Here is a 53,226-nt window from a genome sequence, read left to right as displayed (position 1 = left end):
TGGGCTGGGGCAGACGGTGAAGGTCGGCAAGGAAAACGCAGGCGGGCATGACCAGAAAATCACCGTGGCGCACGACCGTAATATCACCGTACGCAATGACCAGACGCTGAAAGTCACCCGCGACCGCACGGTGAACAGCGGGCGCGATGACAATCTGTATGTGGAACGCGACATTAAAGTGACGGTGAAAGGGAAACAGGAGCACAAGACCACCGGAAACCACATCAGCCTGGTGGAAGGAAAACACAGTCTGGAAGTGAAAGGCGACATGGCGCGGAAGGTGGCAGGAGCACTTGGGATGAAGGCTCAGGGAGCTATCGTGCTGGAAAGCGGGGGGAATATCACCCTGAAAGTGGGAGGCTCGTTTGTTGTGATCCACCCGGGTGGCGTGGATATCGTGGGGCCGAAAATCAACCTCAATGGCGGCGGGAATCCGGGGACACCGGTTCAGACACTGAAACCTACGGTGCTGAATGCGCTGGGAGAGGATGGTGACACAGCATCTGAGCCGCCGAAGGATGAAGGCGAAAATGGTGGAGGGAGTGGTTCTGGAGGCGAGGATGAGCCAGGACAACATGATGATCCAGAACTTAATCATATGCTTGCTTCGCTTAAGGGAATGGATGGAGTTCAGAGTAAAGAACTTATATTTAAATCGTTTATTGAAGGTGGAATGGAATGACTTCTCAATTAACTCCAATTTTTGATAAAGCACATGATAAGCCCAAAGATTATGATGGCCTACTGGGATGGTCAGCAGACTGGAAGTGCGATATTGATCAAGAAAGCAAGCCCGTTCCCCTTGACGATATATGGTCATTATCGCCAGTGGAAGAAAATGTGATCGTTCGTAAAGGAGACACTCTCGGAAAAATTGCTAAAGAACATTACTGTTCCACTGAAGAACTGGTTTCCTATAATGGAATAAAAGATCCGTCATTAATTTATCCCGGGCAAATAATTAAAATCCCACCTGAACCCTATTCCTATCCAGATGCAAAAGATGAACAAAATAACGATCAGTGTACCCTGTCACTTTCTTTTGAAGACCTGATTGAGAAACCCATTTCAGGACTGAAAGTGAAACTTGTTTCAGCGTACGGGGACGTTTATGAATCCATTACTGATGGAATGGGAAATATAGCCAATTTTAGTACAAAAGCCGAAGCCGAGCTAAAAATTTTTGTTTCCAGCACTGCAGGTAAGATAAAAGAAGTCGCCAGTTTCACACCGTTATCCGGAAAGGTAGCCGTGATCTTATCCAGCCCCAAAGTCAGGGTGAAAGGCAAAAGCATTGCTTTAAAAGGTAATACGGGCGATGTTGAAAATACCACTGGAGATATTAATTCAGTAAACGTAGGACGTGATTCTCAGGGTGGCCCACGAGTTCATATCAGCCATACCTGTCCTAACTCTTATGACTTAATGTTAAGAAAAAATGTTATTTACTGGAACCAAATTATTGCGGCATCTGAGCGAAGTGGCATTATCCCACAATGCATTGCTGCAGTAATAAGTGCTGAAGCCGCAAAATATGCTGGAGGTGTATGGAAACCGACATCAGTTTGTAAATCAGGGACTGACCCGAAGACAAATATAACCAGTTATAAAAGCTCTGCAGCAGGAATGACTCAGTTTTTGAATGGCTCATGGATGTCAGAAACGTTCAGGGAGGGAACTTATTTGTATGATAAAGCAACTGAACAGGGGCTCATCACTGATAAACCCGTATTATATAAAAATGGGTTAGAAATCAAAAATAAGAAAGGTGATGTTAAATATGAAAAGAAGTTTGAGGTATCACCCGATGAATGGAGAAACTTAAAGGAACTAAGAAAACAACGCCTTATAACTGGCGTCACTCCCTATCCGCGCAAAGCAACCTATGCCGTGCAGAAGTGGCTGGATCTTAGATTTAAACCTGAATATGCAATTATTGCTGCGGTAGATTATGGAGTGGCAAATTTAGCATCACTTGAAAATGCAGGCTATAACATTGACGGACTTAATGATGCAGAAAAAGCAAAATTAATTTACCTGACGCATCACCTGGGTTTAGGGGATGCCATGTTATTTATAAAGAACAAAATCTCAGAAGATAAAGCAAGTCATTTATTAAAAGCACAGGTTGGGGTAAGATCGGCGTTAAAAAGATATTTATCGATAGGGAGTTACATACAAGCCCACAGAGTGTGGTTGATGTATTACATAGATCAAAATATTAAGCTCAACGATTATTTTTGCGATGAATTGATCGCCACTAATAAATTAGAGGATGTAGACTTAGATGTTATCATGGAAAAAATATAACTCTGGAGTTATTATGAAGAAATACCTTCCAATAATGCTATTTTTATTTTTCTATTCTGGTGTAAGCGAGGCTAATTGTACCCACAGAACTTTGCGATGTATTAATACGTCTCTAGGCCTGCTCGAGCAGAAAACTCTGAGCGAGTCTAATGATGGTTACTCCCATCTATCCCTTAATGGCAAGGAAATATATAAAGCAAAGGCAAGTTATATTGTTGTTGGATATGATGAAGATGGTATTTTTAAAGATAAAAAATATTATTTAACTAAAGCTACCGTTTCATATACATCAGATGATCCATGCTACCCAGATAAACCAGGTGCACACTGTGGAATGAATGCTATTCTTGACCTGACGAGTGGACGCCCCATAATTTCTAATGGTTTTTTTTCTGAATTCGGTGAGTCAAAAATTACTTGGGTCTCATGGGGAAAGGCTAACTCCATCATCGTAATCGATGATGAATTAAGATTTAAATACTCAAACGGGCATGTTGAACGCGTGACTAATGCTAAGGATTCTATGACCGATAATAAAGCCAAAGAGTAGAACTTATAATTCAATTAATTGCAGCCCTTTAGGAATCATTCGCTTTCCAGTCAAAGAATCAACAACTCCTCACAGACTGACAAAAAAAACGGCTCCCCATTATCAGGGAAGCCGTTTTTTGTAGTGAAGAAATCGATTACCTGCGAACCATCCGGTAAATAATCAACACAATAATTGCACCTGCCACCGCGACCAGGAAACTTGGAAAGTTAAAGCCCGTCACACTGCCGCCGATATGCAGGAATGTGGCAATCCACCCACCCACAACCGCACCGATGATCCCCAAAATACAGGTCACGATAAAACCGCCGCCATCTTTACCAGGCATAATTAGTTTTGCGATTACACCAGCAATCAAACCGAAAATAATCCAGGCCAGAATACCCATGTTGAACGTCCTCTTCATTATTGTGTGTGGTAACAAGCCAGAATCCACATCGATTGAGCCGCGGGTTCTGTCTGTCGGTACGCTAAGTATAAACAAGTGTTAGAAAAACGTGACTTAGCTCACCAACTTATTGAATTATCGGCCGTAAAACCCTGAGATTTATCTTAAGTTTTTTAATTTTATGCCGATAACTCCGTGCACAACTACCAATAACACAACATGGACCTGGCCTTGAGTAACTATAACGAGCAGTTTCTGAAACAAAGTCCTCTGGCAGTATTAGGCGTGTTACGTGACCTCCATAAAAACCAGGTGCCGATCCGTTTGAGTTGGTCATCCGGGCAATTTATTAGCAAGATTCTTGAGGTGACGGCATCAGGTTTGATTGTGGATTTTGGTAGCCAGACACTGGAAAACCTGGCGGCGCAAAAGGCGACGAATATTCAGTTCATCGCGGAAACCGAAGGGGCAAAAGTTGAGTTTATTTTGCCTAAAATAGAATCGGTGAATTACCTGAACTTACCCGCTTTCCACGCCCCGCTGCCACAGGCGTTATGGTTTGTGCAACGCCGGGAATATTTCCGTATCGCCGCCCCGCTGCAACCGTATTACCACTGCACCGCGATGCTTCCGAATGGTTCGCCTTTCCAGTTCAGGCTGTGTGATTTGTCATTAGGTGGAATGGGTGCGCTACTTGATGGGCCGTTACCGGAAGGGTTGAGCGCGGGCATGCGTTTTTCGCAGGTGGAAATGGATTTAGTGCAGTGGGGAAAATTCCATTTTGATATGCAACTGATCACGCTTTCGGAGCGAAAAGTGATCGGCAGTAAAAATGAGACGGTCAGCACGCCGCGCCTGAGCTTCCGTTTTCTGAATGTTAACCCGGCCGTTGAACGCGAATTACAGCGCATTATCTTCGCGCTGGAGCGTTCTGCACGTGAGAAAGCGGGCCGGGTTAAGTAGTTACATCGCGTTTAATGCTTTTGAAACTTTGTACAAATAACGCGGCGCCTGTGGTGCCGGGTGGTTCTTAGCGATGTATTCGTAAAACTCGTCCGGGCTCAGGTCATTGATTTCATCAATGGCTTTGGCGCGATCCGAGGAAAACGTTCTAAGCAATGCGCCCGCCCCGTTGGCATAGGATGCCAGCAACGCATATTGCATGGTTTGCGGGTCTTCGATGCCCGCCAGAATGCCGTGCTCAAGAATGCTTAAATACGCCGTCCCAACCGAAATGTTACGCGCCGGGTCTTTCAGCTCGCTGGTTGACGGCTGGCCGCCCCATCCGAGATGACGATAAACATCTTTGCCCGCCGTTGAGGCTTTAATCTGCATCAGGCCGACCGCGTTCGATTTGCTGACCAGCGTCGGATTGCCACCAGATTCCACCGCAATAATCGCCGTAATCACACGCGGGCTAACGCCCCACTCTTTTGCCGCCTGATCGGTTATTGGCATCCAGGTTAATGCGCGCTGAACCGGTTTTGTCGGATCCCACTCGGGTTGTTTCGTGGTGTGGCTTGAGCATCCAGCCAAAAACAGAACCAATACAATCAGCCATCTTATATTCACACGTATTATCCTTTACTCAGATTCATTGCCGTCTGGCGGGTGACAACCGCCATTTCTAGCGGCATGATAACCAATTCACTTTCAGCAAGGAAATGCCATGTCGACGATTCGTTTAATTGCCCCTTCAGGTTTCTGTGTTAATCAGGTTGCCGCCGCTCGCGGTATTGAGCGCCTGAAAGCCTCGGGACACCGGGTAGAAAACCAATCTGTCGTGACCCGGCGCTTCCAGCGTTTTGCTGGAACGGACGAACAAAGACTGGCGGATATTCAGGATTTATCTGCCCTTCCGCCAGAGTGCGACATCGTGTTGGCAGTGCGTGGCGGTTACGGCGCGACGCGCCTGCTGGAAAATATCGACTATTCAAGCCTGGCTCACGCCTTTCGCGAACGCACACCGATTATCTGCGGGCATAGTGATTTCACGGCAATCCAACTCGCGCTGCTTTCGCAGACCGGAACGATAACGTTTAGTGGCCCGATGCTTGCGGGTAATTTTGGTGCGGAAGAGTTAAATAGCTATACCTGGCAGCATTTCTGGCAGGCCATTACTGAACCCAAATTCACCGTGAACTGGCAAAGCCCGACACCTGCGTGCTCGGCGAGCGGCACTCTTTGGGGCGGGAACCTGGCGATGCTGGTGTCGATGATTGGCTCGCCGTGGCTGCCGGTGATTGATGGCGGTATTTTGGTGGTTGAAGATATCAACGAACATCCATTCCGCGTGGAGCGTTTGTTGTTGCAACTTCATCACGCCGGGATTTTAGCGCGCCAGAAAGCGCTGATTCTGGGAAGTTTCAATGGCGCAACGTTAAGCGATTATGACGGCGACTACGATTTCGACGAAATGTACCGAATGTTGCAGCAGCGGTTATCGATTCCTGTATTGCGTGGTTTACCGTTCGGCCATGAACCAGAAACCGTTACGTTGCCTTTAGGCGCTTATGGTGAACTGCAACACGACGGTCAGACGGCTAGTTTGACCATTAGCGGGCATCCGGTCATCGGTCAAAATAAATGAGATATGGCGCTCAGAAAGCACAATGAATCAATGCTTTCCGTGTTAAAATTTGCTCCACAAATAGTTACACACGCAAAGGAGAAAGATAATTTTGGACGCAGGGGCGATAGTCAGTCTGTTTATTTTAGGTTCCGTACTGGTAACTTGTAGCATCTTATTAAGTTCATTTTCCTCTCGTCTTGGTATCCCCATTCTGGTTATCTTCCTCGCCATCGGTATGTTGGCAGGGATTGACGGAATCGGCGGCATCCCGTTTGATAATTATCCTTTTGCGTATTTAATCAGTAACCTGGCGTTGGCGGTGATTCTGCTTGATGGCGGAATGCGCACTCAGGCCAGTTCGTTTCGCGTCGCCCTCGGCCCCGCACTTTCTCTTGCTACCGTTGGCGTGCTGATCACTTCTGGGTTGACCGGCATGGCAGCCGCCTGGCTATTTAATCTCAACCTGATTGAAGGCTTGCTGATTGGCGCAATCGTCGGTTCAACGGATGCCGCAGCGGTGTTTTCATTGCTCGGCGGTAAAGGGTTGAACGAACGTGTGGGCGCGACGCTTGAAATTGAGTCCGGCAGTAACGACCCGATGGCGGTGTTTTTAACCATTACGCTGATAGAGATGATTCAGCACGGGCAAACCGGCCTGAGCTGGATGTTCCTGATGGATATCATTCAGCAATTTGGCCTCGGGATTGTGCTCGGCCTCGGCGGTGGTTATTTGCTGTTGCAGATGATCAACCGTATTACGCTGCCGCAAGGGTTGTATCCGTTACTGGCGCTGAGCGGCGGGATTATGGTGTTCGGCATCACCACCGCGTTAGACGGCAGCGGCATTCTGGCGGTTTATCTGTGTGGTTTCGTGCTCGGCAACCGCCCTATTCGCAGCCGTTTTGGCATTCTGCAAAACTTTGACGGGCTGGCGTGGTTTGCACAAATTGGTATGTTCCTGGTGCTGGGGCTGTTGGTGAATCCGACCGATTTGCTGCCGATTGCCATTCCAGCGCTGCTGTTGTCCATCTGGATGATTTTCTTTGCTCGCCCGCTTTCGGTGTTCCTCGGCCTGCTGCCGTTCCGTGGCTTTAATCTGCGCGAGCGCGTGTTTATCAGTTGGGTTGGGTTACGTGGCGCGGTGCCGATTATCCTCGCGGTATTCCCAATGATGGCGGGGCTTGAGAACGCGCGTCTGTTCTTTAATGTGGCGTTTTTCGTGGTATTGGTGTCGCTGTTATTGCAGGGCACGTCGCTCGGCTGGGCGGCTAAGAAAGCCAAAGTGGTGGTTCCGCCTGTCGGCTGGCCGGTTTCTCGCGTCGGGCTGGATATTCATCCGGAAAACCCGTGGGAGCAGTTTGTTTACCAGCTTAGCGAAGACAAATGGTGTATTGGCGCGTCACTTCGTGACCTGAAAATGCCGCAGGACACGCGTATTGCCGCGCTATTCCGTGACAACACGCTGCTGCATCCCAACGACCGCACCCGTTTGCAAGTGGGCGATGTGCTGTGCGTGATTGGCCGCGAGCGTGATTTACCCGCGCTGGGCAAAATGTTTAGCCAGTCGCCGCCCGTGGCGCTCGATCAGCGCTTCTTTGGTGACTTTATTCTGGAGGCCAGCGCGCAGTTTGCCGATGTCGCGACCATTTACGGCCTGGAGCTTGACGATAGTGTCGACACGCAGCAAACGCTGGGCGAGTTCGTGGTCGGGATGTTAGGTGGTGCGCCGGTTGTGGGTGACCAGGTAGAGTTTGCCGGAATGATTTGGACGGTGGCCGAGAAAGAAGATAACCAGGTGCGCAAAATCGGTGTGCGCGTGGAAAGCGAAGAAACCGAGTAAATTGGGTTTGTGTCGGATGACGCTTGCGCTTATCCGACCTACAACTCTTAAACGTAGGGTGAATAAGCGCATGCGTCATCCACCATTTTTTTAAAACTGTGTAACTACTGGCACACGCGGCGCTAAGGCGCACATTAATTCGTACCCCACCGTTCCTGCGGCATGAGCCACATCATCAATTTTCACCGTATTGCCCCACAGTTCGACCGGGCTACCAATCCCGGCATTCGGGCAAGGCGTAAGATCTACGGTCAACATATCCATGGAAATGGCACCGACAGTGTGAGTCAGCACGCCGTCAACGCGAACTGGCGTGCCCGTCGGCGCGATCCGCGGATAACCATCGGCATAACCACAAGCCACTACGCCAATCCGCTGTTCGCCGTTGGCCCGATAACGGCTGCCATAACCTACCGCATCGCCCGCTTTCAGGTTTTGAATGCCGATAATTTCACTTTGCAGACTCATGACCGGTTGCAGACCGCTGGTCGCGACATCGCACCACTGGCCGCTCGGTGATGCGCCATACAGGATGATTCCAGGTCGAACCCAGTCAAAATGCGCTTCCGGGTGCCACAACGTCGCCGCAGAATTGGAGAGAGAACGCGGGCAATCCAGCCCTTCCGCCGCCTGCTCAATGAGTTTCATCGGCTCGTCAATACCGTCGGTTTGCTCGGCATCGGCAAAATGCGCCATCAGCGTGAGTTGCCCGACGTTGGCAATGGCGCGCAGTTGCTGCCAGATGGAATGAATACGATCAGGGCTGAAGCCCAGGCGGTTCATTCCACTGTTGATTTTGAGGTAAACATCTAACGGCGCATTCAATTTGGCATTGGCTAAGGCTTTGACTTGCCAGTTGCTGTGTAAACTGGTCGTCAGACGATACTGGTCAAACAGCGGCAATTCATCAGCGTGGAAGAAACCTTCGAGCATCAGAATCGGCCCTTTCCACCCGCGCTCACGCAGTAAAATCGCCTCTTCGATGTTCAACATTGCGAAACCGTCGGTTTCACCTAAAGCCGACCAAACGCGTTCAAGACCATGACCGTAAGCATTCGCTTTCACGACTGACCAGACTCGCGAATGGGGTGCCGCCTGGCGGACAACGTTTAAATTGTTACGCAGCGCGCTGAGGTTCAGCGTCGCCATAACCGGACGGGTCATCTCCGCTCCTTGGTTAAAATTAATTATGAGCGTTATGCAAACGCTGTGAGCCCGTCGGGCTAAAACCTGGGAGGTAACGCGCAACCGCGAGATCGTCAAATGGAATGGCGGGCGTTCTTCCAGAAATTAAATCGCTGAGCATCTGGCCGGAACCGCAGGCCATCGTCCAACCCAGCGTGCCATGGCCCGTATTGAGCCACAGGTTTTTGAACGGTGTGCGCCCAACAATCGGCGTGCCGTCTGGCGTCATGGGGCGTAAGCCCGTCCAGAATGTCGCTTGTTCAACATGACCGCCACGCGGGTAAAGGTCACGCACCACCATTTCCAGAGTTTCACGGCGCGGTTGCAGTAACTCGGTGTTGAAACCGACAATTTCTGCCATCCCGCCGACACGAATACGCTGGTCAAAACGCGTGATAGCAATTTTGTATGTCTCATCGAGAATAGTCGAAACCGGCGCGCCCTGCTCATCGGCGATGGGAATGGTCAGTGAATAGCCTTTGAGCGGATAGACAGGAATATCAACGATGTTTTTCAGTAAACCGGTGGAGTAGGAACCGAAAGCGACGACATAAGCGTCCGCTTTGACAACTTCTTTACCACACTGCACGCCATAAATACTTTGCCCTTCGTAAAGCAGACGATCGACGGGCGTGTTGTAACGAAACACCACGCCCGCCTCTGCCGCCATGCGCGCCAGGTTTTGGGTGAAGAGCTGGCAATCGCCAGTTTCATCGTTGGGTAAACGCAGGCCGCCAGTCAGCTTATGGGCCACATCCACCAGAGCGGGTTCGACTTCTGCTAAGCGGCTGGCCTCAAGCAATTGATATGGTACGCCAGCGTCTTCCAGCACAGCGATATCTTTAGCGGCGTTTTCGTACTGCTGCGCGGTGCGGAACAATTGTAACGTGCCGCCCTGCCGTCCTTCGTATTGAATATTGGTGGTGTGACGCAGTTCTTTCAGGCAATCACGGCTGTATTCCGCGAGGCGCACCATGCGGCCTTTGTTTTCCATGTAATGGCGCATGTCGCAGTTGCGCAGCATTTGCAGCATCCATTTCAACTGGAATTGCGTGCCGTCGAGGCTTATCGCCAGCGGCGCGTGGCGTTGGAACATCCATTTAATGGCTTTGAGGGGAACGCCAGGTGCGGCCCAGGGTGCCGCATAACCCGGTGAGATTTGCCCGGCATTCGCCGCGCTGGTTTCCATTGCTGGCCCCGCTTCCCTGTCGATAACCGTGACATCATGCCCAGCCTGGCGTAAATACCAGGCACTGCTGACACCGACTACGCCACTTCCCAGCACCACAACACGCATAACAATTCCACCATTTAGCTAAAAGAATAATCTTCTGATTACAAATTGATAACTCAGATGAAAATGTTATTCAACATATGGCTTTGTTATAGTGACTTTCCTCACATCCTGACCTGATATAGCAGCATCGCGTTAATTAGAATCTCCTACGCAGGAAGATATTATCGACAAAATATTATGCTGCCTGTTTGGTTAAATGCGGGGTATTGAAATACGTTAATCGCGTCGAAAAAATTTTGCTTGCCGCTGCTAAGTTTCAGGAGTTGTCTATTCTTGAAAGTGAGGCTTTCCATCCAGAGAGAGCCGCCAACAATGAGGGCGCGCTGATGGCTATTGTTACTGATTCCGCCACAAAGGATTCTAAACGTCTAAGTGATGGACCTGACTGGACGTTCGAGCTGCTTGATGTCTACCTCGCAGAGATAGACCGTGTTGCCAAACTCTATCGGCTGGAGACTTATCCTCATCAAATTGAAGTGATTACCTCCGAACAAATGATGGATGCGTATTCGAGCGTCGGGATGCCGATTAACTATCCGCACTGGTCGTTTGGTAAGAAATTCATTGAAACGGAGCGCTTGTATAAGCATGGTCAACAGGGCCTGGCTTACGAGATTGTGATCAACTCCAATCCGTGTATCGCTTATTTAATGGAAGAAAACACCATCACTATGCAGGCGCTGGTGATTGCGCATGCTTGTTATGGGCATAACTCCTTCTTCAAAAACAACTATTTGTTCCGTAGCTGGACTGACGCCAGCTCGATTATCGATTACCTTATTTTCGCCCGTAAATACATTACCGAGTGCGAAGAACGTTATGGCGTGGACGAAGTGGAGCGCTTGCTCGACTCTTGCCATGCGCTGATGAATTACGGCGTTGATCGCTATAAACGCCCGCAAAAAATTTCGCTGCAAGAAGAGACTGCCCGGCAGAAAAGCCGCGAAGAGTATCTGCAAAGCCAGGTGAATACGCTGTGGCGCACGTTGCCGCGTCGTGAAGAAGAAAAAACGGTCGCTGAAGCGCGTCGTTACCCTTCAGAGCCGCAGGAAAACTTGCTCTATTTTATGGAGAAAAACGCGCCATTGCTGGAGTCCTGGCAGCGTGAGATTTTGCGTATTGTGCGTAAAGTCAGCCAGTATTTTTATCCGCAGAAACAGACGCAGGTGATGAACGAAGGCTGGGCGACGTTCTGGCACTATACCATTCTTAACCATCTGTATGATGAAGGAAAAGTGACCGATCGGTTCATGCTGGAGTTTTTGCATAGCCATACAAATGTGGTGTTCCAGCCGCCGTATAACAGCCCGTGGTACAGCGGCATTAACCCGTATGCGCTTGGCTTTGCGATGTTCCAGGATATCAAACGCATTTGCCAATCACCGACGGAAGAAGACCGTTATTGGTTCCCGGATATTGCAGGTAAAGACTGGCTGGAAACGCTGCATTTCGCGATGCGTGATTTCAAAGATGAAAGTTTTATCAGCCAATTCTTGTCGCCAAAACTGATGCGTGATTTCCGCCTGTTTACGGTGCTGGACGACGACCGCAATAACTATCTGGAAATTGCGGCGATTCATAATGAAGAGGGTTATCGCAAGATTCGTGCGGAGCTTTCGGCCCAATACAATCTCAGCAACCTTGAACCGAATATTCAGGTCTGGAATGTGGATTTACGCGGTGACCGCTCGCTGACTTTGCGATACATCCCGCATAACCGCGCGCCGCTGGATAAAGGCCGCCGTGAAGTGCTCAAACATGTTCATCGCCTTTGGGGCTTCGACGTGACGCTTGAACAGCAAAACGAAGATGGCAGTGTTGAACTGCTGGAACGCTGCCCACCGCGGCTCAATAGTTTGTAGTCATAAAAAAACGCTTCCTTCGGGAAGCGTTTTTCGTTGTGCTTTATGGGCTAGAAATGCACGCTTAACGGCTATGCATTGCCAAATCGCCAGGTAAATTTTTCTGCATCCGATGCCAGATTTCACCACTTTCACGCCCGTAGGTACGCACGGTATCAAATACTTGATCGTGCAAGCCTTGCTGGCAAATTTCCGCCAGACGATGGTAGAAACCTAACGCCAGGCTACGTGCTTCCGGACTTGAGAAATAATGACGCCCGATACGGGTGTATAACCCTTTCATTCCATTAAGGATTAGACCGTAAATCGGGTTGCCTGAGGCAAATGCCAGGCCACGGAAGATGTTGTAATCAAGCTTTGCAAACGCATCAGCATGGTCTTCAACACTGTTCGCGGTCGCCAGAACTTCTTGCGCTTTATCCGGATGCTGACGAACAGCGGTACGAATAAAGATGGTGGAAATGTTGGTTCGCACTGACAGCAGGTTATCAATCAACTGCGGCACGCTGTCGTGATCGAGACGCGCCAGTGTTTCCAGAATGTTTAAACCGGAAGTTTCCCAGAAGTTATTCACTTTGGTCGGCTTGCCATGCTGGATTGTTAACCAGCCATCACGCGCCAGACGCTGAAGCACCTCGCGCAATGTGGTACGAGTCACACCAATGAGTTCGGATAATTCGCGTTCAGCCGGAAGAATAGTCCCCGGAGCAAAGCGGTTATTCCAGATACTTTCGATGATGTATTCTTCCGCGAAACCCGCTGGGCTCTGCGCCTTAATGACCATAGTAGACTTTCCATTACACAGGTTTTGCTAAAGAGACTCATCATACCAGATGCCTTGCGGCGCAGGTAGCGGTGACCGCTTTCAATTCTGGAATCATGGTTTAATTTTGCAGGTAATCACACAACTAAAGAATATTCCTACGCCTTGATTGAAATCTTGTGCGCGAGTACCCTGAAAAGACACAACTGACTCAACATATTTATCCTTATTATTTCGATTTGAGGACGGGGATGGCGTCTCCTCACCGACCTTCCGGATGTATAGGGATAACTGGAGCATGAAAATTCTACGATGGAAATGTCTACCGGGCGCGCACTCTTTCGCAATTTTTTAGGTCAATCACCCAACTGGTACAAATTGACTTTACTGACTTTTTTAGTCATTAACCCTTTAGTTTTTTGGTTTATTAGCCCGTTTATTGCAGGCTGGTTGTTAGTTGCCGAGTTTATTTTCACCCTCGCCATGGCATTGAAATGCTACCCGCTATTACCCGGCGGCCTGCTGGCCATTGAAGCCGTGTTTGTTGGGATGACCAGCGCCGAGCATGTGCGAGAAGAAATTGCCTCAAACCTTGAAGTGTTGTTGCTGCTGATGTTTATGGTGGCGGGCATCTACTTTATGAAGCAACTTTTGCTGCTGGTATTCACCAAGCTGCTGCTCGGCATTCGATCAAAAATCCTGCTTTCGCTCTCTTTTTGTATCGCTGCGGCCTTTTTGTCTGCGTTTCTGGACGCACTCACCGTGGTTGCGGTGGTGATCAGCGTGGCTGTCGGTTTTTATGATATCTATCACCGCGTGGCTTCGACCGGTGAGCTTGGTGATGATATTCAGGATGATAGCCATCTTGATTGTGATAACCGCTCCACGCTTGAACAATTCCGCGCGTTTTTGCGCAGCCTGATGATGCATGCAGGGGTTGGCACCGCGCTGGGCGGCGTAATGACGATGGTCGGCGAGCCGCAAAACCTGATTATTGCGAAGAATGCCGGTTGGCACTTTGGCGAGTTCTTGCTGCGAATGGCTCCGGTGACTATTCCGGTATTAATCTGCGGTTTAGCGACCTGCGTATTGTTGGAAACCACAAAAATCCTCGGTTATGGCGAGCAACTGCCGGAGAAAGTTCGTGGTATTTTGCAGGATTACGATACCCAAAGTGCCAGGAAGCGGACCCGTCAGGATAAAGTGAAATTAGTGGTTCAGGCGTTAATTGGCGTCTGGCTGGTGATTGCGCTGGCGCTGCATTTGGCTGAAGTTGGCCTGATTGGATTGTCGGTGATTATCTTTGCCACCGCGCTTTGCGGCGTGACAGATGAACACCAGATTGGTAAAGCCTTTACCGAAGCCTTGCCGTTTACTGCGCTGCTGACCGTGTTTTTTGCCGTGGTCGCCGTGATCATCGACCAGCATTTATTTACTCCGGTTATCCAGTTTGTATTGCAAGCCGAACCCCATTCGCAACTGGCGTTGTTCTATCTGTTTAACGGTATTTTGTCGTCGATATCCGATAACGTGTTTGTTGGCACCGTGTATATCAACGAAGCGAAAGCCGCTCTCACCCACGGTATCATCGATCTTAAGCAGTTCGAATTGCTGGCGGTGGCGATTAACACGGGCACCAACTTGCCTTCCGTCGCCACACCCAATGGCCAGGCCGCGTTCTTATTCCTGCTGACTTCTGCTCTTGCGCCGCTGATTCGCCTTTCTTACGGGCGCATGGTGCTGATGGCGTTACCGTATACGCTGGTACTGACGCTAGTCGGCCTGCTGTGTGTTGAGTTTACGTTGGTTCCTGTCACCGAATGGATGACGCATGCCGGGTGGATTTCAACGCCGATTATGTAAGCGATCACGCACTAACCAAAACTGAGCGGGCTGTCTACGGCCCGTTTAGTTTTTTGTCTGATAAACATCCGATTAGCGTGTTATTTTGATGTGCCTACTGGCACAGAGATCGAATTCGTTTACACTGCCGACTTAACGCATGTTGCAGGGATACTGATTATGTTGCGATATTTAAACCAATGCTCCCGAGGGCGTGGTGCCTGGCTTCTTCTGGCATTCACCGCTTTCGCTCTGGAAATGGTGGCATTGTGGTTCCAGCATGTGATGATGCTGAAACCTTGTGTGATGTGTATTTATGAACGTTGTGCGCTGTTTGGCATTATGGGTGCCGGGATTGTCGGTGCGATTGCGCCAAAAACCCCGTTGCGTTATGCCGGGATTGCACTTTGGCTTTACAGCGCCGGGAAAGGTCTGCAATTAGCGTGGGAACACACCATGCTTCAGCTTCACCCTTCCCCGTTTGTAACCTGCGATTTTGCCGCTCGCTTCCCGAGTTGGTTACCGCTTGATAAGTGGTTACCGTCAGTGTTCGTGGCAACAGGTGACTGTTCAGTGCGCCAATGGGAATTCCTGACGCTGGATATGGTGCAGTGGTTGGTGGGGATTTTTGCTATTTTCCTGGTGATTGCCGTGCTGGTTTTGATTGCTCAGCCTTTCAAACCTAAACGCCGCGATCTGTTCGGTCGATAGTTTCATCTTCCAGAAAGACAAAAACCCGCCTAAGGCGGGTTTTTTATTATTAGTGGTCGCGTCGATACAGCTCCCACTGGTCCATCCGTTCTCCACTCGGCAATAAGCAATCGCCGCGCTCGCCCAAATCGGTTTTCACCGTTCTTAATTCACCGCCTTTCGCTAAGCAGTAAACAGAAGCCGGGTTCGGCGTACCGATAACCTGCGGCGGTTTGGGTGCAGTGGGTTCAGATGATGAACAGCCGCTGAGAATGAGCGCCCCAAGCAGTAGTGTTATTTTTTTCATTATTCCTCCGTTATGGAGGCTGAATGGTAACAGTGCAGGAGTGGGGAAAGCAAAACCAGCGGAATACGCTCTTAGCGAGCAGCTACGTTATGTTGATGAATCGCACTCATCGGACGATGAAGGAGGTGCATCCCTGATTTACAGAAGATACAAACAGCGCCATAGGGATTTGTTTCTCGGACATCGTAGGGGGAAGTGCGATACTGTGAACCGCCGCATGACGGACACTTAAATGCTAAATATTGGATAAAAACCTACTTTTATTTGTTATTGAAAGATTACTGTATCAGGGAAAAACAGGTTTGTACGATTTATTTTTACCAATCGGACAAACCCTGGGTGTTTCATCTACTCTAGTAGAATTATTTGGATCCTACAATCCGGTTTTTTCCTGAATTTTTAGCGTCATAAAGCAATTTGTCCGCGCGTTCGAGCAGGTAATCAAGATCTCGCTTGCCATCCGCTTCAACAATACCGCAACTAAATGAAACTTTTAGTGATTCTTCGCGCCATACCCTGTGAGAAACTTCACTGCGCCACTCTTCCATTAATTCATAACATTCCGCGAATGAACAATTGGGGAAGAGAACCACCATTTCTTCGCCACCGAAGCGATAAATAGGATACTCATCGCCCAGCACTCTCGTGCCAATCCGGCAAACATTTTTAAGCACGGTGTCGCCCACCGGGTGCCCAAAGGTATCATTGATGTGTTTAAAATTGTCGAGATCGATGATGGCCAGATGATAGCTAATATTCTTTTTTTGCAATTCAGCAGCGTCCTGCTCAAATTTACGGCGCGTGCCTGCCTGCGTTAAGGTGTCTGTAACAGAAAGAACTTCGACTTCTTTCAGATGCTGATGTTTTTGCACCATGCCTTTATATAAGCTTTCAAAATTCTCGACCTGACTGTTAACTTCCAGGCCGTTGCTGCTCATATACAACAAGCTGACTAAACGTTTGAAATAAATTCGGAATAAGGCAAATAACGTAAAATAAAACAAGGATGATATCAAAATAACCAGGGCCAGTAATTTATACTCAGATTCAAATGTATTGGTATAAGTGGCAATATTCACGGAAGTATAAGCAACCCAATCCGGATTATTATAAGCACGGTAATAGACAATTTTTCCGGTTTCTTCATCGACGAAAGATCCATACCTTTCCGTCGTTTTAGCTAGCCATGAAGCAGGTATTCTTTTTTTAAATACATCATCGGTATTAGCATACATAATAACTATACCACTACGGGACGCGACCTCGAACCTGCCGCTAAAAGGTATAGAAATATCCTGAAGCATCTTGCTCATGGCTTTCATATCGAGATCGAAAGCCACATTCCCTTTTTGCTCGGCATGAGAGTCAAAAATATTCATGCTGACGGTAATGCCTAGTTTTGGCTGATCTTTTGATTTTAACGGTTGTAAGCTTTCATAGGGATCGGAGAAAACTATTTCATCTTTTATTGCGGCATGCGGATACCATGGTCTGACGCTTGGAATGAGTTTATCCATTTGAATCGCAGGATAAATTTTGTACTCATCTGAGACATCAGAAACCAACGCAGACTTAAAATACATCGTAGAATCAACAATTGAAGGGATGACCATATTGAGGTCAATGAAGTCCGAAGATAAATATCTTTCAATGGTATCGCCCTTCATATTATCCGAAAGCGACAGTAATAATAATCGCATTTCATCTACGGGGCGCTCTACACAAGATTTGGCGGAGTTATCTGTAAACCTCCTCATCGCAACGGTAAAATCGGCTTCCTTTTCATATTTAATGTAGAAAAATGCACAAAAGCATATAAAAATAAACGGAATCAACATGACCGACATGTGAATCGTTATAGCCTTATTTGTCGATATTTTATTCATTTATCAAATCGCCGCTAACATTAAATAAAGTCACAATCTCATCCTGGAGACAGTTGCTCATTATTAATCTGGGCGCTGATTATATACAAACTTTGCGAAGATACATTATTTATTATAATATAGTTTACGTTACAATTATTTATCAAATTAATTACGTAAGAGGATCTTATATTTAATTGGGTGTGAGGTATTTCAGAAAAGAATAGCAGCAATATTCTGGCGCTATAACAGATGTCATAACGCCATGAGAAACGCGGGATCAATCAGCCCAGTCAGGCTTATTGAGAATATGGTCCTGCCAGTCACGCACTTCGGACTCTTTGACTGCAATATTTCTCACGGAAATGCGCTCACCATGCATCGCCGCTTTGGAGCCAGTGAGAAGCGGATGCCATGTCGGTAAATCCTTACCTTCCGCCAGTAAACGATACGCACAAGTGTGCGGCAACCATTCAAAGGTGGGCAAATTGTCGCGCGTCAGTTTGATACAGTCCGGTTCGTACTCAAAACGGCGTTCGTAGTTTCTACACTGACAAGTTTTGATATTGAGCTGCTTGCAGGCGACATTAGTGAAGTAAATTTCATCCGAGTCCTCATCCATCAATTTATGCAGGCAGCACTGACCACAGCCGTCGCAGAGGGACTCCCACTCCGCGTCACTCATTTCGTCCAGAGTTTTGCACTGCCAGAACGGTACTGTAGTCATAATGTTTATCCGGTAATAAAAAACAAGCGCACCTTATAAACAGTCTGGGCCACAGATGCAAGTTTTGCCGCCCGCAGGCGGCAAATAGATTAGAGAACGCGGGTGGTCAAAGCCCGTTCAGCAAAGCTGAGTTCCAGCTCGTCACCACTAGTCAATGGCCCCACGCCTTCTGGTGTTCCGGTGAGAATCACATCACCGGCACGCAACGTGAAGAAACGGCTCATGTAGGCAATCAGTGGCACAATCTTGTGGATCATGTCGGAAGTACTGCCTTGCTGGCGAATTTCGCCGTTGATCTTCAATGACAGCGGGGTATTTTGCGGATCGCCTTTGAATTCACTGGCGGGAATAAAACCGGAAATGGGGCATGAGTTATCAAACCCTTTGGCCTTTTCCCACGGTTGCCCGGCTTTTTTGAGTTTGCCTTGTAAATCTCGCAGCGTAAGGTCGAGTGCCACACCGTATCCGGCGATAGCTTTAGTCACATGCTCATCCGTTGCCTGCCGTAAAGTTGAACCAATCAAAATCGCCAGTTCAACTTCATGATGTACCGACCCCAAACCTTGAGGCAGCACCAGCGGCTGGCGAATATCACACAGTGCACTTTCAGGTTTAATAAATAACACCGGTTCATCCGGCGTAGCACTGCCCATCTCTTTAATATGCTTTGCGTAATTACTGCCTACGCACACTACTTTGCTGACCGGAAAATCCAGCAGCGCACCCTGCCAGTTATGATGTTGATACATTCTTTCCTCTGCCTCTGCGTCGTTGTGTCACCTGCTTTTGATACTAGAGAAAAAAATCTCCTCTGAATACTGCTGAATCAGGGCTGCTGTGCAATCGCATCTGCCATTGTCGCGATGCTAATCGCAAAGTAGTAAGAGCGGTTCCAGTGCATAATCGTGCGGAAGTTGTTGTAAACAAGGAACGAGCGCCCCAGGTTGTCGTCAGGCGTGATGACCCAGGCTTTTTGCGAAGATGCGGGTTGTTTGGCACCTTCTTCAAATTTGACGCCTAGTTTTTCCCACTGGCTAACCGTTTTGCCCTGCCCCGTTTTTGTTCCCGCTAATGTGCTGTCAAAATCCACAGGCAAAATGACTGCCGTTCCCCAATCTCCTCCGGCTCTCCAGCCTTCGGTTTTCAGGTAATTCGCGGTTGAGGCGAAAACGTCGCTGGTGTTAGTCCAGATATCGATTTTTCCGTCACCGTCGCCATCCGCGCCATAGCGCAGATATGAACTCGGCATAAATTGGTTTTGGCCCATCGCTCCCGCCCAGGAACCTTTCAGTTCATCGGCAGTAATATGCCCCTGCTCGAGGATTTTTAACGATGACATGAGCTCTTTGGTGAAGAACGCCTCGCGCCGCCCCTCAAACGCCAGGGTTGCCAGCGCCGAGACAATGTCCTCTTTGCCCTGAATTTCACCGAAATGGCTTTCCATCGCCCACAGCGCAACGATGTACTGGCTTTGAACGCCGGTACGGTCACTTATCTCGTTCAACTCACTTTGATGCTGTTTGTACTGCTCACGCGCCAGTTGGATTTTTTCCGGCGTGATGACTCGTGCAAGGTAATCATCGAGCATAATTTTCTTTTCGAGCTGGTTCTGGTCAGATTTTATCACCCGATCAACAAAATGGGCCTTCGCGAATGCGCTGTTGATGGTGTTTTCACTGATGCCCTGCGCTCTCGCTTGTGCTTTAAGGGTTTCAAGATAGGCGGGAAATTCGGCAGGATCACGTCCTTCTTGCGCAAGCGTTGGCGGCGCGGGTTTGGCGTCTGTTTTCCCGGCAACCGGCGCGATAACAGGTGGTTGCGGCTGTGCGCTTGACGACGTTGCACTGCTGATGGAGAGCATAAAGGTGATGACTGTTAAACAAATTGCTGGAGTATTCATCATTTTCCCCGGGTTATTTGTCGTATATATCATCTACCTTTATGTATAGAGAAGATTTAGCGCTAGTCCTAAACTTATTTTTTCGGACTATTTTCCAGATGCATTTTCAACAAGCTTTCTGGCGGCGGGGGTAATTGTAAATAATACCCTTCATCTTTGAGTGCTTGTTTCACTTTTTCAAAATCCGCGTTGGCCAGTTTTTTACTTCCATCAAGCGGCAATATCATTGCTAATTGAGGGGTACCAAAACCTTTCATCAATTCTTCAGGGACACGAGAGAAATCGTCTTTTTTTTCGACATAAAGATAAGTCTGGTCACGTTTACTACTTCTGTAGATCACACAAAACATTTTTTTTACTCTATTTTCGCCAGATGGTGGCTTGCCTGAATATACCTGTGACTATAACATGCCAGATGTACTTCGGAATATCGTCCCACACCGGTGGGGATTAAAACTGAATTGAGTAAGGGCAGGATGTCAAACACGCCAATCGAGTTAAAAGGCAGCAGTTTTACCTTATCAGTGCTTCACTTACATGACGCACAACCCGAGGTGATTCTCCAGGCCCTTCAGGACAAAGTTTCTCAGGCACCCGCCTTTCTGAAAAATGCACCGGTGGTGGTGAATGTTGCCGGCCTTGACGGTTCAGTCAACTGGAAGAAAATCCAGCAAGCCGTGGTTTCTTCTGGTTTACGCGTCGTCGGTATTAGTGGCTGTAAAGACGAGGCGTTAAAGAAAGAAATTGAACGTGCAGGTTTACCCCTGCTGACGGAAGGTAAAGAGAAAAATTCGCGAGCGAAGGCTGCACCCGTTGAGGCTGCGCCTGCTGTCGAACCAATTGTTAACCCTGTCACAAAAACGCGTTTGATTGATACCCCGGTTCGTTCCGGTCAGCGCATTTATGCACCAAACTGTGATTTGATTATCACCAATCATGTCAGTGCCGGTGCAGAACTTATTGCTGATGGTAATATTCATGTTTACGGCATGATGCGTGGCCGTGCCCTGGCAGGCGCCAGTGGCGATCGTGATGCACAAATATTCTGTACAAATCTTGCTGCTGAGTTGGTCTCAATAGCGGGTGAATACTGGCTGAGTGAACAAATACCAGCCGATTATTATGGGAAAGCGGCGCGCCTGAGTCTGGCGAGTGGTGCTCTCTCCGTTCAACCTTTGAATTAAGCCCTTTTAACAAGGAATTCCTTTATGGCACGCATTATTGTTGTTACATCGGGTAAAGGGGGCGTCGGTAAGACCACGTCCAGCGCGGCCATCGCTACGGGTTTGGCCCAGAAGGGAAGAAAAACCGTCGTAATCGATTTTGATATTGGTCTGCGTAATCTGGATTTAATTATGGGTTGCGAACGTCGCGTCGTTTACGACTTCGTGAACGTGATTCAGGGCGATGCCACATTAAACCAGGCGTTAATCAGAGATAAACGCACTGAGCAGCTTTATATTCTGCCTGCATCTCAGACACGCGATAAAGACGCCTTGACTCGCGAAGGCGTGGCGAAGGTTCTGGAAGACCTGAAAAATATGGACTTCGAATTTATCGTTTGTGATTCACCAGCAGGTATCGAAACAGGCGCATTAATGGCGCTCTATTTTGCTGATGAAGCGATTATCACCACCAACCCCGAAGTTTCGTCAGTACGCGACTCTGACCGTATTCTTGGTATTCTTTCGTCTAAGTCTCGCCGTGCAGAAAACGGTGAATCCCCGATTAAAGAACACCTGCTGTTAACTCGCTACAACCCGGGTCGCGTCAACCGCGGCGACATGCTCAGCATGGAAGATGTGCTGGAAATTCTGCGCATTCCGTTGGTCGGGGTTATTCCTGAAGATCAATCTGTGCTGCGTGCTTCAAACCAGGGTGAGCCGGTCATTCTTGACCAGGAAGCTGACGCTGGGCAAGCTTACGCAGATACTGTTGAGCGCCTGCTTGGCGAAGATCGCCCTTTCCGCTTCATTGAAGAAGAGAAGAAAGGCTTCCTCAAACGCCTGTTCGGAGGATAAGTTATGGCATTACTAGACTTTTTTCTCTCACGGAAAAAGAACACCGCCAACATCGCAAAAGAGCGTCTGCAAATCATCGTTGCAGAACGTCGCCGTGGTGATAGTGAACCGCATTATTTACCGCAATTAAAACGCGATATCCTGGAAGTGATTTGCAAATATGTCAAAATCGATCCAGAAATGTTGACCGTCGTCCTTGATCAAAAAGATGACGATATTTCTGTTCTGGAACTTAACGTGACGTTGCCAGAAACTCAGGAAGCAACAACTAAATCTGCGTAGTATTTCTTGCGAAATAAGCCCCCAGGATTTATCGAGGGGGTTTATTTATTTCTATCGACCAGCAAATTCCAAATACAGACTATTCTGAACCGATAATATTTCTATTCCATTATTACAAAACTCATTACTGTAATTATTCCCAGTAATTTGCCTGGGTATTAAAAGTCTGCCAGCAAAGTTTTTAAAGCCTCGCCCATTACACGCCCGCGCCAACCGCTGATTAATTCTGGCTGCGTTGACTGTGTTTTTAATTGCCAGTGCCAGTTTAATAACTGGTTAATTTGTCGGCGTGATGCAAGCAATTCTGCACTTAAGCCACTGGTTTCACTCACCTGCTGCACCAGCGCTTTAATCGCTTTGAACACGCGACGATAACCCGGCATATCCACCAGATTGCTCAAAGGTTCAGGCAGTTCATCATCAGACAGCGCCTGGGCTTCAACAACCAATGCCAGCAGCGCTTTGCCGTGGAAGCGGATTTCGCTGCCGCTCAGGCCCAGATGTTCAAGCTCACCCAACGAACCCGGCATATAACGCGCAACCTGCCAGAGGTGTTCTTCGCGCACCACGAAATTCACCGCCATATCACGCTCACGCGCTTTACGCAGACGCCAGGAGGCCAGTTTCTTCAGGCAGGCTAACTGACGCGTTCTAAGCTGCCATGCATTGCCGATTTCACGCCATGCTTCTTCCGGGTCCAGCACATCCTGACGGCGCGAAGCCATCAAATTGCATTCATCCAGTGCGGCATCCATCCAACCTGCGGCTTGCGTCTCTTCCATTAGCTTATGCGCGATTGGCAGCAAATAAAGCACGTCTGCGGCAGCGTATTCACACTGGCGTTCAGTCAGCGGGCGAGCAATCCAGTCGGTGCGGGATTCGCTTTTATCCAGCGCGATGCCGGTAAAGGATTCGACTATCGTCGCAAAACCGCATGAGAGCGGACGCCCGCTGAAAGCGGCCAGGATCTGCGTATCAATAAACGGATCGGGCAACATCCCAAAAGCATTGAGGAACACTTCCAGGTCTTCGCTACCGGCATGCAGGAACTTAATCACCGCCGTATCCTGCAACAACGCTTTGAACGGCGACCAGTCAGAAATCGTCAACGGGTCGATAAGCGAAGCGGTTTCGCTATCGTAAAGTTGGATCAAACCCAGTTGCGGATAGTAAGTGCGGGTACGAACAAATTCGGTATCCAGCGCAACGGCTGAAAATTGACGAGCCGCTTCGCACACGCGGGCAAGGGCTTCATCGGTCGTAATCATTTGGTAAGTCAAATTCAGTTCTCATAGGTTTGCGCCCATAAAAAACGCCGGCGAACCGGCGTTAGGGCGACTGACTCGGAGCTCAGGCTTTATTGTTGCCTTTACTGACCGATTCGTCACGTAGTTCTCGTCGTAATATTTTACCTACGTTCGATTTTGGCAGTTCTTCGCGGAACTCAACCAGCTTAGGTATTTTGTAGCCGGTCAAATGGCGACGGCAAAACACCACCAGCGCTTCTTCGGTTAACGAGGCATCTTTCTTCACCACGAAAATCTTAACGGCTTCACCAGAAGCGCCACTCGGCACGCCGACCGCAGCCACTTCGAGCACACCGCTGTGCTGCATAACCACGTCTTCGATTTCGTTCGGATAAACATTGAAACCAGAAACCAGAATCATGTCTTTCTTGCGATCGACGATGCGCATAAAGCCCTCTTCGTCCATCACCGCAATATCGCCGGTACGCAGCCAGCCATCTTGCAGAATTTCATCGGTTGCATCCGGGCGTTGCCAATAACCGAGCATCACTTGCGGCCCTTTCACGCACAGTTCACCTGGCTCACCCGGCGGGACTTCTTCGCCTTCATCATCAATCATTTTTACTTCAGTGGACGGCACCGGCAAACCGATACTGCCGCTGTGGTAATCCATATCATGCGGATTAGCACTGACTAACGGCGCGCACTCCGTCAGGCCGTAGCCCTCGAGTAGGAAGCGGCCAGTGAGTTTTTGCCAACGTTCAGCCACCACATGTTGTACTGGCATTCCGCCGCCAGCCGAAAGATGCAGGCTGGAGAAATCGAGCTGCTGGAACTCTTTGTTATTGAGTAGCGCATTAAATAGCGTGTTCACACCGGTCATGGCGGTAAACGGGTATTTCGCCAGTTCTTTAACCAGCCCCGGAATATCACGCGGGTTAGTAATCAGCAAGTTCTGGCCGCCAAGCTCAATAAACAGCAGGCAGTTCATAGTCAGCGCGAAAATGTGATAGAGCGGTAATGCAGTCACCACCAGCTCTTTGCGCTCAAACAGCAACGGGCTATAAGCCGCTCTGACTTGTTCGAGGTTCGCCAGCATATTGCGATGAGTCAGCATCGCGCCTTTCGCCACACCGGTTGTTCCGCCGGTGTATTGCAGGAATGCCAGGTCGGCATTAAGAATTTCCGGCTTAACATATTGCAGGCGATAGCCGTGTTGCAAAGCACTGCGGAAGGAAATGGCATCCGGCAAATGATATTTCGGCACCAGGCGTTTGACGTACTTCACCACGAAGTTAACCAACGTCCCTTTTGCCGCAGAAAGCTGATCGCCCATGCGCGTCAAAATAACGTGTTTGACCTGGGTTTTATCAACCACTTTTTCGAGGGTATGGGCAAAGTTTGAAACGATCACAATCGCGCTGGCACCGCTGTCGTTAAGCTGATGCTCAAGTTCGCGCGGTGTGTAAAGTGGGTTAACGTTCACCACCACCATTCCGGCACGCAAAATACCAAACAACGCCACCGGATATTGCAACAGGTTCGGCATCATTAACGCCACGCGGTCGCCTTTTTGTAGGCCCAGGCCCTGTTGCAAATAAGCAGCAAACGCACGGCTCCGTTCTTCGAGCTTGCGGAACGTCATCACTTCGCCCATGTTCACAAACGCAGGCTGGTCGGCATAACGCGCCGTTGCTTGCTCAAACATATCCACCAAGGACTGATAACGGTCAGGATTTATCTCGGCCGCAACGTCGGCCGGGTAGCGGTTAAGCCAAACCTTCTTCAAGGATCCACCTCTGAATTTATTATTCGTCGTCATCACAACCCCAATATATAAACACGCTGTTAACATAATATTAACTCAGCGTACCAGTTTATTAATTAGACTGGTTTAAGGTTGCGAAGCGCATCACTAATTATTTTTATTCCATGATACCAATAAAGAGGCAGCGGACATGCCGCTGCCTCTTTTACTCATAAATCATGTCGTTACTCGGTAACGATAGTCTGTACCTGTGCCGGGCCAGGATTGTACCATCCGCCGCCCCACATGCCGCCGTAACCGTAACCATGACGGCCACGGTAAGGATACGGTCCGCCCCAGAACCACGGATCGATCGGTTGCGGAGGCATCACCACTTGTTGCGTGATACGCCAGCGTTTGTAGCCGTTCACCTGCATCACCATAAATTTATACGGTGTTTCACCCACTTTGCCTTCTACCGTGCCGGTAATTGGCCCGACGACCGTGACCAGTTGCCCACGGAAGTCGACGGGGTCAAGGAAGCCATTCACGTCGGCGTAAATGCGCCCTTTCGACGGTTCACCCAATTGCGGACGGGCACCTTCGTCGAGGTTTACGGTCGCAATTTCCAGACGCGTTCTGCCCTGTTTGTTATCGATATTCACCACACGGCCACCGAAACGCGCTTCCTGCCCGACGTAAAGCTGAGGTGCGTTCATCACCCGGATTAAATCTTGCTGCGGTGTCGCGCTGGTGCCTTTAATGGCATCGGGAACGGTGACACAACCGCTAAGCATAACAACGGCAGCCACTGCCATTAAACGAGTAACAATCCTGACATGTAAACCAGACATATCCATTCTCCTTAACGCCGCATCGGCTTACGAACGTTGTGAACTATTCTCTGCCTGGAAGCTTCTTCCATGTCACTTCGTTACGCAGATAGACCGGTTCGGCATGTTCTACCGCCACCGTACAACCATCATTTAATGCCTGAATTGCCAAAGGCAACATATCTTCTGCCGCAGGAAGGGTGACTTTGCCATCATGAATGATCAGTCCACTTCCGTGCGCCATATCCGGCCAGGCTTGCCAACCTGTCCCGACTGTAGCCCATTCGCCCTGAAGTTGTTTCAACCGCTCGGCAACCGCTTCAGGCTTTAAAACGGCTTCCGTTTCTTCGCCGTGCCAGACGCCATTTTCATCACGCTGGTACTCGGCCCAGTAAACTTCGCCCATTCGCGCATCAATCGCAGCCAGAACGCGGGTTGCGCCCGTCATGCGCCAGGCCCCTTGCGCCATCGTCGCCAGAGTCGAAATACCAATCATCGGCAATTCTGCCCCGAGCGCCAGCCCTTGGGCGATGCCAATGCCAATGCGCACACCGGTAAAACTACCTGGGCCACGGCCATAAGCAAGCGCATTCAATGCGGTCAGACCAACGCCACCCTCGTTAAGGATGTCACGCACCAGCGGCAGAATACGTTGCGTGTGTTCGCGTGGGCACAGTTCAAAATGGGCGCTAGACTTCCCTTCGTTGTACAGGGCAACTGAACAAGCTTCTGTCGCAGTGTCGATGGCTAAAATTCGCATGGTATTGCCAACCTCTGGCGGAAAAAATAGGGTCAAAAATCGGCGCGCATCATACCATAGCCTGGCACAAATTACTGCTCCGGTCGGAACTTAAGGAACTCAACCGCCCGATTAATATCTCGCGTGCGCGGCGTCGGCGGCAGGCTATTGAGGAACACGGCACCGTAGGGGCGCATCACCAGGCGATTGTCGCAAATCACCAACACACCACGGTCGTCAACATCACGGATTAAACGCCCGACGCCCTGTTTCAGGGTGATAACCGCGTCCGGAAGTTGCACGTCATCAAACGGTTCACCGCCACGCAGGCGGCAATCTTCCATGCGCGCTTTGAGTAAAGGATCGTCCGGCGAGGTAAACGGCAGTTTATCGATAATCACCAGCGAGAGCGCATCACCGCGCACGTCCACCCCTTCCCAGAAACTACTGGTCGCCACCAGCAGGGCATTTCCCGCATCGACAAATTGCTGCAACAACTGGCCTTTGCTGGTTTCGCCTTGCAGTAACACAGGCAACGTCATGGTGGCGCGGAACTGTTCGGCTAAATCGCGCATCATGGCGTGGGAGGTACATAACATAAAGCAGCGACCATTGTTGGCTTCAATCAATGGCTTGAGCATTTTTGCCAGGTGCTTTCCTGCTGCCGGTTGATTGAGTGTCGGTAAGCCACGCGGCACGCACAGCAACGCCTGAGTGGCGTAATCAAACGGGCTGGCGAGCAGCAAAGTTTCTGCATTATCAATGCCGAGGCGGTCGGTAAAGTGGCTGAGTTTGTCGTTTACCGAAAGTGTTGCCGAGGTGAAAATCCAGGTTCCGGCTTTTTCGCTGATCACTTCTTTGAATTTATCGGCCACGGAAAGCGGCGTGAGCGCGAGGGTGAAATTGCGCGCATTGCATTCGTACCAGTAACTGTAGCCCGGTGTGTCGACGTCTTTCAGGCGCTTGATACGCGCCCGCAACGTCACGGTTCGCTCGAAGGCGGCGTCAAGCAAAGCAGAACGGCCCAGCGACATTTTCGCCACGTCGTAACAAAGCTCAAGCGCATCATCGAGCAATAACAGTGCACGCTGGATAGACGGTTCGGCTAAGAGTTCGCGCAGATTGCCGCGATAACCGGGGTCGCCTAGTTTCAGTCTGAAATCCTGAGTGCTTTGCGTCAGGCGGTCGGCACTTTTTTGCAATTGCTGGGCGTCGCGCACTTCGGTGCGGTAAGCAATGGAAATATCTTTGGCGATGTCTAGCAACTGGCGACTGGAGACCGATTGCCCAAAATACTGGCTGGCGATGTCCGGGATTTGATGCGCTTCATCGAAAATCATTACTTCCGCTTCGGGAATCAGTTCCCCAAAACCGCCCTCTTTCACCACCATATCAGCCAGAAAGAGATGGTGATTCACCACCACGACGTCGGAGTCCATGGCTTTTTTACGCGCTTTGACGACGAAGCAGTCTTTGTAGAGCGGGCAGTCTTGCCCCAGGCAGTTGTCGTTAGTGCTGGTGACCAGCGGCCAGACGTTTGAATCTTCCGCCACGCTGCCACAAGTGCTGATATCGCCGTCGACCGTTTCAATCGCCCAGCCGCGTAATTTGACGATATCGCTGAGTGTCTGAACTTGCAGATCCCCGCCCGCCAGCGCATTTTGCTCCAGGCGTTCAAGGCACAAATAGTTAGAGCGGCCTTTTAGCAGCGCCAGCCGACCTTTGAAATCCAGTGCTTTGGCAACCGTGGGTAAATCCCGGGAAAAAAGCTGATCCTGCAACGCCTTTGATCCGGTTGAGATAATGACTTTTTTGCCTGAGCGCAGAGCCGGAGCCAGATACGCATAGGTTTTACCGGTTCCGGTTCCCGCTTCCACCACCAGCTCGCGCCCGGACGCGATAGCTTTGGTGACGGCTTGCGCCATCTGGCGTTGCGGTTCACGCGGTTTAAAACCGGTTATCGCCGTAGCGAGTTGGCCGTCTGCTGCAAAATCGTCTGTCACAATACCCCCTGGGTTTATTGCCAGTGATTATGTCAGTCTGAGCGGTGTTAATCCAGCAAGCCGGTGGAAGCGCCTGGCAGATTGTGGCAGGCTGTTGCGCATTATGAACCAGCAGAGAAGGAAGCAGTGATGAGTATTGTGCGTATAAAACCGGAAGCGCGTTGGTCTGATGCGGTTATCCATAACAACACCCTGTACTACACCGGCGTGCCAGAAAACCTGGATGCGGATGCCTATGAGCAAACCGCCAATACCCTTGCGCAAATCGACACCGTGCTTCTCGAGCAAGGCAGCGACAAAAGTAAAATCCTTGATGCCACTATTTTCCTGCCAGAAGGCAGTGATTTTGCCGCTATGAATAAAGCCTGGGACGAGTGGGTTGTCGCGGGTCACGCGCCGGTGCGTTGTACCGTGCAGGCAAAATTGATGAACCCGCGTTATAAAGTTGAGATTAAAATTATCGCGGCAGTGTGAAGAAATGCGGGTTTCGGCCCGCGTTACGCATTATTTGTCGTCGTCGTTTTCTTCATAATGATCGACGTAGTGTTCTTCTTCGTCGTCATTTTCGTTTTCTTCATCGCTTTCAGCGTCGCCAACATCATCATCTTCAAAGCGCATGGCGACCATTTCACCGGTATGATTGGCACGGATTTCTGCGGCGACGAGCGTAATCGCTTCTCCACTGCTCATGCCGTTAGCCATCAGTTCCTGAATGCGCTCGACTGCTTTCTGCTGTTGCTCATGGGATAATGAGGGTAATCCTGCAAACATTTTCGACTCCTGTTACATTGCCTGGGTTAATTATTTCACGCTGCTGTCAGGGTTTCCAGAGGGTTCACTGGCCTGGCAGAGCTCTGTGTCTATTTTTTAGTTGTGGTTTATGACGTTGCAAACTCTAACTTATCAAACTTTGCCGTGGCATCCGGATGCTGTTCAACACACTTTCAAATCACTGGCGCAGCAACCGTGGGCGATGCTGCTGCATTCCGGCTTCGCTGACCATCCCCATAATCGTTTTGATATTCTGGTGGCTGAACCTGTCGCCACGTTGGTGACTCGCGGCCCTGAAACCACAATTTGCCAGGCGGGTGTGGAATCAACACATCAAAACTGCCCGCTACAACTATTACAGCAAACGCAGGACAGTTTTGGTCATAAACCCGCAACACACCCGGACATCCCCTTTTTAGGCGGTGCTCTGGGCTTGTTTGGTTATGACCTGGGTCGCCACTTTGAAAAGCTACCTGAACATGCGCTGGCGGATATCACCACGCCGGATATGGCAGTAGGGATTTATGACTGGGCGCTGGTCGCCGACCACCAACTAAAACAGCTCACGCTAGTTTGCTGGGGCGATAATTCAGCCCGACTTCACTGGCTTCAATCGCAGATTCCCGCGGCCAGTGAGCCATTCCATCTGACCAGAGAATGGCAGTCAAATATGACCCGCGAGCAGTATGGACTTAAATTCCGTCAGGTACAGGAATATCTCGAGAGTGGCGATTGCTATCAGATCAATCTCGCACAGCGTTTTCACGCCAGTTATGAAGGCGACGAGTGGCAAGCATTTGAGCGACTGAATGCTGCAAACCGTGCGCCATTTAGCGCGTTTATTCGTTTACCGGAAAGCGCAATTTTAAGTCTGTCACCGGAGCGGTTTATTCTGCTCGAAGACAAAAATATCCAGACGCGCCCAATTAAAGGCACCCTACCGCGCCTTGAAGATCCGGTTGCCGATGCGCAGCAGGCTGAGACGCTGGCAAATTCGCCGAAGGATCGCGCTGAAAACCTGATGATTGTTGATTTGCTGCGTAATGATATTGGCCGCGTCGCCGTGCCCGGCAGCGTAAAAGTCCCGGAGCTGTTTGTCGTCGAACCCTTCCCGGCGGTGCATCACCTGGTGAGCACGATTACCGCGCAACTTCCTGCACATTTACAGGCGACTGATTTGCTCCGTGCTTGCTTCCCCGGTGGCTCGATTACCGGTGCACCGAAAGTGCGAGCCATGGAAATCATTGAAGAACTGGAGCCACAGCGCCGCAACGCCTGGTGTGGAAGCATTGGCTATTTGAGCTTCTGCGGCAATATGGACACCAGCATCACCATCCGCACATTGACTGCGGAAAACGGCAAACTGTATTGCTCCGCAGGCGGCGGCATTGTGGCCGACAGTGTTGAATCTGCGGAATATCAGGAAACTTTTGATAAAGTTAATCGTATCTTGCCGCAACTAGAGAGTTGAAGTGATGTCTGGTTTGTCCCTGAGCATGAATGATTTTTTATCGCGTTTTCAGCTGTTGCAACCACCTGCGACCAAACTGAGCGGCAATAAGCGCCAGGCCGCCGTGCTGATCCCTATTGTGCGTCGCCCACAGCCGGGGCTTTTGCTGACACAGCGCTCGGCGATGATGCGCAAACATGCCGGGCAAGTCGCTTTCCCCGGCGGTGCGGTGGACGATACCGACGAGTCTTTGATTGCTGCCGCCCTGCGCGAAGCCTGGGAGGAAGTGGCTATTTCACCGGATAGCGTTGAAGTGATCGGCACGCTCCCGCCCGTGGATAGCGTGACGGGATTTCAGGTCACTCCCGTGGTGGGCATCATCCCGCCTAATCTGCCGTATCAGGCCAGTGAAGATGAAGTGGCGGCGGTGTTTGAAATGCCGCTGATGGAGGCATTAACGCTCGGACGCTATCATCCACTGGACATTCACCGCCGTGGCAATGCCCATCGCGTCTGGCTTTCCTGGTATCAACACTACTTTGTCTGGGGGATGACGGCCGGAATCATCCGTGAGTTAGCTTTACAGATAGGCGTGGAAGCTTGATCACTCTTTAATTCTGAGAAAACGGCTATATTTAGCAGAGTGTCTCGCCGCGGTTTAGCTGCCATTAGTGTAGCTAAAGTTAAGCATTAGTTTAATTCATGTGAATAGTTTACTACGGTGAGCAATAAATTTTTAAACTAGCTAACTGTGATTTTGCAGCAGCAAATTTTATATACCCGGTAGTCTTTAAGGAGTTTTATCGTGATTAGCATCTTCGACATGTTCAAAGTCGGCATTGGGCCATCCAGTTCCCATACCGTCGGCCCGATGAAGGCCGGTAAGTTATTTGTCGATGACCTGGTCGAAAAAGGATTACTGGAAAGCACGACGCGCATTGCGGTCGATGTTTACGGTTCCCTGTCGCTGACAGGTAAAGGGCACCATACCGATATCGCCATTATTATGGGTCTTGCCGGTAACGAGCCTGCCACCGTGGATATTGATTCCATCCCGGCGTTTATCCGTGATGTCGAAACCCGCGAGCGTTTGTGGCTGGCCCAGGGTCGCCATGAAGTCGATTTCCCGAAAGATTCCGGCATGTGTTTCCGTAACGACAACTTGTCGCTGCATGAAAACGGCATGACCGTCCACGCGTTCAGTGGCGAGCAAGAGATCTACACCAAAACTTATTATTCCATCGGCGGTGGTTTTATCGTTGATGAAGAAAACTTCGGCAAAGATGCCGTTGACGAAATCGTGGTGCCTTACTCGTTTAATTCCGCCGAAGAAATGCTGAATCATTGCAAAGAGACAGGCATGTCGTTGTCTGGCGTGATTATGCAGAACGAACTGGCGCTGCACAGTCGCAAAGAAATCGAAGAGTATTTTGCCAACGTCTGGCAGACCATGCGCGCCTGTATCGACCGTGGTGTGAATACAGAAGGCGTGTTGCCTGGCCCACTGCGCGTGCCGCGTCGTGCATCCGCGCTGCGCCGCATGTTAGTTTCCAGCGATAAACTCTCCAACGACCCAATGAACGTGATCGACTGGGTGAACATGTTTGCGCTGGCGGTTAACGAAGAAAACGCCGCTGGCGGACGTGTGGTTACGGCTCCGACTAACGGCGCATGCGGGATTGTTCCGGCGGTTCTGGCCTACTACGATCACTTTATCGAATCGGTCAGCCCGGATACCTATATCCGTTACTTCCTCGCCTCCGGTGCGATTGGCGCGTTGTATAAAATGAACGCGTCTATTTCTGGTGCAGAAGTTGGCTGCCAGGGTGAAGTCGGTGTGGCATGTTCAATGGCTGCTGCTGGCCTGGCTGAAATCCTCGGCGCAAGCCCGGAGCAAGTTTGTGTTGCTGCGGAAATCGGCATGGAACACAACCTCGGCTTGACCTGCGACCCGGTCGCTGGCCAGGTTCAGGTGCCGTGTATCGAACGTAACGCCATTGCTTCCGTAAAAGCGATCAACGCCACGCGCATGGCGATGCGCCGCACCAGCGAGCCACGCGTGTCACTCGATAAAGTCATCGAAACCATGTACGAAACAGGCAAAGACATGAACGCCAAATACCGTGAAACTTCACGCGGCGGCCTGGCGATTAAAGTGCAGTGTGATTAAAAGTACTGTGTGACTCATCCCCTGAATGGCCCCCTGAAAAGCGGGCCATTTTCTTTTACCAAGGGTAATTCTGGCATTGCTGTCGCAGCGCTAATAAGAATTGCCTGGCAGTAGCCGTCAAATCCGATTTCTGCGACCAGATCACGCAATACTGCGCCGATGGCAACGTGGTGATCGGCAACACCGTCAACCGGTCTTGCAAAAACAACGGCGTGCTCATGGCTCTGGCGACTATCGTCAGATAATCCGAATGCAACACCATATTCAGCCCACAAATCACCGAGTCCGTGCGAATCGGCGCTTCATGCATCTGACCGTAAAACTCGTTAAGTTCATCCTGAAGCTGTTGGTAATAACCGATATTCGCTTCCGGCAGCAACCATTTAGCCCTGCTCAATTCAGCCAGCGATGTGGCTCCTTCAAGCGGATGCCCACGCCGGGCAATCACACAAAATGGCGCACTAAACAGCGGCTCAACAATCACATCTTCCGGGACTTTAGCCGGGTTGATGGTGCCGATGGCTAAATCCAGCTCCCCTTGTTGCAGCAACGGGAGCAACGTGGCTAATTGCCCTTCTTTAATGCGCAAACTCGCCTGCGGCAGACGTGATTTAAAGCTATCGGCTACAGCGGGGAAAACACTCAGTGCAATCAGCGATGAGAAGCCGATATTCAGCTTGCCCTGGGAAAAGTGGTTAATCTGTTCAACTTCTTCGGCAGCGCGTTGTAACTCCTCCAGAATCCACTCAGCCCGCCGGGCAAACGCCTCTCCGGCTTCGGTTAAGGTGATGCCTTCGTTGCCGCGCAAAAATAGTTGCACGGATAAAACTTGCTCCAGCTCTCGTAACGTCCGGCTGACCGCGGGCTGAGATTGCCCCATCACCCTTGCCGCCCCACGGATGCTGCGGCTGCGCACCACTTGCCTGAAGACATGCAATTGCTGCATTTTCGGCAGATATTTCATATGCACCCCCTATCAACAAAAAGCATCACCCCAAACAAAATTGCATCTTTTACGGGATTACCCGCACTGCTTATATAGCTATCAGAGTTCGCTGTATGAACATGAAAACCGACGGGCCATTCGCCCGCTGGCACGGAATTCCGCAAAAGGGTCCGCAAGATGAAAAAGAATCACTCCTTGATGATTTTCCTGTTATTTCTGGGCTATGTCATTGTCTATATAGATAAAACGGTGATGGGCTTCGCATTATTGCCTATCGAAAAAGAGTTCGGCGTTTCTACCCAGCAATTAGGTTATATCACCGGTATTTTCTTCCTCTCCTATTCGCTGTTTCAAATTCCCGCCGGTTGGTTAAATGACCGCATCGGTTTTCGCACCATGCTGGTGGCTTCGCTCTGCCTGCTCGGTGGTTTTGCCCTGTGCTTCGGCGTGCTCGGGCTGAGTTTTGGCATGTTGATTGTGTTCCGCTTCCTTTCTGGAATTGGGCATTCGGGCTATCCGTGCTCTTGCGCTAAAGCGGTGGTCAGTAATTTCAGCGTTGAGAAAAGGACATTTGCTCAGTCGATTTTGCTGTCATCGGCAGGCCTTGCGATGACCATCGGCCCGATGGTTGCCGTGAGTGCATTAACGCATATCGGCTGGCGGGGTTCATTTGCCGGTTTAGGTTTGATGGCCTGTGCGGTCGCTATTGTGATTTTTATGCTGGTGCAAAAGCCGCAGGCTACCGCCAAAACCACTTCTACCGTCAGTTACCGAACGCTGCTGAAAAACCCGACGGTGATTCTGCTATTCGTCTCTATTTTCTGCATCAATATTCCAAGTTATGGATTGATGGCCTGGCTGCCTAAATTCCTTGTGCAACAGCGCCATATGCCGCTCGAAACCTCCGGGCTGGTGATTGCCGCTGGCGGTTTGGGGATTTGGATTTCCTCTCTGGGAACGGGTTGGCTGGTCGGTAAGTATTTCCAGGGACGCGAGCCGTTGGTCATTGTCGCTTGTTCTGTCGCCAGCGCTCTGTGCATATTCACCATTTACCATATGGCTTCACCTGTTGCCGCCAGTGCGTTCTTGTTCCTGGGCCAGGTCTTTTTGATGGGCAGTTTTGTCACCGCCTTTACCTTGCCGATGAAACGCCTGCCAGTGGAAACCATGGGTGCCGCAATTGGTCTGATCAATACCGGTGGCACGCTGGGGGGATTCGTCTCGCCTATCGTGATGGGTTATTTGATTAGCACCAGCCAGGACTACCACACAACTTTTATCTTCTTATCCCTTTCGATGATTTGCGCCGCGTTAGCCGTCGTGCCGTTGATGGCAAAGAAAACTGCGCTAAACACTGTGACCGAATAACGGAGCCATTATGACTTTCAATATTGATATTCTGACCGAAGAAGTTGCCCATGATGTATCGCGCTGGCGTCAGCATATTCACGCTAACCCGTGTCTCTCGTTTCAGGAACAAGCCACTGCGGATTATATCGCCGCAGAATTGGCAAATTTCGGCCCGTTGCAGTTACGCCGCTTAACACCCAACAGCGTAGTCGCAGAATTAAAGGGTAAACATCCCGGCCCGGTGTGGGCATTGCGGGCCGATATTGACGCGCTTCCTTTGCAGGAAGAGAGCGGTGAAACCTTCTCGTCATGCAAGCCTGGCGTGATGCATGCCTGTGGGCATGATGCGCATACCGCCATGTTAATGGGCGCGGCAAAAGTGCTGTGCCATTTCCAGGATAAGCTCAAAGGTTCGGTGCGTTTTATTTTCCAGCACGCGGAAGAAGTGCCGCCGGGTGGTGCGCAGGAGCTGGTGAATCTCGGCGTGTTGGACAATGTGGAATACATTTTCGGCCTGCATGTGATGCCCGACAAACCGACACAAACACTGTCGCTCAAAGAAGGTGTGTTCAGTGCATCGAGTGATAATTTCGATATTGTGATCACCGGCAAAGGCGGCCATGGTTCGATGCCGCATTTATGCGTGGACCCCATTGTGATTGGTGCCGAAGTCGTCAGCGCATTACAGCAGGTCGTGGCGCGTAAGGTAGATCCGCTCCACACCCCTGTTTTAACTATCGCCACTTTCCAGTCGGGCGAAAGCTACAACGTTATCCCGAATAGCGCACATCTGGCGGGAACTTTGCGCACCCACAATCAACAGGTTCGTGAGCTTGTGCCGCAACTGATGGAGCAAGTGATTTCAGGGATTGTTGCCGCTCACGGCGCAAGTTTTGATATCCAGTGGCAACCGGGTTATGCGGTGGGTAACAATCACCCTGCCGCCTGTGAAATCGCCCGTAAAGTCATTGATCAGCATTTCCCGGCGCAGACGCTGCAAACGGTCACGGCGCCGCTATTTGGTAGCGAAGATTTCTCTTCTTATCAGCAACACGTTCCGGGCTGCTTTATTTTCGTCGGCTCCAGAAATCCCGAAATCGGTGCAGTGTGGAATGTCCATAATCCTCACTTCCGACTGGATGAAGAAGCGATGAAAGTCGGCGTTAAAACACACCTCAGTTTGATTAGCCCGCTTATCGTTTAACTCACTATTTTGGCAGCACTCACCAAACGGTGCTGTCGAGTCAGCATAACGTATGATTTTTGCAACCTAAGTCCAAACCCCCACTACACTTTGTATGTTCTGCGTGCCGATTTCGGTCGCGGTTCCATACAAGGTGGAAACAGGATGCAGACGGCTCAGCGCATTTTAAAAGGTTATCGCCGCAGGCGTTTAATTGTCTGTGTTGCGTTAGCTGTTCTGGCGCTGTTTGTGACTCTTGGCGCCCGTTACGTATCCGAGAGAAACGACAATGAACAACGGCTGCAGGCGTTTAACCAACGTGTGATTAGCACCATCGAAAGCATTCTGGCCCCACTTGAACAGGCCAATAAAGATGTCCTGCCGCTGGTCGGAATGCCTTGCCAGGCTGCCCAGCTAAAAATGCGCGAGCATGCCGCGCGTTTGCAAACAGTGCGCTCCATCGGGCTTATCAAAGGGGGCATTCTTTATTGTTCAAGTATTTTTGGTGAACGTGCCGTACCGATTAACCTGCTGCAGCCACGACTCCCTTCCGCACAACCGCTGTTATTTCTTTCCGTTGATCATTCATTGCTGAAAGGAACACCGGTTTTATTATCCTGGATGCCGCTGGCAAACAGCCGCCACGATGGCGTGATGCAGATTATTAATATTGAGTTGCTGACCGGATTAATTCTCGAGCCTGAACGCCCGTGGGTATCGCGTGCGGTGCTGAACGTTTCTGATTCGCACCTTGAATATGGCAAAGGTTTGTTGCAGCGAATTAGCATGGATCAAGGCGAGGTCAGCCGTGAGATGGCTTCTGAAAAGTTTGCGTTTTCCGTCACCACCATTGGCCCTGCCGCCGGTGCGTTGGCATTAAGTCATTTGCCAACCCAACTCCCTTTGGCCCTCATCCTCAGCATGTTGATTGGTTACATCGCCTGGCTGGCGACAGCGAACCGCATGAGTTTTTCATGGGAAATTAACGTGGGACTTGCGTCGCATGAGTTCGCGGTCTTTTGCCAGCCACTGGTGAGCGCGCGAAATTTGCAGTGTGTCGGTGTCGAACTGCTGTTGCGATGGCACAATCCGCGCCAGGGTTGGATCTCGCCGGATGTCTTTATTCCCCTCGCCGAGCAGCAAAATTTAATCGCACCGCTGACTCGCTTCGTGCTTGAGGAAACCGTTCGTCAAATTGATATTTTCCCAAAATCACGCGATTTCCACATCGGTATTAACGTCGCCGCCAGCCACTTCCACGAAGGCGAAATTATCGCTGATTTGCGGCGCTATTGGTTCCCGGCAAAAGCCATTCAAAAGCTGACGCTGGAATTAACCGAGCGTGATGCTTTACCGGATGTCGATCATCGTGTGGTGCGCGATTTGCACCGAATGGGTGTGGATTTGGCGATCGACGATTTTGGCACCGGGCAAAGTTCGCTGGCTTACCTGGAAACGCTTAATCCCAATGTGCTGAAAATAGACAAGTCTTTTACTGCGGCTATTGGTACGGATGCGGTGAACTCGACAGTCACCGATATTATTATCGCGCTGGCGCAGAGGCTAGGAATTGATTTGGTGGCTGAGGGTGTTGAAACGCCTGAGCAGGCAGAATACCTGCGCCGCCATGGCGTGAATGTGCTGCAAGGTTATTTATACGCGCGGCCAATGCCGTTGAGTGAGTTTCCTCGTTGGCTGAGGGGGAATAATTCTCCCCCTCCGCGCCGTAATGGGCACCCGATCCCGGTTATCCCGTTACGCTAAATTACTCTTGTTCGTCTTCGTGCTCAGAGCGTTCTTTCACCACGCGAACCAGGTCTACGCGGTAATCGTTGGCTTCAATAATCTGAATGCGAAGCGGAGCGACTTCTAAAATGTCACCCACTTTCGGGATTTGACCATTTACCGCAATAACCAGACCCGCAATCGAGGCGATATCTTCGTCATCATCCACCAGGGTGTTGATATCCAGGTGCTGCTGAATCGCATGCAGGTCGGTTGAACCTTTGACTAACCAGCCATCGCCATCACGCACGATTTCCGGCGTTTCGTCAGCATCCGGGAATTCACCAGCAATCGCTTCGAGAACATCCAGCGGCGTGACCAGGCCCTGCACCACACCAAATTCGTTGTTCACAATAACGAAGCTGCCGCGAGCACGGCGCAACACGCCTAGCAGGTTGATTGGGTCAAGGGTTTCGGGGACAACAATAGCCGGAGACTGCGCAGCAATCGCAGCCACATCACCGCCATTTTCCAGCGCCACCAGCAACTCTTTCGCACGCACGATACCGATGATTTCATCGAGTTCGCCACGACAAACCGGGAACAAACTGTGCGGAGATTCCAACAATTGCTCACGGATTTCTGCGGTCGATTTATAAGCATCAACCCAGGAAATTTCACCGCGTGGCGTCATGATGCTGCGCAATGAACGAGATGCCAGCGTCAGCACACCGTTAATCATGTAACGCTCTTCCGCTGCGAAAGATTCAGCTTCAATCGGCGTGATAGTTTTGTTGTCTTCATTCTGCGAACGCTCCTGGCGTTTGCCGTTCATCAGTCGCAAAATCGCGTCAGCCGTACGCGCACGTAGCGGGACATTTGACTGATGACGAATAAAGTTACGGCGCGCAATCTGGTTGAAGAATTCGATAATTATCGAGAAACCAATCGCCGCGTAGAGATAGCCTTTAGGAATATGGAACCCGAAACCTTCGGCCACCAGACTCAGACCAATCATCAACAAGAAGCTCAGGCACAGCACCACGACCGTAGGATGTTGGTTAACAAAGTTCGTTAACGGTTTCGACGCCAACAGCATCACACCCATCGCGATAACCACCGCCGCCATCATCACTGGCAGATGGTTTACCATTCCCACTGCGGTAATCACCGCATCGAGTGAGAACACCGCGTCAAGCACCACAATCTGCAATACCACGACCCAGAAACTGGCGTAACCCTTTCCATGCCCATCATCATGCTGGCGATTTTCTAGCCGCTCATGCAACTCTGTTGTGGCTTTGAACAGCAAGAACAGGCCACCAAAGAGCATGATCAGGTCACGCCCTGAGAACGTCAGGTTTGCGACGGTAAACAGCGGTTGGGTGAGCGTCACCATCCATGAAATTAATGACAGCAAACCGAGTCGCATGATCAAAGCAAGGGATAAACCGATAAGTCGGGCTTTATCTCGTTGTTTCGGCGGCAGTTTATCCGCAAGGATGGCAATGAAAACCAGGTTATCAATACCCAGCACTATTTCCAGCACAATCAGCGTCAGTAAACCCACCCATATCTGGGGGTCCATTAAGAGTTCCATGACAAGCTCCTGCTTTGGGAATAATTAAGCAGCATCACGCATACAGCGGACGCAGAGATAGGTTTTAAGGTATTAACGGGGCGTGAAACGCCAATGTGAAGGACTGAATATTCAGGCCTGATATTGAAAAGACGTCGGTGACGGTCCATACGGTGGGCTACTGCCCTTTACTCCTTGGTAATTAAACGAGAGGCAAACAATATCAGAGCAAAATGCCCTTTTGCAAAGATTTACCTGATTTTGCAATTTTTCTGTCATTGACCAGGGGCATAATTTGTCTCGCGAAACATTAAGTTGGTAGCAAAGCTAAATTACGGATCTTCATCACATAAAATATTTTTTTCACTGACTAAAATAAATCCGTCTTAAGTTACACATCTTTACTCATACCGTTATCTGAATCGATTCGCTAAAGAAACGGATAATCTACAAAACACCTATTAAGGGTGTGGCTATACCAACACAGGAGGTAGCAAGTGACTATTGCTATTGTCATAGGCACGCATGGCTGGGCAGCAGAACAATTGCTGAAAACCGCAGAAATGCTATTGGGCGAACAAGAAAACGTTGGCTGGATAGATTTCGTTCCCGGTGAAAACGCCGAAACTCTAATCGAGAAGTACAACGCTCAACTGACAAACCTGAACACAGACAAAGGTGTGCTGTTTCTCGTCGATACCTGGGGCGGAAGCCCGTTCAATGCGGCAAGCCGTATTGTCGTCGATAAAGAGCATTACGAGGTCGTCGCCGGGGTCAATATTCCGATGCTGGTTGAAACCTTGATGGCCCGTGATGATAACCCTTCGTTTGATGAGTTAGTGGCAATCGCTGTTGAAACAGGGCGTGAAGGGGTTAAAGCCCTGAAAGCTAAACCTGTTGAAAAATCCGCTCCCGTTGCGCCCGTAGCTGCACCTAAAGCTGCTGCACCGCTCAAACCAATGGGTCCAAATGACTACATGAATATCGGTCTGGCACGTATTGATGACCGTTTAATTCATGGCCAGGTCGCCACCCGCTGGACCAAAGAAACCAACGTTACGCGTATTATTGTTGTGAGTGATGAAGTCGCAGCCGATACCGTGCGTAAAACACTGTTGACGCAAGTTGCTCCTCCTGGCGTGACGGCGCACGTGGTTGACGTCGCTAAGATGATCCGCGTTTACAACAACCCGAAATATGCAGGCGACCGTGTGATGCTGCTGTTCACCAACCCAACCGACGTTGAACGCGTTGTGGAAGGTGGTGTGAATATTAAGTCAGTGAATATCGGTGGTATGGCGTTCCGCCAGGGTAAAACCCAGGTGAACAACGCGATTTCTGTCGATGAAAAAGATATTGAAGCCTTCAAGAAACTGAACGAGCGCGGCATTGAGCTGGAAGCGCGTAAAGTTTCTACCGATCAAAAACTGAAAATGATGGATCTGATCGCGAAGGTGAAAAGCTAATTACGCAGGTAATTTGCTCAATCAACGTTTTGCACAGTTTTCACACATAAGTCACACGTTTAAGGAGAAGTACAATGGAGATTACCACTCTTCAGATTGTGCTGGTGTTTGTCGTAGCCTGTATTGCCGGTATGGAGTCGGTGCTCGATGAATTTCAGTTCCACCGTCCGCTGGTCGCCTGTACCTTAATTGGTCTGGTACTCGGTGATATGAAAACCGGTATTATTATCGGTGGTACGTTAGAAATGATTGCCTTGGGTTGGATGAACATCGGTGCGGCGGTTGCTCCCGATGCGGCGCTTGCGTCGATTATCTCAACCATATTGGTTATCGCCGGACACCAGGGCATCGGTTCTGGTATCGCGTTGGCTATCCCGCTGGCAGCAGCAGGCCAGGTTCTGACCATTATTGTTCGTACTATTACCGTGGGCTTCCAGCACGCAGCAGATAAGGCGGCCGAAAGTGGCAACCTATCGGCGCTCTCCTGGATTCACGTTTCCTCCCTGTTCTTGCAAGCAATGCGTATCGCCATCCCTGCCGTTATCGTCGCTGTTTCTGTCGGTACTAGCGAAGTACAGAACCTGCTCAATGCCATTCCTGAAGTGGTCACCAGCGGTCTGAACATCGCCGGCGGCATGATTGTGGTAGTAGGTTATGCGATGGTCATCAACATGATGCGCGCAGGCTACCTGATGCCATTCTTCTATCTTGGCTTCGTTACCGCGGCTTTCACCAACTTCAACCTGGTTGCTCTGGGTGTGATTGGTGCTGTGATGGCAATTTTGTACATCCAGTTAAGCCCGAAATACAACCGTAGCGCAGCCCCGGCGCGTGCTGCTGGTTCTAACGATCTCGATAACGAATTAGATTAATAGGTGAGCGAAATGGTTGATACCACCAAAACAACGACTACCGAGAAGAAACTCACCCCTGGTGATATTCGTGCAGTGTTCATGCGTTCGAACCTGTTCCAGGGTTCATGGAACTTCGAACGTATGCAGGCGCTGGGCTTCTGCTTCTCCATGATTCCGGCCATCAAACGCCTGTATCCTGAGAACAACGACGCGCGTAAACAAGCGATTAAACGTCACCTGGAATTCTTTAACACCCATCCATACGTTGCAGCACCTGTTCTGGGCGTAACGCTGGCAATGGAAGAGCAGCGTGCAAACGGTGCAGAAATTGACGATGGTGCCATTAACGGTATCAAAGTTGGTTTGATGGGGCCGCTGGCTGGTGTCGGTGACCCAATCTTCTGGGGTACTGTACGTCCAGTATTCGCAGCGCTGGGTGCCGGTATCGCGATGAGCGGTAGCCTGCTTGGGCCACTGCTGTTCTTCATCCTGTTCAACGCAGTACGTTTGCTGACTCGTTATTACGGTGTGGCTTATGGTTACCGCAAGGGTATTGATATCGTTAAAGATATGGGCGGCGGTTTCCTGCAAAAACTGACAGAGGGGGCGTCAATTCTCGGCCTGTTTGTCATGGGGGCGCTGGTCAACAAGTGGACGCACGTTAATATACCGCTGGTCGTGTCGAAGATAACCGACCAGACCGGCGCAGTTAAAGTGACCACGGTTCAAACCATTCTTGATCAGCTGATGCCTGGCCTTGTGCCGCTGCTGTTAACGTTTGCCTGTATGTGGCTGCTGCGTAAGAAAGTCAACGCGCTGTGGATCATCATGGGCTTCTTCGTTATCGGTATCGTCGGTTATGCTATCGGCCTGCTGGGTCTGTAATTGACTGTATGAGTACAACCGGGGGCCTGCCCCCGGTTTTTTATTTTGGGAGGTGTCATGACGTTAACAGATGTGGTTTTACTGGTATTCATTGTTCTCTTGCTTGGCTGGGCGATTTATGACGAGTTCATCATGGATAAGCTCAAGGGCAAAACCCTGTTAAAAATCACCCTACTACGCCGCAATCGTATCGACAGCACCATCTTTGTTGGTCTGGTCGCCATCCTCATCTATAACAACGTCACGACTCACGGCACCGCACTCACCACCTGGTTATTATCTGCGCTGGCTTTATTAGCTATTTATATTTCATGGATTCGCCAACCCAAATTGCTATTCAAATCCGAAGGCTTCTTCTTTGCAAATGTCTGGATTTTATACTCGCGAATTAAAGAAATGAATTTATCTGAAGACGGTGTTCTGGTTATGCAACTGGAACAACGCCGTTTACTTATTCGGGTCAAAGATATTGATGACCTGGAAAAAATTTATAAGTTAATGGTTAATAATCAATAGATTGAAGAAATAGCAAAGGCTATATTCTTATATTTTTTGTACAGTTCATAAATATAGCCGATGCTATTTCGCACAGTTAGTGTGCTTTTATTTTAACGTTTTTCTTACTTATTACAGCAAATGAAAATCGTTATCATTTAAATGTCAACAATAATAGTCTTCAAATATTGTTTTATCTTTGAATAATATGTTAAGGTTGCGCCCGTCGTTGGGGAGTAGCCGATTTTCGCGATTGCGAAAATGTACATGTCAACATACTCGTTACTGGTTTAGATGAACTTTAATCAGAAATATAACGTGGCATGTACGACTCAAACACTGAGTAGGCGAGACCATAGGCACGTAGCCATCGTTTTAGTTGGGGATGGAATGCGTGTATATGGATATTCCCAACTGAGGCGTTTTAATGAATCTCTCCGCTACTATTATTCTCGCTTTCGGCATGTCGATGGATGCGTTTGCTGCATCAATCGGGAAAGGTGCCTCACTCCATAAACCTAAATTCTCCGAAGCCTTACGCACCGGTCTTATCTTTGGCGTTATTGAAACGATCACCCCGCTTATCGGCTGGTGTTTGGGTCTGTTGGCCAGTCAGGTGGTGCTCGAGTGGAACCATTGGGTTGCTTTCGTCTTGCTGGTATTTCTCGGTATCCGAATGGTTTATGAAGGTGTGCGCGGCGGCGATGACGAAGAAGCCCCCAAGCTACAACGCCATGGTTTCTGGTTGCTTGTAACAACGGCTATCGCCACCAGCCTTGATGCGATGGCGGTCGGTGTGGGTCTGGCTTTCCTGCAAGTGAACATTATTGAAACGGCGCTGGCGATTGGCTGCGCGACCATGATCATGTCGACGCTGGGTATGATGCTGGGCCGTTTTATTGGCCCGCTGCTGGGTAAACGCGCCGAGATCCTCGGCGGTGTGGTGCTAATCGGGATTGGCTGTCAGATTCTTTATAGCCATTTCAGCGCGTTAAGCTAAATCTTCGCAAACCTCGGATTCGCGTCGCCAGACGCGAATCACAAAATCAGTTTCACAATTGAACGCCGTTTCGGTTTCCAGTGCTTGCCAGACTTCCGGGCGAGCACGCCAGGCAAACGGCGTCATCTGTAGTAATGCCACCGCTTCATTCCCTTTTAACGTCATCGGCCAGCCAATCTGTTGCGTGGTTTCAGCGACAAACCCCGGCAAAGATTCAGATTCAGCGCTATGCAGTACCACATTGTCATAGATTAAGCCTTTCAACTGCATCAAATGACGTGGGCCAGGCGTTGCCGTTATCACAATACCGCCAGGTTTAACTACGCGCGCTAACTCTTCGGCTTTGCATGGCGCGAAAATCCGCACCACCGCATCCAGACTGTTATCGTCAAAAGGCAGGCGATGGCTGGAAGCGACGCAAAACTGCACTTGCGGATAACGTTTTGCCGCGTAGCGAATGGCCACTTTCGCGACATCCAATCCCCAGGTTGTCCCATTTTGCTTTGCGACAATGTCCGCAAAACCGGCGGTGTAATACCCTTCCCCACAGCCGATATCTAATAATGTCACCGGAGCGGTCTGTTCTAAAATCTGGCAAATGGCATCACGTAGCGGCTGATAATGCCCGGCATCCAGAAATGCTCTGCGTGCCTGCATCATTTCTGTGCTGTCACCCGGATCTTTGGAGCGCTTATGCTGAACAGGCAGCAAGTTCACATATCCTTCTTTCGCTTTATCGAATTGATGACCTTGCGGGCAAACAAAACTCCGCCCTTCGGGAGCGAGTGGTGCGTGACAAAGCGGGCAAAGATAGGACATAGAAACTCCGGGCAATCGTAAAGGGCGCAAGTGTAACGCTAAACGCCCTGTTTCGAAAAGTAACTAACCAGCAGAGTTACCCCCGGCAGGCTGATTTAACACCGTGACATTTGCGTCCCCGGCGGGTAAACCATCAGGTTTGATGTTTTCCAGTCGCAGGACATCGCTCATTATCTGGCTAAATACCGGGGCTGAGACTGCGCCACCGTAATATGCCCCGTTTTCAGGATCGTTAATCACCACCACCAGCGCAAAGCGCGGGTTGCTGGCCGGAGCCACACCTGCGGTGTACGCAATGTATTTATCGATGTATTTACCATCATCGCCAATTTTCTTGGCCGTCCCGGTTTTAATTGCCACACGATAACCGCGCACCGCCGCTTTCACTCCCCCGCCACCCGGCAGCGCGACGCTTTCCATCATATGTTCAACCTGGTGCGTGATCTCTTCAGACATCACTCTTTGCCCAACGACCGGCGGATCAACACGCGTAATTGAAAGGGGTCTGGCAATACCGTAGCTGCCGATTGTGGCGTAAACATGGGCCAGTTGCAGAGGCGTGACCATTAAGCCGTAGCCAAAAGAAAACGTGGCGCGATCCAACTCGCCCCAAAATCTGCGATGCGGCATCAGCCCGCTGCTTTCCCCGGTCAGGCCTAAACCTGTCGGCATACCGAAACCAAAGTTTTTATAGGTATCCAGCAATTTTTGGATGGGCATGGCGAGGGAAAGGTGTGACACGCCGGTATCGCTCGATTTCTGCAAAATACCGGTTAGCGTAAGTTGCGGATAATAGCCGACGTCGCGAATACGGTGACCGTCAATGACATAAGGATGGGTGTCCACCACGCTATCAGGGCGCACAATTCCCTGCTGCAAGGCAGTCATAATCACCATCGGCTTGACCGTTGAACCCGGCTCGAAAGTGTCGCTGATGGCGCGGTTACGGAAATCATTCAGCGTGGCGCCATCACGATTATTTGGGTTAAACGTCGGACAGCTCGCCATCGCCAACACTTCGCCAGTATTCACATCAAGAATAACGGCGGCGGCGGATTCGGCTTTGTTCCAGGAAACTGCATTGCTCAACGCATCTTCGGTCACGGTTTGCAGCCGTTCATCAATGCTCAACATTAAATTGTGCGCCGGGTTCGGAGGCGTTTCGGTGATGTTTTCGATAACATGACCATGCCGATCTTTACGGACTAACCGCTCGCCCGCCTTGCCTGTCAGCTGGCGATTAAAGCTCTTTTCTATTCCTTCGATGCCCTGATCATCAATATTCGTGAAGCCAAGCAAATTCGCTGCAACATGGCCTGCAGGATAAAAACGCCGTGACTCATCACGCAGAGAAATGCCAGGCAGTTTTAAACTCTCAATATATTGTGCTTGTTGCGGATCAATCTGGCGGGCGAGATAGATAAATCGATCGGCTGGGTTACGACGAATGCGCGCGGCAATTTCATTAAGCGGCATATTTAGTGTTGTCGCCAACGCCTGCCAGCGGCTACTTATCTGCACGCCACCTTTTTCCATCACCGTTTTCGGATCGGCCCAAATCGCTTTCACCGGTACGCTGACCGCTAATGGCCGACCATTACGATCTTCAATCATGCCACGGGGTACGATGACGGATTCTTCACGCAGGGAACGCATGTCTTCCTGCTTGACCAGGTTGTCTGGGGAGATGATTTGCAGCCAGGCAACGCGCCCTAATAAGAACACCAGACACATGAAGATAGCGATGCAAAGCAGAGCAAAACGCCACTGAATAAAGTTACCCACGACTCCAGGGGCGATTTTTCTCACATTCAATCCTTAACAAGCACTAAGCGATTGAAAATTTAAACATAAGGGAGAAAGTAACCAGACAGGAACAGTGCTACAAGATGCGCTGCTTTGCTACAAGACATAACTGGCTAAGGTTTCCAGTAACAGTTTGAAAAATAATGATTAAGTTTCAGCCATGAAAAAGCCCCGCTACAAGAGCGGGGCTTTCATCAGAATTTGGCGTTATTCGCGCCAGGTCTAATTCAACGGAATTAGATAGCAGTTACGTTAACCGCTGCAGGGCCTTTCTGGCCGTCCTGGATTTCGAACTCAACGTTCTGGCCTTCAGCCAGAGTTTTGAAGCCGTTACCCTGGATTGCAGAGAAGTGTACGAACACGTCTTTGCTGCCGTCAGCAGGAGTAATGAAGCCAAAACCTTTAGACTCGTTGAACCACTTAACTTGACCTTTAATCTTTGCCATTTTGCAAAATTCCTTAGATTGTTTTCTTCGCCCGCAGGCATAACTTAGCTAAAACAGAGACATTACTGCATGAGGCACTAATATAAGGCTCGGCAGAGAAGCGGTATTCAACGACAACGTGTTTACTCAGAACTTCTTTACTGAAAATGCCACACATAAACAGAACTGTACCTCGTTTAACCCAAAGTGTTATCACATACTACGCAATCAATGGCAAGCCATTTTTCGGTATGTATCGATCTGTCGCACAAATTCAGAAATCGCTATTGTTAGTGAAAATGAAATGCACATTAAATGCATAGAATTAGCACCAGCCAACTGTGATTCCGGGCAATCAAACGCAGACCGTAAACAACGTTTTTACCATAGCCCAAAGATATCTATTCGTCCAGGTGATGTGTAGAAAAGTGTTGAATAATGACATTATCTTTATGATTTTTTTAGCATAGCTATTCAAAAAATGAACAATGCAGACTTGGTTAGAAAAGTATCAATGAGATAATTGAAATAGTCAAAATCACTGGGTGAATAAAGCTTGAGCGATTAATTGTTTATATTGCACCAAAATAATGAAACTTTAATGACACCTTGCTTCACAATGATGCAATAAAAACGTTTCGCTATATTCGCCGGTAAATAAAACTGTCTGAGAAATGCGCGGAATATCGCATTAAGATTTTTATGTGATTATAAAAATTGATTCCAATAAGAACAAGTTTTGACCAACCCAACATGTTGTGAGCAGCATGACTCTCCTCAGGAGAGGAGATTCTGAACTTTGTACGCTTTTCGTCTATGTTCACATCACCCGGTTTTTGCTAGTGGGATTCCAGATGGCAAAAACCGTCGATTGGGTGATGAGAGTTGAAAGGATCAAAACAGTGATAGGGGTGCCGCGATTAACGCTCAGCAACCAGACGAATAAAATCGTCTTCTTCTTCGTCGTCTTCTTTCTTAATGGCTTCTGCTTCTTCCTTCACAACTTCCGGCTCGTTCGCTTCGCACAAACGGCGTAACAGCGCATTCTGACGCTTTTGCTGATCTAACAACTCTTCCAACAGCTCAATCTGCTCATTAGTACGACTGCTAGCACGGTTAACAAAGAACCAGCTTACGAGGCCGATAACCAACACCACCAGTGAAACTGTCAGGGAAACGATATTCAACGCGCCAATACTTAATTCGTTCATCTTACCACCTCAGGAAAACCCGTATTCTACACTTGCCACGGCACAAGGTAAGCCTCCTGCGGATAAAAAGACACTACCAGGGGATAAATTTATTAATCGTGCAAATCCCGCTGAAGAACTGTACATCCTGATCGCACATCACATTGACCATTTGGGTCCATAACAGTAGGCAGACTAAGAAAACCGCAACCAAAATTAGCCATCTGTACTTTCTCACTACTCTCTCCATATCGTAACCATTTGAGGCTAAGTTTGGCATATAGACCTTAAACATTGCGTAACATCAGCGTAGATATTATTTAAGAATCATCATATTGCTACTGTAAGTATAGCCGCTACGCTTAGAGGTCTATTAACCTAATAATAAGAGGCATCTATGCGTATTTTGATCCGCGCGATTATCGTCATAGCACTTTTGTGGATCGGTTTGCTGCTCTCAGGCTACGGTGTTCTGATTGGAAGTCATGAAAATGCAGCAGGTTTGGGTTTGCAGTGCAAATATCTGACTGCGCGAAATATAACCACTGCACAGTTTATTCATACTAAGAGCGGGATTATCGGGCTTAGTGACTGCCCTGTATTGCGTAAAAGTGACAATGTTATCGACGACGGGCAGTAAACGCTTAGAAACTGAGGCAAAAAAACGCCGCAATTAAGCGGCGTTTAATATTTCATCAAATACCATTAAAATGGATATTCGTGATAACCCATCTGCTCAGAAATAGTACGCGCAGCATCATGAAGCATTGCCACATATTCGTGGAGTCTATCTTCAGAGAAACGCAGCGTCGGGAATGAAATACTCAAGCCGGCAATGACAACGCCGAAACGGTCGAATACCGGTACGCCAATACAGCGTAAACCTTCTTCTTGTTCCTGATTATCTTCGCCATAACCTTGTTCACGAACGGTATCCAGAACTGTCAATAATTCGTCAGTGCTGGTAATCGTGCGTTCGGTGCTACGGGTATATTCCACATCAGCAAGAATTTCACGCACTTCTTCGCGGTCACGCCAGGCCAGCAACACTTTACCAATCGCCGTACTGTAAAGCGGATTACGACGACCAATGCGCGAATACATGCGCAGGTTGTACATTGAATCAATTTTGTGGATATAGACAATGCTGTCTTCATCCAACGCACCCAGGTGGATGGTTTCTTTTGTCAGACGCGACAGTTCGCGCATCTGAATGTCTGCACTACGAATCAAGTCTACGTTTTGTAACGCACGCGCACCCAATTCAAAGAGTTTGAGCGTCAGCGAGTACTTCTCAGATTCGCCTTCCTGAGCGACATAACCCAGGGATTTCATGGTCTGCAAAAAGCGATAGACGGTGCTTTTCGACATCATTACGCGTTGCGATAATTCAGTGATACCAATTTCGCGTTCTTCGCCAAGAGCCTGTAAGATGCCAAAAACTTTCAGGACAGAAGAGACAGAATCAGGTTGTTTATCCAGATCTGCGATTGCCATTAAATCACCTCGATCGCATTTGTTTTATAAAAATCAGAACCGGTTTTTAGTATAAGTTGACTACCATGTCATCGCAACGAATCTATTCTATTTCGTTACAAATCTGCGACATATCCCGTAAATTTAGTGCTATTATTATTTCTCTCCGAATACTGCCCCCGTGAAACCAAACTTTCCTATGGATAAAACCCTTGCTGACGGGCTGCCATTACCGCAGCGCTATGGTGCTATTTTAGCCATCGCCTTAGGTATAACCATGGCCGTGCTTGATGGCGTAATAGCAAACGTCGCCCTTCCCACCATTGCCCGAGAGTTGAATGCCAGCCCGGCGGAATCCATCTGGATTGTGAACAGTTATCAAATCGCGATAATTGTTTCGTTACTTTCTATGTCGTTCCTTGGGGATATTTTCGGCTATCGCCGGGTATATCAATGCGGCTTAATTCTGTTTTGTATGACATCGCTTTTTTGCGCGTTATCGAATTCATTGCCCATGCTGACATTTGCTCGCGTACTTCAGGGTTTCGGTGGCGCCGCATTAATGAGCGTTAATACCGCGCTTATTCGGCTAATATACCCGCAGAAATACCTTGGCCGTGGGATGGGAATAAACTCCTTTATTGTTGCCGTTTCGTCTGCTGCCGGGCCAACCATTGCCGCCGCTATTCTTTCCGTTGCCTCGTGGAAATGGCTGTTTTTGATTAACGTCCCGATTGGCATCATTGCACTGCTACTGGCACTGCACTTTCTGCCGCCAAACCAGCAAAAATCCCAGGGCCAGCGCTTCGATATCCCAAGTGCTATCATGAATGCCTTAACGTTTGGATTGTTGATTTCAGCGATTAGCGGCTTTGCCCAAGGGCAATCGGGTTGGCTGATTCTCGGAGAACTGGCAGCATTAGTGGTGATTGGCTTCTTCTTTATTCGCCGACAGCTCAAACTCCCCTTCCCTTTGTTACCCGTGGATCTGCTGCGTATCCCGCTTTTCTCGCTATCTATGGGAACGTCAGTCTGTTCTTTTGCCGCACAAATGCTCGCCATGGTTTCTCTTCCCTTCTTCCTGCAATCGACGCTGGGACGCAGTGAAGTGGAAACCGGCCTGCTGCTGACACCATGGCCGATTGCGACGATGATCATGGCTCCCATCGCCGGGCATTTGATTGAAAGAGTTCATGCGGGATTGCTGGGAGGGATTGGATTAACGGTGATGGCCTTTGGTTTATTTGCGCTGGCGCTGTTACCGCACAACCCGACAGATATCGATATCATCTGGCGAATGTTCTTATGTGGCGTCGGTTTTGGTCTGTTCCAGTCGCCGAATAACCACACCATTATTTCTGCTGCACCGCGTCATCGCAGCGGCGGAGCCAGCGGCATGTTAGGCACCGCTCGATTGCTCGGACAGAGTTGCGGTGCTGCCCTGGTTGCATTGATGTTCAACCTCTTCACCACGCACGGAACGCACGCTTCGCTGTTACTGGCTGGCAGTTTTGCCACTCTCGCCGCCATTGTCAGTAGCTTACGGATGTCACAGTCTCGTATCCCGCAAATATAAAAAAAGGCGTGCCAGCGATGGCACGCCTTTTTTCGTTGCTTAAGGCTACTTCAGATATTCGCCATTACGCAGCGCTTCAATACGCTTATCCAACGGAGGGTGAGTCATGAACAATTCGCTCATTGACTTAGCCTTACCATTGATGCAAAACGCCATCATGCTGCTGGCTTCTTGCGGTTCATAACTGGTTTTCAGACGCTGCAACGCAGCAATCATTTTCTCACGACCTACCAATTTTGCAGAACCGGCATCCGCATGGAATTCACGGTGACGTGAGAACCACATGGTGATGATGCTCGCCAGAATACCGAACACCAATTCCAGTACCGTCGCAATCGCGAAATAGACAAACGGGTTACCGTTGTTGCTTTCGCCTTCATCACGATTCCCGGACAAGAAGCCAGAGGCTACCTGCGCGATGATACGAGAAATGAAGATAACAAAGGTGTTCACCACGCCCTGAATCAGCGTCATGGTGACCATGTCACCGTTAGCGATATGGCTAATTTCGTGAGCGATTACCGCTTCCGCTTCATCACGGCTCATGTTTTGCAACAGGCCGGTACTCACCGCAACCAGTGATGCATTTCGACGTGCGCCAGTGGCGAACGCGTTAATGTCAGGCGCATGGTAGACAGCCACCTGTGGCATGGCGATACCCGCTTGCTGTGATTGCTGGCGAACCGTGTCCATCAGCCAGCGTTCAGTTTCGTTACGTGGCTGCTCAATCACTTCCCCACCGACTGAACGAAGCGCCATCCATTTGGACATCAGCAATGAGATGATTGAACCACCAAAGCCAAACAACACCGCCATGATCATCAGACCTTGTACGCTGCTCGACTGGATCCCCGTCAGGCTTAGCACTAGCCCGAATACGACCATGACTGCAAGGTTGGTCAACAGGAAAAGCCCGATACGCATCATAATTTTCTTTTTACCTCGGTTAAACATACGCATTCTGCGTTACCCCACATCGTAGGGGCAAGCTTGCCATTTTCAAGCATTCATCGTGTCCAAGTGGTTAATAATACATAACTTTACATTGAGGAAGAGGTTGATTTACGCGGCTTGATAGAGGTAAAAAAAA

General features: G+C 49.6%; 53 protein-coding genes, 2 pseudogenes and 1 riboswitch. Of the genes and pseudogenes, 26 read left to right on the top strand and 29 right to left on the bottom strand.

All coding sequences use genetic code 11. The features are described from left to right. The 3 genes from D6029_RS22085 to D6029_RS22075 form a co-directional block, all read left to right on the top strand. The coding region (locus D6029_RS22085; RefSeq protein WP_418230285.1) for a bacteriophage T4 gp5 trimerisation domain-containing protein at positions 1 to 682 on the top strand (682 nt) is incomplete at its 5' end. Then, positions 679 to 2,310, top strand: coding sequence for a LysM peptidoglycan-binding domain-containing protein (locus D6029_RS22080; protein WP_120066814.1), 1,632 nt, complete (start codon positions 679 to 681; stop codon positions 2,308 to 2,310). The genes D6029_RS22085 and D6029_RS22080, both read left to right, overlap by 4 nt. Before the next feature lie 13 nt (positions 2,311 to 2,323). Next, the gene (locus D6029_RS22075; RefSeq protein WP_120066813.1) at positions 2,324 to 2,860 is read left to right on the top strand and encodes a hypothetical protein; all 537 of its coding nucleotides are present in this window, start codon (positions 2,324 to 2,326) and stop codon (positions 2,858 to 2,860) included. A gap of 136 nt (positions 2,861 to 2,996) precedes the next feature. Here the strand turns inward: D6029_RS22075 and D6029_RS22070 are convergent, their stop codons facing one another. Beyond that, positions 2,997 to 3,248: a GlsB/YeaQ/YmgE family stress response membrane protein gene (locus D6029_RS22070; protein ID WP_034495894.1), complete on the bottom strand. Its 252-nt coding sequence runs from the start codon at positions 3,246 to 3,248 to the stop codon at positions 2,997 to 2,999. A 231-nt stretch (positions 3,249 to 3,479) separates the two neighbouring features. On the opposite strand from D6029_RS22070, the gene ycgR reads away from it, so the two are divergent. Continuing rightward, the gene (ycgR, locus tag D6029_RS22065) at positions 3,480 to 4,211 is read left to right on the top strand and encodes a flagellar brake protein YcgR (RefSeq protein ID WP_120066818.1); all 732 of its coding nucleotides are present in this window, start codon (positions 3,480 to 3,482) and stop codon (positions 4,209 to 4,211) included. On the opposite strand, the gene emtA is transcribed toward ycgR, so the two are convergent. Next, a complete protein-coding gene (gene emtA, locus D6029_RS22060) occupies positions 4,212 to 4,820 on the bottom strand; it encodes a membrane-bound lytic murein transglycosylase EmtA (protein WP_120066812.1) in 609 nt (202 codons plus the stop codon). It lies immediately after the preceding gene. Between the two features lie 97 nt (positions 4,821 to 4,917). Between emtA and ldcA the strand changes: the two genes are divergently transcribed. Both ldcA and D6029_RS22050 read left to right on the top strand, forming a co-directional pair. Beyond that, positions 4,918 to 5,838: a muramoyltetrapeptide carboxypeptidase gene (gene ldcA / locus D6029_RS22055; protein WP_120066811.1), complete on the top strand. Its 921-nt coding sequence runs from the start codon at positions 4,918 to 4,920 to the stop codon at positions 5,836 to 5,838. 91 nt (positions 5,839 to 5,929) lie between these two features. Further along, positions 5,930 to 7,660 carry a potassium/proton antiporter gene (locus D6029_RS22050; protein ID WP_120066810.1) on the top strand — a complete coding sequence of 577 codons (1,731 nt, stop codon included), beginning with the start codon at positions 5,930 to 5,932 and terminating at the stop codon, positions 7,658 to 7,660. Here D6029_RS22050 and D6029_RS22905 read toward each other — a convergent pair. The 3 genes and pseudogenes from D6029_RS22905 to D6029_RS22040 form a co-directional block, all read right to left on the bottom strand. Further along, positions 7,598 to 7,732, bottom strand: a pseudogene (locus D6029_RS22905) (hypothetical protein); the annotation flags it as partial. The gene D6029_RS22050 and the pseudogene D6029_RS22905 sit on opposite strands and share 63 nt — an antisense overlap. 18 nt (positions 7,733 to 7,750) lie before the next feature. Beyond that, positions 7,751 to 8,824: a catabolic alanine racemase DadX gene (gene dadX / locus D6029_RS22045; protein ID WP_120066809.1), complete on the bottom strand. Its 1,074-nt coding sequence runs from the start codon at positions 8,822 to 8,824 to the stop codon at positions 7,751 to 7,753. 19 nt (positions 8,825 to 8,843) lie between these two features. Further along, complete coding sequence (locus D6029_RS22040) at positions 8,844 to 10,142, bottom strand: D-amino acid dehydrogenase (RefSeq protein ID WP_120066808.1); 1,299 nt, start codon at positions 10,140 to 10,142, stop codon at positions 8,844 to 8,846. 326 nt (positions 10,143 to 10,468) lie between these two features. Here D6029_RS22040 and D6029_RS22035 point away from each other — a divergent pair, with 326 nt between their 5' ends. Next, on the top strand, positions 10,469 to 12,004 hold the full coding sequence (locus tag D6029_RS22035; protein WP_064546553.1) for a SpoVR family protein: 1,536 nt from the start codon (positions 10,469 to 10,471) through the stop codon (positions 12,002 to 12,004). Positions 12,005 to 12,068: 64 nt separating this feature from the next. Here the strand turns inward: D6029_RS22035 and fadR are convergent, their stop codons facing one another. After that, positions 12,069 to 12,788, bottom strand: a complete 720-nt coding sequence (gene fadR / locus D6029_RS22030; protein WP_120066807.1) for a fatty acid metabolism transcriptional regulator FadR — start codon at positions 12,786 to 12,788, stop codon at positions 12,069 to 12,071. A 291-nt stretch (positions 12,789 to 13,079) separates the two neighbouring features. On the opposite strand from fadR, the gene nhaB reads away from it, so the two are divergent. Both nhaB and dsbB read left to right on the top strand, forming a co-directional pair. After that, on the top strand, positions 13,080 to 14,630 hold the full coding sequence (gene nhaB, locus D6029_RS22025) for a Na(+)/H(+) antiporter NhaB (RefSeq protein WP_120066806.1): 1,551 nt from the start codon (positions 13,080 to 13,082) through the stop codon (positions 14,628 to 14,630). A 159-nt stretch (positions 14,631 to 14,789) separates the two neighbouring features. Then, on the top strand, positions 14,790 to 15,320 hold the full coding sequence (dsbB, locus tag D6029_RS22020) for a disulfide bond formation protein DsbB (protein WP_120066805.1): 531 nt from the start codon (positions 14,790 to 14,792) through the stop codon (positions 15,318 to 15,320). A 49-nt stretch (positions 15,321 to 15,369) separates the two neighbouring features. On the opposite strand, the gene D6029_RS22015 is transcribed toward dsbB, so the two are convergent. The 7 genes from D6029_RS22015 to D6029_RS21990 form a co-directional block, all read right to left on the bottom strand. After that, positions 15,370 to 15,606 carry a putative hemolysin gene (locus tag D6029_RS22015; protein WP_120066804.1) on the bottom strand — a complete coding sequence of 79 codons (237 nt, stop codon included), beginning with the start codon at positions 15,604 to 15,606 and terminating at the stop codon, positions 15,370 to 15,372. Between the two features lie 71 nt (positions 15,607 to 15,677). Continuing rightward, the gene (gene ymcF, locus D6029_RS22730; protein WP_418230286.1) at positions 15,678 to 15,854 is read right to left on the bottom strand and encodes a cold shock small protein YmcF; all 177 of its coding nucleotides are present in this window, start codon (positions 15,852 to 15,854) and stop codon (positions 15,678 to 15,680) included. Positions 15,855 to 15,968: 114 nt separating this feature from the next. Next, the gene (locus D6029_RS22010) at positions 15,969 to 17,492 is read right to left on the bottom strand and encodes a sensor domain-containing diguanylate cyclase (protein ID WP_120066803.1); all 1,524 of its coding nucleotides are present in this window, start codon (positions 17,490 to 17,492) and stop codon (positions 15,969 to 15,971) included. A gap of 259 nt (positions 17,493 to 17,751) precedes the next feature. Continuing rightward, complete coding sequence (locus tag D6029_RS22005) at positions 17,752 to 18,198, bottom strand: YcgN family cysteine cluster protein (RefSeq protein ID WP_120066802.1); 447 nt, start codon at positions 18,196 to 18,198, stop codon at positions 17,752 to 17,754. 89 nt (positions 18,199 to 18,287) lie between these two features. Further along, complete coding sequence (locus D6029_RS22000) at positions 18,288 to 18,947, bottom strand: fumarylacetoacetate hydrolase family protein (RefSeq protein ID WP_120066801.1); 660 nt, start codon at positions 18,945 to 18,947, stop codon at positions 18,288 to 18,290. 77 nt (positions 18,948 to 19,024) lie between these two features. After that, positions 19,025 to 20,101: a lytic murein transglycosylase gene (locus D6029_RS21995; RefSeq protein WP_120066800.1), complete on the bottom strand. Its 1,077-nt coding sequence runs from the start codon at positions 20,099 to 20,101 to the stop codon at positions 19,025 to 19,027. Positions 20,102 to 20,172: 71 nt separating this feature from the next. After that, positions 20,173 to 20,448, bottom strand: coding sequence for a YcgL domain-containing protein (locus D6029_RS21990; RefSeq protein ID WP_120066799.1), 276 nt, complete (start codon positions 20,446 to 20,448; stop codon positions 20,173 to 20,175). Positions 20,449 to 20,574: 126 nt separating this feature from the next. Here D6029_RS21990 and minC point away from each other — a divergent pair, with 126 nt between their 5' ends. The 3 genes from minC to minE are packed head-to-tail and all read left to right on the top strand — an operon-like array spanning position 20,575 to position 22,401. Further along, a complete protein-coding gene (gene minC, locus D6029_RS21985; protein WP_120066798.1) occupies positions 20,575 to 21,282 on the top strand; it encodes a septum site-determining protein MinC in 708 nt (235 codons plus the stop codon). A gap of 24 nt (positions 21,283 to 21,306) precedes the next feature. Then, the gene (gene minD / locus D6029_RS21980; protein ID WP_120066797.1) at positions 21,307 to 22,119 is read left to right on the top strand and encodes a septum site-determining protein MinD; all 813 of its coding nucleotides are present in this window, start codon (positions 21,307 to 21,309) and stop codon (positions 22,117 to 22,119) included. 3 nt (positions 22,120 to 22,122) lie between these two features. Next, on the top strand, positions 22,123 to 22,401 hold the full coding sequence (gene minE, locus D6029_RS21975; protein WP_034455225.1) for a cell division topological specificity factor MinE: 279 nt from the start codon (positions 22,123 to 22,125) through the stop codon (positions 22,399 to 22,401). A 158-nt stretch (positions 22,402 to 22,559) separates the two neighbouring features. Here the strand turns inward: minE and rnd are convergent, their stop codons facing one another. From rnd to D6029_RS21945, 5 genes are all read right to left on the bottom strand, one after another. Beyond that, positions 22,560 to 23,681: a ribonuclease D gene (rnd, locus tag D6029_RS21970; RefSeq protein WP_208642708.1), complete on the bottom strand. Its 1,122-nt coding sequence runs from the start codon at positions 23,679 to 23,681 to the stop codon at positions 22,560 to 22,562. A gap of 70 nt (positions 23,682 to 23,751) precedes the next feature. Further along, entirely contained in the window at positions 23,752 to 25,437 is a 1,686-nt protein-coding gene (gene fadD, locus D6029_RS21965; protein ID WP_147365258.1) for a long-chain-fatty-acid--CoA ligase FadD, read from the bottom strand. A 203-nt stretch (positions 25,438 to 25,640) separates the two neighbouring features. After that, entirely contained in the window at positions 25,641 to 26,213 is a 573-nt protein-coding gene (locus D6029_RS21955; RefSeq protein WP_120066817.1) for a Slp family lipoprotein, read from the bottom strand. A 79-nt stretch (positions 26,214 to 26,292) separates the two neighbouring features. After that, a complete protein-coding gene (gene tsaB, locus D6029_RS21950) occupies positions 26,293 to 26,988 on the bottom strand; it encodes a tRNA (adenosine(37)-N6)-threonylcarbamoyltransferase complex dimerization subunit type 1 TsaB (protein WP_120066794.1) in 696 nt (231 codons plus the stop codon). A 71-nt stretch (positions 26,989 to 27,059) separates the two neighbouring features. Then, entirely contained in the window at positions 27,060 to 28,970 is a 1,911-nt protein-coding gene (locus D6029_RS21945) for an ATP-dependent DNA helicase (RefSeq protein ID WP_120066793.1), read from the bottom strand. 129 nt (positions 28,971 to 29,099) lie between these two features. Between D6029_RS21945 and D6029_RS21940 the strand changes: the two genes are divergently transcribed. Then, the gene (locus D6029_RS21940; RefSeq protein ID WP_120066792.1) at positions 29,100 to 29,444 is read left to right on the top strand and encodes a RidA family protein; all 345 of its coding nucleotides are present in this window, start codon (positions 29,100 to 29,102) and stop codon (positions 29,442 to 29,444) included. Positions 29,445 to 29,567: 123 nt separating this feature from the next. On the opposite strand, the pseudogene D6029_RS21935 reads toward D6029_RS21940, so the two are convergent. Next, positions 29,568 to 29,741, bottom strand: a pseudogene (locus D6029_RS21935) (YoaH family protein); the annotation flags it as partial. Positions 29,742 to 29,856: 115 nt separating this feature from the next. Between D6029_RS21935 and pabB the strand changes: the two are divergent. The 3 genes from pabB to sdaA all read left to right on the top strand — a co-directional run bounded on the left by pabB (position 29,857) and on the right by sdaA (position 33,361). Then, complete coding sequence (gene pabB / locus D6029_RS21930) at positions 29,857 to 31,212, top strand: aminodeoxychorismate synthase component 1 (protein WP_335671921.1); 1,356 nt, start codon at positions 29,857 to 29,859, stop codon at positions 31,210 to 31,212. A 4-nt stretch (positions 31,213 to 31,216) separates the two neighbouring features. Continuing rightward, the gene (locus D6029_RS21925) at positions 31,217 to 31,795 is read left to right on the top strand and encodes a CoA pyrophosphatase (RefSeq protein ID WP_120066789.1); all 579 of its coding nucleotides are present in this window, start codon (positions 31,217 to 31,219) and stop codon (positions 31,793 to 31,795) included. A 201-nt stretch (positions 31,796 to 31,996) separates the two neighbouring features. Next, the gene (sdaA, locus tag D6029_RS21920) at positions 31,997 to 33,361 is read left to right on the top strand and encodes an L-serine ammonia-lyase (protein WP_120066788.1); all 1,365 of its coding nucleotides are present in this window, start codon (positions 31,997 to 31,999) and stop codon (positions 33,359 to 33,361) included. Positions 33,362 to 33,416: 55 nt separating this feature from the next. On the opposite strand, the gene D6029_RS21915 is transcribed toward sdaA, so the two are convergent. Beyond that, positions 33,417 to 34,325 carry a LysR substrate-binding domain-containing protein gene (locus tag D6029_RS21915; RefSeq protein WP_120066787.1) on the bottom strand — a complete coding sequence of 303 codons (909 nt, stop codon included), beginning with the start codon at positions 34,323 to 34,325 and terminating at the stop codon, positions 33,417 to 33,419. Between the two features lie 159 nt (positions 34,326 to 34,484). On the opposite strand from D6029_RS21915, the gene D6029_RS21910 reads away from it, so the two are divergent. From D6029_RS21910 to D6029_RS21900, 3 genes are all read left to right on the top strand, one after another. After that, positions 34,485 to 35,675: an MFS transporter gene (locus D6029_RS21910; RefSeq protein WP_120066786.1), complete on the top strand. Its 1,191-nt coding sequence runs from the start codon at positions 34,485 to 34,487 to the stop codon at positions 35,673 to 35,675. A 10-nt stretch (positions 35,676 to 35,685) separates the two neighbouring features. After that, entirely contained in the window at positions 35,686 to 36,861 is a 1,176-nt protein-coding gene (locus D6029_RS21905; RefSeq protein WP_120066785.1) for an amidohydrolase, read from the top strand. Positions 36,862 to 37,005: 144 nt separating this feature from the next. Then, positions 37,006 to 38,604, top strand: a complete 1,599-nt coding sequence (locus D6029_RS21900; protein WP_120066784.1) for an EAL domain-containing protein — start codon at positions 37,006 to 37,008, stop codon at positions 38,602 to 38,604. Position 38,605: 1 nt separating this feature from the next. Here D6029_RS21900 and yoaE read toward each other — a convergent pair whose 3' ends face one another. Further along, a complete protein-coding gene (yoaE, locus tag D6029_RS21895) occupies positions 38,606 to 40,165 on the bottom strand; it encodes a CNNM family cation transport protein YoaE (RefSeq protein WP_120066783.1) in 1,560 nt (519 codons plus the stop codon). A gap of 476 nt (positions 40,166 to 40,641) precedes the next feature. Here yoaE and manX point away from each other — a divergent pair, with 476 nt between their 5' ends. From manX to mntP, 5 genes are all read left to right on the top strand, one after another. Next, the gene (gene manX, locus D6029_RS21890) at positions 40,642 to 41,610 is read left to right on the top strand and encodes a PTS mannose transporter subunit IIAB (protein ID WP_120066782.1); all 969 of its coding nucleotides are present in this window, start codon (positions 40,642 to 40,644) and stop codon (positions 41,608 to 41,610) included. Between the two features lie 74 nt (positions 41,611 to 41,684). Beyond that, a complete protein-coding gene (locus tag D6029_RS21885; RefSeq protein WP_120066781.1) occupies positions 41,685 to 42,482 on the top strand; it encodes a PTS mannose/fructose/sorbose transporter subunit IIC in 798 nt (265 codons plus the stop codon). Between the two features lie 12 nt (positions 42,483 to 42,494). Next, positions 42,495 to 43,349 carry a PTS mannose transporter subunit IID gene (locus D6029_RS21880; protein ID WP_120066780.1) on the top strand — a complete coding sequence of 285 codons (855 nt, stop codon included), beginning with the start codon at positions 42,495 to 42,497 and terminating at the stop codon, positions 43,347 to 43,349. A gap of 57 nt (positions 43,350 to 43,406) precedes the next feature. Next, complete coding sequence (locus D6029_RS21875; RefSeq protein ID WP_120066779.1) at positions 43,407 to 43,865, top strand: DUF986 family protein; 459 nt, start codon at positions 43,407 to 43,409, stop codon at positions 43,863 to 43,865. 198 nt (positions 43,866 to 44,063) lie between these two features. Then, a riboswitch (yybP-ykoY riboswitch) is annotated at positions 44,064 to 44,269 on the top strand. 2 nt (positions 44,270 to 44,271) lie between these two features. Next, entirely contained in the window at positions 44,272 to 44,844 is a 573-nt protein-coding gene (gene mntP / locus D6029_RS21870; protein ID WP_120066778.1) for a manganese efflux pump MntP, read from the top strand. Here the strand turns inward: mntP and rlmA are convergent. The 6 genes from rlmA to mgrB form a co-directional block, all read right to left on the bottom strand. After that, positions 44,836 to 45,663 (bottom strand): 23S rRNA (guanine(745)-N(1))-methyltransferase, encoded by an 828-nt coding sequence (gene rlmA / locus D6029_RS21865; RefSeq protein WP_120066777.1) that lies wholly within the window; start codon positions 45,661 to 45,663, stop codon positions 44,836 to 44,838. The genes mntP and rlmA overlap by 9 nt on opposite strands. A gap of 63 nt (positions 45,664 to 45,726) precedes the next feature. Then, complete coding sequence (gene ftsI, locus D6029_RS21860) at positions 45,727 to 47,472, bottom strand: peptidoglycan glycosyltransferase FtsI (RefSeq protein WP_120066776.1); 1,746 nt, start codon at positions 47,470 to 47,472, stop codon at positions 45,727 to 45,729. Between the two features lie 233 nt (positions 47,473 to 47,705). Next, complete coding sequence (gene cspE, locus D6029_RS21855) at positions 47,706 to 47,915, bottom strand: transcription antiterminator/RNA stability regulator CspE (RefSeq protein ID WP_001062678.1); 210 nt, start codon at positions 47,913 to 47,915, stop codon at positions 47,706 to 47,708. A gap of 13 nt (positions 47,916 to 47,928) precedes the next feature. Continuing rightward, complete coding sequence (locus tag D6029_RS21850; RefSeq protein WP_072009398.1) at positions 47,929 to 48,072, bottom strand: DUF2627 domain-containing protein; 144 nt, start codon at positions 48,070 to 48,072, stop codon at positions 47,929 to 47,931. 742 nt (positions 48,073 to 48,814) lie between these two features. Continuing rightward, positions 48,815 to 49,105: a YebO family protein gene (locus tag D6029_RS21845; protein WP_120066775.1), complete on the bottom strand. Its 291-nt coding sequence runs from the start codon at positions 49,103 to 49,105 to the stop codon at positions 48,815 to 48,817. Positions 49,106 to 49,178: 73 nt separating this feature from the next. Then, entirely contained in the window at positions 49,179 to 49,322 is a 144-nt protein-coding gene (gene mgrB, locus D6029_RS21840) for a PhoP/PhoQ regulatory lipoprotein MgrB (protein ID WP_120066816.1), read from the bottom strand. 159 nt (positions 49,323 to 49,481) lie between these two features. Here mgrB and D6029_RS21835 point away from each other — a divergent pair, with 159 nt between their 5' ends. Further along, positions 49,482 to 49,724 carry a YobH family protein gene (locus tag D6029_RS21835; RefSeq protein ID WP_120066774.1) on the top strand — a complete coding sequence of 81 codons (243 nt, stop codon included), beginning with the start codon at positions 49,482 to 49,484 and terminating at the stop codon, positions 49,722 to 49,724. Positions 49,725 to 49,789: 65 nt separating this feature from the next. Here D6029_RS21835 and kdgR read toward each other — a convergent pair whose 3' ends face one another. After that, positions 49,790 to 50,581 (bottom strand): DNA-binding transcriptional regulator KdgR, encoded by a 792-nt coding sequence (gene kdgR / locus D6029_RS21830; RefSeq protein WP_120066773.1) that lies wholly within the window; start codon positions 50,579 to 50,581, stop codon positions 49,790 to 49,792. Positions 50,582 to 50,759: 178 nt separating this feature from the next. Between kdgR and D6029_RS21825 the strand changes: the two genes are divergently transcribed. Then, positions 50,760 to 52,136 (top strand): MFS transporter, encoded by a 1,377-nt coding sequence (locus D6029_RS21825; RefSeq protein ID WP_120066772.1) that lies wholly within the window; start codon positions 50,760 to 50,762, stop codon positions 52,134 to 52,136. A 45-nt stretch (positions 52,137 to 52,181) separates the two neighbouring features. Here the strand turns inward: D6029_RS21825 and htpX are convergent, their stop codons facing one another. After that, the gene (gene htpX / locus D6029_RS21820) at positions 52,182 to 53,063 is read right to left on the bottom strand and encodes a protease HtpX (protein ID WP_120066815.1); all 882 of its coding nucleotides are present in this window, start codon (positions 53,061 to 53,063) and stop codon (positions 52,182 to 52,184) included. Positions 53,064 to 53,226: the final 163 nt, after the last annotated feature.

The organism is Buttiauxella izardii, from assembly GCF_003601925.1.
GTDB lineage: Bacteria > Pseudomonadota > Gammaproteobacteria > Enterobacterales > Enterobacteriaceae > Buttiauxella > Buttiauxella izardii.
The sequence above is the reverse complement of the archived record's forward strand: the minus strand, read 5'-3'. Positions and strand labels throughout refer to the sequence as shown.

Bases quoted from the DNA above. Each gene is read 5' to 3' on its own strand.
- D6029_RS22080 (WP_120066814.1), top strand. From the start codon at position 679: ATGACTTCTCAATTAACTCCAATTTTTGATAAAGCACATGATAAGCCC.
- D6029_RS22075 (WP_120066813.1), top strand. From the start codon at position 2,324: ATGAAGAAATACCTTCCAATAATGCTATTTTTATTTTTCTATTCTGGT.
- D6029_RS22070 (WP_034495894.1), bottom strand. From the start codon at position 3,248: ATGGGTATTCTGGCCTGGATTATTTTCGGTTTGATTGCTGGTGTAATC.
- ldcA (WP_120066811.1), top strand. From the start codon at position 4,918: ATGTCGACGATTCGTTTAATTGCCCCTTCAGGTTTCTGTGTTAATCAG.
- dadX (WP_120066809.1), bottom strand. From the start codon at position 8,824: ATGACCCGTCCGGTTATGGCGACGCTGAACCTCAGCGCGCTGCGTAAC.
- D6029_RS22040 (WP_120066808.1), bottom strand. From the start codon at position 10,142: ATGCGTGTTGTGGTGCTGGGAAGTGGCGTAGTCGGTGTCAGCAGTGCC.
- D6029_RS22035 (WP_064546553.1), top strand. From the start codon at position 10,469: ATGGCTATTGTTACTGATTCCGCCACAAAGGATTCTAAACGTCTAAGT.
- fadR (WP_120066807.1), bottom strand. From the start codon at position 12,788: ATGGTCATTAAGGCGCAGAGCCCAGCGGGTTTCGCGGAAGAATACATC.
- nhaB (WP_120066806.1), top strand. From the start codon at position 13,080: ATGGAAATGTCTACCGGGCGCGCACTCTTTCGCAATTTTTTAGGTCAA.
- dsbB (WP_120066805.1), top strand. From the start codon at position 14,790: ATGTTGCGATATTTAAACCAATGCTCCCGAGGGCGTGGTGCCTGGCTT.
- D6029_RS22015 (WP_120066804.1), bottom strand. From the start codon at position 15,606: ATGAAAAAAATAACACTACTGCTTGGGGCGCTCATTCTCAGCGGCTGT.
- D6029_RS22010 (WP_120066803.1), bottom strand. From the start codon at position 17,492: ATGAATAAAATATCGACAAATAAGGCTATAACGATTCACATGTCGGTC.
- D6029_RS22005 (WP_120066802.1), bottom strand. From the start codon at position 18,198: ATGACTACAGTACCGTTCTGGCAGTGCAAAACTCTGGACGAAATGAGT.
- D6029_RS22000 (WP_120066801.1), bottom strand. From the start codon at position 18,947: ATGTATCAACATCATAACTGGCAGGGTGCGCTGCTGGATTTTCCGGTC.
- D6029_RS21995 (WP_120066800.1), bottom strand. From the start codon at position 20,101: ATGATGAATACTCCAGCAATTTGTTTAACAGTCATCACCTTTATGCTC.
- D6029_RS21990 (WP_120066799.1), bottom strand. From the start codon at position 20,448: ATGTTTTGTGTGATCTACAGAAGTAGTAAACGTGACCAGACTTATCTT.
- minC (WP_120066798.1), top strand. From the start codon at position 20,575: ATGTCAAACACGCCAATCGAGTTAAAAGGCAGCAGTTTTACCTTATCA.
- minD (WP_120066797.1), top strand. From the start codon at position 21,307: ATGGCACGCATTATTGTTGTTACATCGGGTAAAGGGGGCGTCGGTAAG.
- minE (WP_034455225.1), top strand. From the start codon at position 22,123: ATGGCATTACTAGACTTTTTTCTCTCACGGAAAAAGAACACCGCCAAC.
- D6029_RS21955 (WP_120066817.1), bottom strand. From the start codon at position 26,213: ATGGCAGTGGCTGCCGTTGTTATGCTTAGCGGTTGTGTCACCGTTCCC.
- tsaB (WP_120066794.1), bottom strand. From the start codon at position 26,988: ATGCGAATTTTAGCCATCGACACTGCGACAGAAGCTTGTTCAGTTGCC.
- D6029_RS21940 (WP_120066792.1), top strand. From the start codon at position 29,100: ATGAGTATTGTGCGTATAAAACCGGAAGCGCGTTGGTCTGATGCGGTT.
- D6029_RS21925 (WP_120066789.1), top strand. From the start codon at position 31,217: ATGTCTGGTTTGTCCCTGAGCATGAATGATTTTTTATCGCGTTTTCAG.
- D6029_RS21915 (WP_120066787.1), bottom strand. From the start codon at position 34,325: ATGAAATATCTGCCGAAAATGCAGCAATTGCATGTCTTCAGGCAAGTG.
- D6029_RS21910 (WP_120066786.1), top strand. From the start codon at position 34,485: ATGAAAAAGAATCACTCCTTGATGATTTTCCTGTTATTTCTGGGCTAT.
- D6029_RS21905 (WP_120066785.1), top strand. From the start codon at position 35,686: ATGACTTTCAATATTGATATTCTGACCGAAGAAGTTGCCCATGATGTA.
- D6029_RS21900 (WP_120066784.1), top strand. From the start codon at position 37,006: ATGCAGACGGCTCAGCGCATTTTAAAAGGTTATCGCCGCAGGCGTTTA.
- yoaE (WP_120066783.1), bottom strand. From the start codon at position 40,165: ATGGAACTCTTAATGGACCCCCAGATATGGGTGGGTTTACTGACGCTG.
- D6029_RS21885 (WP_120066781.1), top strand. From the start codon at position 41,685: ATGGAGATTACCACTCTTCAGATTGTGCTGGTGTTTGTCGTAGCCTGT.
- D6029_RS21880 (WP_120066780.1), top strand. From the start codon at position 42,495: ATGGTTGATACCACCAAAACAACGACTACCGAGAAGAAACTCACCCCT.
- D6029_RS21875 (WP_120066779.1), top strand. From the start codon at position 43,407: ATGACGTTAACAGATGTGGTTTTACTGGTATTCATTGTTCTCTTGCTT.
- mntP (WP_120066778.1), top strand. From the start codon at position 44,272: ATGAATCTCTCCGCTACTATTATTCTCGCTTTCGGCATGTCGATGGAT.
- rlmA (WP_120066777.1), bottom strand. From the start codon at position 45,663: ATGTCCTATCTTTGCCCGCTTTGTCACGCACCACTCGCTCCCGAAGGG.
- cspE (WP_001062678.1), bottom strand. From the start codon at position 47,915: ATGGCAAAGATTAAAGGTCAAGTTAAGTGGTTCAACGAGTCTAAAGGT.
- D6029_RS21850 (WP_072009398.1), bottom strand. From the start codon at position 48,072: ATGTGTGGCATTTTCAGTAAAGAAGTTCTGAGTAAACACGTTGTCGTT.
- D6029_RS21845 (WP_120066775.1), bottom strand. From the start codon at position 49,105: ATGAACGAATTAAGTATTGGCGCGTTGAATATCGTTTCCCTGACAGTT.
- D6029_RS21835 (WP_120066774.1), top strand. From the start codon at position 49,482: ATGCGTATTTTGATCCGCGCGATTATCGTCATAGCACTTTTGTGGATC.
- kdgR (WP_120066773.1), bottom strand. From the start codon at position 50,581: ATGGCAATCGCAGATCTGGATAAACAACCTGATTCTGTCTCTTCTGTC.
- D6029_RS21825 (WP_120066772.1), top strand. From the start codon at position 50,760: ATGGATAAAACCCTTGCTGACGGGCTGCCATTACCGCAGCGCTATGGT.
- htpX (WP_120066815.1), bottom strand. From the start codon at position 53,063: ATGATGCGTATCGGGCTTTTCCTGTTGACCAACCTTGCAGTCATGGTC.